The sequence below is a fragment of the Chitinophaga sp. genome (assembly GCF_039596135.1).
In the GTDB taxonomy this organism is placed as follows: Bacteria; Bacteroidota; Bacteroidia; order Chitinophagales; family Chitinophagaceae; genus Chitinophaga.
In genome coordinates this window covers 1-57,119 of record NZ_JBCNKH010000007.1, presented here as the reverse complement: position 1 = coordinate 57,119, position 57,119 = coordinate 1, and the positions used below count along the sequence as shown (strand labels likewise).

At 43.9% G+C, this 57,119-nt stretch carries 60 protein-coding genes and 1 tRNA gene; 12 read left to right on the top strand and 49 right to left on the bottom strand.

Features of this window, described 5'->3' with window-relative positions; all coding sequences use genetic code 11:
- Positions 1–17: 17 nt before the first annotated feature.
- Complete coding sequence (locus ABDW16_RS07335) at positions 18–815, top strand: SDR family NAD(P)-dependent oxidoreductase (protein ID WP_343668750.1); 798 nt, start codon at positions 18–20, stop codon at positions 813–815.
- A gap of 35 nt (positions 816–850) precedes the next feature.
- On the opposite strand, the gene ABDW16_RS07330 is transcribed toward ABDW16_RS07335, so the two are convergent.
- Positions 851–1,258, bottom strand: a complete 408-nt coding sequence (locus ABDW16_RS07330) for a response regulator (RefSeq protein ID WP_343668865.1) — start codon at positions 1,256–1,258, stop codon at positions 851–853.
- On the bottom strand, positions 1,251–3,119 hold the full coding sequence (locus ABDW16_RS07325) for a PAS domain S-box protein (RefSeq protein ID WP_343668749.1): 1,869 nt from the start codon (positions 3,117–3,119) through the stop codon (positions 1,251–1,253). The genes ABDW16_RS07330 and ABDW16_RS07325 overlap by 8 nt, the downstream gene beginning before the upstream one ends.
- Positions 3,120–3,395: 276 nt before the next feature.
- On the opposite strand from ABDW16_RS07325, the gene ABDW16_RS07320 reads away from it, so the two are divergent.
- The 3 genes from ABDW16_RS07320 (at position 3,396) to ABDW16_RS07310 (ending at position 7,861) form a co-directional block, all read left to right on the top strand.
- Positions 3,396–4,382 (top strand): histidine kinase, encoded by a 987-nt coding sequence (locus ABDW16_RS07320; protein WP_343668748.1) that lies wholly within the window; start codon positions 3,396–3,398, stop codon positions 4,380–4,382.
- A gap of 12 nt (positions 4,383–4,394) precedes the next feature.
- Positions 4,395–5,114: a LytTR family DNA-binding domain-containing protein gene (locus ABDW16_RS07315; RefSeq protein WP_343668747.1), complete on the top strand. Its 720-nt coding sequence runs from the start codon at positions 4,395–4,397 to the stop codon at positions 5,112–5,114.
- A gap of 155 nt (positions 5,115–5,269) precedes the next feature.
- Positions 5,270–7,861, top strand: coding sequence for an outer membrane beta-barrel family protein (locus tag ABDW16_RS07310; RefSeq protein ID WP_343668746.1), 2,592 nt, complete (start codon positions 5,270–5,272; stop codon positions 7,859–7,861).
- A gap of 61 nt (positions 7,862–7,922) precedes the next feature.
- On the opposite strand, the gene ABDW16_RS07305 is transcribed toward ABDW16_RS07310, so the two are convergent.
- The 5 genes from ABDW16_RS07305 to ABDW16_RS07285 form a co-directional block, all read right to left on the bottom strand.
- A complete protein-coding gene (locus tag ABDW16_RS07305; RefSeq protein WP_343668745.1) occupies positions 7,923–8,315 on the bottom strand; it encodes a hypothetical protein in 393 nt (130 codons plus the stop codon).
- Positions 8,316–8,403: 88 nt separating this feature from the next.
- A complete protein-coding gene (locus ABDW16_RS07300; RefSeq protein ID WP_343668744.1) occupies positions 8,404–8,820 on the bottom strand; it encodes a Dabb family protein in 417 nt (138 codons plus the stop codon).
- Positions 8,821–8,897: 77 nt separating this feature from the next.
- Positions 8,898–11,069 carry a gliding motility-associated C-terminal domain-containing protein gene (locus ABDW16_RS07295; RefSeq protein WP_343668743.1) on the bottom strand — a complete coding sequence of 724 codons (2,172 nt, stop codon included), beginning with the start codon at positions 11,067–11,069 and terminating at the stop codon, positions 8,898–8,900.
- Positions 11,070–11,696: 627 nt separating this feature from the next.
- Entirely contained in the window at positions 11,697–12,371 is a 675-nt protein-coding gene (locus ABDW16_RS07290) for a YceI family protein (RefSeq protein ID WP_343668741.1), read from the bottom strand.
- A gap of 356 nt (positions 12,372–12,727) precedes the next feature.
- Entirely contained in the window at positions 12,728–13,465 is a 738-nt protein-coding gene (locus tag ABDW16_RS07285; RefSeq protein WP_343668739.1) for a hypothetical protein, read from the bottom strand.
- A 92-nt stretch (positions 13,466–13,557) separates the two neighbouring features.
- Here ABDW16_RS07285 and ABDW16_RS07280 point away from each other — a divergent pair.
- Positions 13,558–13,631, top strand: a tRNA-Pro gene (locus tag ABDW16_RS07280).
- A 100-nt stretch (positions 13,632–13,731) separates the two neighbouring features.
- Positions 13,732–14,940 (top strand): tyrosine-type recombinase/integrase, encoded by a 1,209-nt coding sequence (locus tag ABDW16_RS07275; RefSeq protein WP_343668737.1) that lies wholly within the window; start codon positions 13,732–13,734, stop codon positions 14,938–14,940.
- A gap of 15 nt (positions 14,941–14,955) precedes the next feature.
- Here ABDW16_RS07275 and ABDW16_RS07270 read toward each other — a convergent pair whose 3' ends face one another.
- From ABDW16_RS07270 to ABDW16_RS07080, 39 genes are all read right to left on the bottom strand, one after another.
- Positions 14,956–15,477: a hypothetical protein gene (locus ABDW16_RS07270; RefSeq protein WP_343668735.1), complete on the bottom strand. Its 522-nt coding sequence runs from the start codon at positions 15,475–15,477 to the stop codon at positions 14,956–14,958.
- Complete coding sequence (locus tag ABDW16_RS07265) at positions 15,474–15,983, bottom strand: hypothetical protein (RefSeq protein WP_343668734.1); 510 nt, start codon at positions 15,981–15,983, stop codon at positions 15,474–15,476. Before ABDW16_RS07265 ends, ABDW16_RS07270 begins: the two co-directional genes overlap by 4 nt.
- A 213-nt stretch (positions 15,984–16,196) precedes the next feature.
- Positions 16,197–16,376 carry a hypothetical protein gene (locus tag ABDW16_RS07260; protein ID WP_343668733.1) on the bottom strand — a complete coding sequence of 60 codons (180 nt, stop codon included), beginning with the start codon at positions 16,374–16,376 and terminating at the stop codon, positions 16,197–16,199.
- Positions 16,377–16,381: 5 nt separating this feature from the next.
- The gene (locus ABDW16_RS07255; protein ID WP_343668732.1) at positions 16,382–19,387 is read right to left on the bottom strand and encodes a right-handed parallel beta-helix repeat-containing protein; all 3,006 of its coding nucleotides are present in this window, start codon (positions 19,385–19,387) and stop codon (positions 16,382–16,384) included.
- A complete protein-coding gene (locus ABDW16_RS07250; protein ID WP_343668731.1) occupies positions 19,366–19,797 on the bottom strand; it encodes a hypothetical protein in 432 nt (143 codons plus the stop codon). The genes ABDW16_RS07255 and ABDW16_RS07250 overlap by 22 nt, the downstream gene beginning before the upstream one ends.
- Positions 19,798–19,859: 62 nt before the next feature.
- Positions 19,860–20,441, bottom strand: a complete 582-nt coding sequence (locus ABDW16_RS07245) for a hypothetical protein (protein WP_343668730.1) — start codon at positions 20,439–20,441, stop codon at positions 19,860–19,862.
- A gap of 2 nt (positions 20,442–20,443) precedes the next feature.
- Positions 20,444–22,480, bottom strand: a complete 2,037-nt coding sequence (locus ABDW16_RS07240; RefSeq protein ID WP_343668729.1) for a winged helix-turn-helix domain-containing protein — start codon at positions 22,478–22,480, stop codon at positions 20,444–20,446.
- Entirely contained in the window at positions 22,470–22,805 is a 336-nt protein-coding gene (locus ABDW16_RS07235) for a hypothetical protein (protein ID WP_343668728.1), read from the bottom strand. Before ABDW16_RS07235 ends, ABDW16_RS07240 begins: the two co-directional genes overlap by 11 nt.
- Before the next feature lie 94 nt (positions 22,806–22,899).
- The gene (locus ABDW16_RS07230; RefSeq protein ID WP_343668727.1) at positions 22,900–23,421 is read right to left on the bottom strand and encodes a hypothetical protein; all 522 of its coding nucleotides are present in this window, start codon (positions 23,419–23,421) and stop codon (positions 22,900–22,902) included.
- Between the two features lie 52 nt (positions 23,422–23,473).
- Complete coding sequence (locus tag ABDW16_RS07225) at positions 23,474–24,442, bottom strand: hypothetical protein (protein ID WP_343668726.1); 969 nt, start codon at positions 24,440–24,442, stop codon at positions 23,474–23,476.
- A 41-nt stretch (positions 24,443–24,483) separates the two neighbouring features.
- The gene (locus ABDW16_RS07220; RefSeq protein ID WP_343668725.1) at positions 24,484–25,134 is read right to left on the bottom strand and encodes a hypothetical protein; all 651 of its coding nucleotides are present in this window, start codon (positions 25,132–25,134) and stop codon (positions 24,484–24,486) included.
- A 111-nt stretch (positions 25,135–25,245) separates the two neighbouring features.
- Positions 25,246–26,040 carry an XkdF-like putative serine protease domain-containing protein gene (locus ABDW16_RS07215; RefSeq protein WP_343668724.1) on the bottom strand — a complete coding sequence of 265 codons (795 nt, stop codon included), beginning with the start codon at positions 26,038–26,040 and terminating at the stop codon, positions 25,246–25,248.
- A gap of 3 nt (positions 26,041–26,043) precedes the next feature.
- Entirely contained in the window at positions 26,044–28,308 is a 2,265-nt protein-coding gene (locus tag ABDW16_RS07210; protein WP_343668723.1) for a hypothetical protein, read from the bottom strand.
- A 3-nt stretch (positions 28,309–28,311) separates the two neighbouring features.
- Complete coding sequence (locus ABDW16_RS07205) at positions 28,312–28,863, bottom strand: hypothetical protein (protein WP_343668722.1); 552 nt, start codon at positions 28,861–28,863, stop codon at positions 28,312–28,314.
- On the bottom strand, positions 28,863–31,061 hold the full coding sequence (locus ABDW16_RS07200) for a hypothetical protein (protein ID WP_343668721.1): 2,199 nt from the start codon (positions 31,059–31,061) through the stop codon (positions 28,863–28,865). Before ABDW16_RS07200 ends, ABDW16_RS07205 begins: the two co-directional genes overlap by 1 nt.
- A 33-nt stretch (positions 31,062–31,094) precedes the next feature.
- Positions 31,095–32,294 carry a hypothetical protein gene (locus ABDW16_RS07195; protein ID WP_343668720.1) on the bottom strand — a complete coding sequence of 400 codons (1,200 nt, stop codon included), beginning with the start codon at positions 32,292–32,294 and terminating at the stop codon, positions 31,095–31,097.
- Entirely contained in the window at positions 32,291–32,851 is a 561-nt protein-coding gene (locus tag ABDW16_RS07190; protein WP_343668719.1) for a hypothetical protein, read from the bottom strand. The genes ABDW16_RS07195 and ABDW16_RS07190 overlap by 4 nt, the downstream gene beginning before the upstream one ends.
- Before the next feature lie 86 nt (positions 32,852–32,937).
- Positions 32,938–33,084: a hypothetical protein gene (locus tag ABDW16_RS07185; protein WP_343668718.1), complete on the bottom strand. Its 147-nt coding sequence runs from the start codon at positions 33,082–33,084 to the stop codon at positions 32,938–32,940.
- A gap of 20 nt (positions 33,085–33,104) precedes the next feature.
- Complete coding sequence (locus ABDW16_RS07180) at positions 33,105–33,716, bottom strand: hypothetical protein (protein ID WP_343668717.1); 612 nt, start codon at positions 33,714–33,716, stop codon at positions 33,105–33,107.
- 6 nt (positions 33,717–33,722) lie between these two features.
- Complete coding sequence (locus ABDW16_RS07175; protein WP_343668715.1) at positions 33,723–34,883, bottom strand: terminase large subunit; 1,161 nt, start codon at positions 34,881–34,883, stop codon at positions 33,723–33,725.
- A complete protein-coding gene (locus tag ABDW16_RS07170) occupies positions 34,883–35,335 on the bottom strand; it encodes a terminase small subunit (protein WP_343668713.1) in 453 nt (150 codons plus the stop codon). Before ABDW16_RS07170 ends, ABDW16_RS07175 begins: the two co-directional genes overlap by 1 nt.
- 149 nt (positions 35,336–35,484) lie before the next feature.
- On the bottom strand, positions 35,485–36,222 hold the full coding sequence (locus ABDW16_RS07165; RefSeq protein ID WP_343668712.1) for a glycosyltransferase: 738 nt from the start codon (positions 36,220–36,222) through the stop codon (positions 35,485–35,487).
- Positions 36,219–36,707, bottom strand: a complete 489-nt coding sequence (locus ABDW16_RS07160; RefSeq protein WP_343668711.1) for a hypothetical protein — start codon at positions 36,705–36,707, stop codon at positions 36,219–36,221. Before ABDW16_RS07160 ends, ABDW16_RS07165 begins: the two co-directional genes overlap by 4 nt.
- Entirely contained in the window at positions 36,697–36,954 is a 258-nt protein-coding gene (locus ABDW16_RS07155) for a hypothetical protein (protein WP_343668710.1), read from the bottom strand. Before ABDW16_RS07155 ends, ABDW16_RS07160 begins: the two co-directional genes overlap by 11 nt.
- Positions 36,951–37,202, bottom strand: a complete 252-nt coding sequence (locus tag ABDW16_RS07150) for a hypothetical protein (protein WP_343668709.1) — start codon at positions 37,200–37,202, stop codon at positions 36,951–36,953. Before ABDW16_RS07150 ends, ABDW16_RS07155 begins: the two co-directional genes overlap by 4 nt.
- The gene (locus ABDW16_RS07145) at positions 37,195–37,695 is read right to left on the bottom strand and encodes a hypothetical protein (RefSeq protein ID WP_343668708.1); all 501 of its coding nucleotides are present in this window, start codon (positions 37,693–37,695) and stop codon (positions 37,195–37,197) included. The genes ABDW16_RS07150 and ABDW16_RS07145 overlap by 8 nt, the downstream gene beginning before the upstream one ends.
- Positions 37,692–38,705, bottom strand: coding sequence for a hypothetical protein (locus ABDW16_RS07140; RefSeq protein ID WP_343668707.1), 1,014 nt, complete (start codon positions 38,703–38,705; stop codon positions 37,692–37,694). Before ABDW16_RS07140 ends, ABDW16_RS07145 begins: the two co-directional genes overlap by 4 nt.
- 202 nt (positions 38,706–38,907) lie before the next feature.
- Positions 38,908–39,291 carry a DUF3127 domain-containing protein gene (locus ABDW16_RS07135; protein WP_343668706.1) on the bottom strand — a complete coding sequence of 128 codons (384 nt, stop codon included), beginning with the start codon at positions 39,289–39,291 and terminating at the stop codon, positions 38,908–38,910.
- Positions 39,288–39,620 (bottom strand): VRR-NUC domain-containing protein, encoded by a 333-nt coding sequence (locus tag ABDW16_RS07130; RefSeq protein WP_343668704.1) that lies wholly within the window; start codon positions 39,618–39,620, stop codon positions 39,288–39,290. Before ABDW16_RS07130 ends, ABDW16_RS07135 begins: the two co-directional genes overlap by 4 nt.
- Before the next feature lie 243 nt (positions 39,621–39,863).
- Positions 39,864–42,026, bottom strand: coding sequence for a VapE domain-containing protein (locus tag ABDW16_RS07125; protein WP_343668703.1), 2,163 nt, complete (start codon positions 42,024–42,026; stop codon positions 39,864–39,866).
- Positions 41,990–43,543 (bottom strand): DEAD/DEAH box helicase family protein, encoded by a 1,554-nt coding sequence (locus ABDW16_RS07120; RefSeq protein WP_343668702.1) that lies wholly within the window; start codon positions 43,541–43,543, stop codon positions 41,990–41,992. The genes ABDW16_RS07125 and ABDW16_RS07120 overlap by 37 nt, the downstream gene beginning before the upstream one ends.
- 1 nt (position 43,544) lies before the next feature.
- Positions 43,545–44,147 carry a siphovirus Gp157 family protein gene (locus ABDW16_RS07115; RefSeq protein WP_343668700.1) on the bottom strand — a complete coding sequence of 201 codons (603 nt, stop codon included), beginning with the start codon at positions 44,145–44,147 and terminating at the stop codon, positions 43,545–43,547.
- 10 nt (positions 44,148–44,157) lie between these two features.
- Entirely contained in the window at positions 44,158–45,036 is an 879-nt protein-coding gene (locus tag ABDW16_RS07110; protein ID WP_343668699.1) for an AAA family ATPase, read from the bottom strand.
- Positions 45,037–45,387: 351 nt separating this feature from the next.
- Positions 45,388–45,756 carry a hypothetical protein gene (locus ABDW16_RS07105; RefSeq protein ID WP_343668698.1) on the bottom strand — a complete coding sequence of 123 codons (369 nt, stop codon included), beginning with the start codon at positions 45,754–45,756 and terminating at the stop codon, positions 45,388–45,390.
- Positions 45,757–45,782: 26 nt separating this feature from the next.
- Complete coding sequence (locus tag ABDW16_RS07100; RefSeq protein WP_343668696.1) at positions 45,783–47,201, bottom strand: DUF6745 domain-containing protein; 1,419 nt, start codon at positions 47,199–47,201, stop codon at positions 45,783–45,785.
- A gap of 57 nt (positions 47,202–47,258) precedes the next feature.
- Complete coding sequence (locus ABDW16_RS07095; protein WP_343668695.1) at positions 47,259–48,095, bottom strand: hypothetical protein; 837 nt, start codon at positions 48,093–48,095, stop codon at positions 47,259–47,261.
- A 2-nt stretch (positions 48,096–48,097) separates the two neighbouring features.
- Positions 48,098–48,379, bottom strand: coding sequence for a hypothetical protein (locus ABDW16_RS07090; RefSeq protein ID WP_343668694.1), 282 nt, complete (start codon positions 48,377–48,379; stop codon positions 48,098–48,100).
- A gap of 81 nt (positions 48,380–48,460) precedes the next feature.
- Positions 48,461–48,583 (bottom strand): hypothetical protein, encoded by a 123-nt coding sequence (locus tag ABDW16_RS07085; protein WP_343668693.1) that lies wholly within the window; start codon positions 48,581–48,583, stop codon positions 48,461–48,463.
- A gap of 7 nt (positions 48,584–48,590) precedes the next feature.
- Positions 48,591–48,893 carry a hypothetical protein gene (locus tag ABDW16_RS07080; RefSeq protein WP_343668691.1) on the bottom strand — a complete coding sequence of 101 codons (303 nt, stop codon included), beginning with the start codon at positions 48,891–48,893 and terminating at the stop codon, positions 48,591–48,593.
- Between the two features lie 498 nt (positions 48,894–49,391).
- On the opposite strand from ABDW16_RS07080, the gene ABDW16_RS07075 reads away from it, so the two are divergent.
- From ABDW16_RS07075 to ABDW16_RS07065, 3 genes are all read left to right on the top strand, one after another.
- Entirely contained in the window at positions 49,392–49,748 is a 357-nt protein-coding gene (locus tag ABDW16_RS07075) for a hypothetical protein (RefSeq protein ID WP_343668690.1), read from the top strand.
- A 218-nt stretch (positions 49,749–49,966) separates the two neighbouring features.
- On the top strand, positions 49,967–50,518 hold the full coding sequence (locus ABDW16_RS07070; protein ID WP_343668689.1) for a hypothetical protein: 552 nt from the start codon (positions 49,967–49,969) through the stop codon (positions 50,516–50,518).
- 19 nt (positions 50,519–50,537) lie between these two features.
- Positions 50,538–50,972, top strand: coding sequence for a hypothetical protein (locus tag ABDW16_RS07065; RefSeq protein ID WP_343668688.1), 435 nt, complete (start codon positions 50,538–50,540; stop codon positions 50,970–50,972).
- Between the two features lie 768 nt (positions 50,973–51,740).
- On the opposite strand, the gene ABDW16_RS07060 is transcribed toward ABDW16_RS07065, so the two are convergent.
- The 3 genes from ABDW16_RS07060 to ABDW16_RS07050 form a co-directional block, all read right to left on the bottom strand.
- Complete coding sequence (locus ABDW16_RS07060) at positions 51,741–52,661, bottom strand: helix-turn-helix transcriptional regulator (RefSeq protein ID WP_343668686.1); 921 nt, start codon at positions 52,659–52,661, stop codon at positions 51,741–51,743.
- A 258-nt stretch (positions 52,662–52,919) separates the two neighbouring features.
- A complete protein-coding gene (locus tag ABDW16_RS07055; protein ID WP_343668684.1) occupies positions 52,920–53,348 on the bottom strand; it encodes an SDR family NAD(P)-dependent oxidoreductase in 429 nt (142 codons plus the stop codon).
- Between the two features lie 135 nt (positions 53,349–53,483).
- Positions 53,484–54,479: an NAD(P)H-binding protein gene (locus tag ABDW16_RS07050; protein ID WP_343668683.1), complete on the bottom strand. Its 996-nt coding sequence runs from the start codon at positions 54,477–54,479 to the stop codon at positions 53,484–53,486.
- 798 nt (positions 54,480–55,277) lie between these two features.
- Between ABDW16_RS07050 and ABDW16_RS07045 the strand changes: the two genes are divergently transcribed.
- The 3 genes from ABDW16_RS07045 to ABDW16_RS07035 all read left to right on the top strand — a co-directional run bounded on the left by ABDW16_RS07045 (position 55,278) and on the right by ABDW16_RS07035 (position 57,095).
- The gene (locus tag ABDW16_RS07045) at positions 55,278–55,859 is read left to right on the top strand and encodes a Crp/Fnr family transcriptional regulator (RefSeq protein WP_343668682.1); all 582 of its coding nucleotides are present in this window, start codon (positions 55,278–55,280) and stop codon (positions 55,857–55,859) included.
- A gap of 99 nt (positions 55,860–55,958) precedes the next feature.
- The gene (locus ABDW16_RS07040) at positions 55,959–56,594 is read left to right on the top strand and encodes a nitroreductase family protein (RefSeq protein WP_343668681.1); all 636 of its coding nucleotides are present in this window, start codon (positions 55,959–55,961) and stop codon (positions 56,592–56,594) included.
- 6 nt (positions 56,595–56,600) lie between these two features.
- Entirely contained in the window at positions 56,601–57,095 is a 495-nt protein-coding gene (locus ABDW16_RS07035; RefSeq protein ID WP_343668680.1) for an ester cyclase, read from the top strand.
- Positions 57,096–57,119: the final 24 nt, after the last annotated feature.

Below are 57,119 nucleotides of genomic sequence, written 5' to 3'. Positions count from 1 at the left end.
CGGCAATTTTTAAACAGATGACCAGGGTCATGCATGAGAATGATACAAATTTTACGGGAAAAGTAGTTTGGATTACGGGAGCTTCCTCAGGGATTGGCGAAGCACTGGCCGTGTTGCTGGCAGGGAAAAAAGCGAAACTGATACTGACCGCAAGACGGGAGGCAGCATTAATGGCATTGTCAGACCGGTTGGATACGGCTGTGAAGGTACTGGCAGCAGATTTGTATGCAGCCGATTTTCAGGCATTGACCACAGCAGCGCTGGCTGCATTTGGCGGGATTGATATGGTGATACATGCGGCTGGTATAGGGCAAAGATCGCTGGCAGCGGAAACGCCCCTGAAGGTGTACCGGCAATTGATGGAGATTAATTTCTTTGCCCCGGTGGCGATTACGGGGTGTTTATTACCTGTATGTAAGGCGCATATGGTGGTGATTGGGAGCATGTCGGGATTGATGGGATTTCCGGGCAGAACGGGGTATGCGGCGAGCAAGCATGCGCTGAAGGGGTATTTTGAAACGTTGCAGGTGGAACAGGATGTGCCGGTGACCATTGTGAGTCCGGGCAGGGTGCAAACGAATTTATCCTTGTCGGCGATTACTGCCAGTGGCGAGGCACATGGGGTGATGGATGAGGCACAGGCAAAAGGGATACCGGCAATGGAATGCGCTTTGCGCATCTTAAAAGGGGTGGCGCAAAAGAAAAAACATGTGATTATTGCCCGTAAAGAGAAGTATTTATACTGGTTACACTGGTGGTGGCCTTCCATGTATTATAAGATTGCAAAAAAATACTCATTTGCCAGTGGCAAATGAGTATTCGTTGGAAAAAGCTCCTTTCAGCTTTGGCTTCAGGCCGGCAATAGTTCTGTCAATATTTCCTTAATGATATTCTTTCCAATTGGCTTGACCAGGTACCCTGCCAGCGAAGGAAACTCCTTTGCCTTTTGCAAATCGCTCTCATGGGTGGAACTGGTCAATACATACACTTTTATATGTTTATTTTCCGGCAGCTGTAATTTTACATACTCCCGCAGGAACTGCCATCCATCCATATAGGGCATATTTACATCCAGCAGAACGAGGTCAGGAAGCTTATCCGGCTCATTCAGATTTTGTTTGATATAGTTCAAGGCCTGCTCCCCATCTGTAAACTTATGGACCTTCTCCACCAGTTCAAGTCTTTCAAAATGCTGCCGCATGACAAATTGAAATAATTCATCATCATCAACAACGCAAACATTTTTAATCTTATTCATCATCCTTCGATATGTGTACCCGGTTATTAAAATAAACAAAGAAACTGCTTCCTTTTCCGACCTCACTTTTTACATTTATACGGCCACCGAAAGTCCGGATCTGATTCCGGATCATAAAAAGGCCCACTCCGTTACTTTCATAACCGCGATGAAACTTCTTCTTATACCTGAACAATTGTTCTCCGTGCTTTTGGAGGTCAATCCCTATGCCATTATCCCTGACCATCAATACGATCTGATCATCGTCCTGCCAGGTCTCTACGACAATCTCAGGCGGAGCTTCGGGGCGGGTATAAGTTAATGCATTGTTTATCAAATGAAATAAAATATTTTCCAGATACGGGCGGGAATAGGCGATAACCGGCACCCGGAAATGCATCTTTAACTGTGCATTTTTTTCCACAACCTGTTGATTTAGCGAACTCCACAACTGCCGGGTTATATCTTCCAGGTCACAGTGCGTAAAGGGGAGCTGCTCTGTATTGATTTGCCGTGCCAGCACGTCTTTCAGGTCATTGAGAGTATTCAATATAGCATTAGCTGAATTTTTCATGTGATAGAGCAGGGCCTCTTGTTCCTGCATATTTTCCAGTTCTGGCAGGAGCTCTACTGAACTGATAAGGGCGGTAGCGGGGCCTCGTAGGTTATGGGCAATGATCTGGTTGAGTTCGAAGAGTTGTTTAATCTTTTGCTGGAGGTCGATGGAGGTGGCATGCAGGATGATGTTTTTCTTCCTGGCTTCTGAGTCCAGGTGTTTTAGTTCAGTCACGTCGATCATCTGCAGGATCAGGTAGCGAATACTTTCATCCGGATTTTGCATGGCGGAGCAGGCCAGGAACATATAGATATAATGCCCGTCGCGATGCCGGTATCGTCGTTCTGCCCGGTAACTATTGATCTTTCGGTTGCGGACCTGCTCCATCTGGGCAATGGCCTTATTGATATCGTCAGGATGAATGATGGAACTTACGGTCAGGTTCAACATTTCCTCGCGGGTATACCCCAGGGTTTCCAGCAGCGAGGCATTGACATCCAGCCACTGCCCTGTGAGCGACAACAGGGCGATGCCGGTAGGTGAATAGTCAAAGATGCTCTTGAATATCTGCTGACTGTCTTCCAGCTGGGTACGTGTCTCTTTGAGTTCTTCATTCGCCTTGTTTTCGGCAGTCACGTCGTGTATGCTGACAATAAAAGTATTATTTGCCGTACCTGGTCTAAGCAGGCGGATACGGTACCACACCTGTTGATCCCTGGCCAGGGGGTCCTGCACCACCCGCACCACCTCCTTGCCAGAGAGCATGACTTCACGCATCAGTTGCTGTATTTCCCGTATTAACCGGTCAGGCATGTATTGATAAGCCGAATTACCCTGCATTTCCATCCAGGGAAGTGTGAGGCGGGTACTTCTGTTCATCCACACATGCAGGATCACACCATCGATTGTCATTTCGAGGATGATATCATCCAGGGAAGAGATAATGGTATTGAGTGAACGGTTTACTTCCAGGTAATTGGTGACATCTTTGAAGGTAAGAATATAACCCGTCTCAGTAAGTGTATGCAAAGCCTTGCCGGTGACCTGCAGCCAGCAGTCTTTTTTGTGGGGAACATCCTGCCGGATCTTTTGGCCGGAAAATTCTTTCCGTTCCTGCAACAGGCGTCCAAGCGCACCGGCAGCCGGGCTTTTCCACCAGTTGGGATCTTCCATCTGGGATTCGGAGATCTGCAGGATCTCCAGTGCGGAGGGATTGAAGGCTACAATCTGGCCAGCCTGATTGGTGGCAATATAGCCATCCTCGAATGCGGCGGCTATTGCGCCCCACCAATTGTTCGCCGGGTTAGAGGTTTTAAATTGCACCATAGTTATTTTGGAACACTCTCTTTAAAGATTGAGCGTTTTTATTTCTATTGGTTGGACACGGATATGATTTATAACAAAATATTAACGACAATATTAAGAGAAAACTACAAGTTTGCCGCCAAAAACGAGTAATTCATCTCTATTTTATCTCGTAATCCAGATATTTTCAGTTTTTTTGAAGGTTATAATGGATGAATTAAAGAAATGACTGTTACACGTAATGACATAAAACCCGCATGGTACACGAAGAAATGGGCTCAAAGTTTACTTCACGCAGTGGCCTGGGTTACCTTATTTACCCTCCCCTATTTACTGCGTCCTTCGCCAGACAAACATCAGGGGTATAAGAAGGAAGATCCGTTGTGGCATATCCACTTTATTATTAACTGTGTGTTGCTCACCTCCTGGTTTTATCTGAACTCGAATGTATTGATACCCAAACTGGTATATAAGAAGAAGTGGTGGCAGTACGGCGGCGTGCTGTTCCTGATGCTGATTACACAGGTAGTGGTACGGTGGATCTTTATCAATTTATTTATCGGATCAGAGGATTTTGATCTGAAACCAACAATATTTTTCAGCTTTTTCACCCTGCTTTTTATACTCGCCTGTAGTACAACCTGGAGGATTCTCAAAGACAAGGTAGAAGCAGACCAGATGGCCAGTGACCGGGAAAATGAGAACCTGAAAACGGAGCTGAGCCTGTTGCGCTCCCAGGTGAGTCCACACTTTATGTTCAATGTATTGAACAACATGGTGGCCCTGGCCAGAAAGCACTCTGACCAGCTGGAGCCTTCCCTGATCAAACTCTCCTCCCTGATGCGGTATATGCTGTATGAGGCAGATGAGGACAAGGTGCCACTGGACAAGGAAGTAGATTACCTGCAAAGTTATATAGACCTGCAGCAACAGCGATTCGGGACCAAAGTACAGGTGAATGTAAACCTGCAGTTGCCGGAAAACGGGTATGAGATAGAACCGATGCTGCTGATTCCATTTGTAGAGAATGCCTTTAAGCATGGCACGGGTATGATACCGGATGCCAGGATTGATATAGAACTGAGAGCAAAGCAGGGATTACTGCAGTTCTCTGTGATGAACAAGTACAATGAAGAATTTGAAGAGGTAAAGGATAAGACTTCGGGGATTGGGCTGACGAATGTGAAACGCAGGCTGAACCTGTTGTACAGGGACAATTATCAGTTACTGATTAATAAAAAAGAGGGATGGTTCGTAGTATCCCTTCAACTACATTTGCATTAATAAATTACGATTATGGTGTTACGTTGTATAGCAGTAGATGATGAGCCACTGGCGCTGGATTTATTGGAGGATAATATAAAACAGGTACCTTACCTGGAGCTGGTAGCAAAGTGTGCGGATGCTTTTGAAGCGATTAAGGTACTGGAAGAGAATACCGTAGACCTGATTTTCCTGGATATCCAGATGCCGGGGTTGACGGGATTACAGTTTATACAGAGTTTACAGCACAAGCCGATGATCATCCTGATTACGGCTTATGAGAAATACGCTTTACAGGGTTTTGACCTGGAGGTGACGGATTACCTGGTAAAGCCGGTAGCCCTGCCCCGTTTTATCAAGGCTTGTAATAAGGCAAAAGAACTGTACCAGCTAAAGCAGCAGCCTGCCACCACAGCGGCAACAGCAGCCCCTGCACCAGAGTTCTTTTTTGTGAATGCGGATTATAGCCTGCTGAAGATCAATATCGCAGATATTATCTGGATTGAGGCCCTGAAGGACTATATCCGGATCCACATGACAGGTACTGCCAAGCCGGTGGTAACCAGGATGCCATTGAAACAGGTGGAAGAACAACTAAACCCGGCGAAGTTCATCCGGATTCACAAGAGTTACATCATTGCAGTGGCGCATATTACTGCTATCAGGAAAAACAGCGTATTTATTGGCACCATGGAGCTGCCTGTGGGAGATAACTACAGGGAGGCCGTGGCAGCGCTGACGGGCACGAAATAGGGGCTTTGCTGACTGGTTAAAAACCCATTTTTTTTACCCGGCAGGCCGAACATGAAAAGAAGCTACCTTTTGTCGCTATATTTTTTCCTATTGTCTCATTTGGCTATGCATAATTAAATTCTGCAATTAGTTTTGCGCTATCAGAATAGAAGCTTATGCAAAGAATTTTTTGGCTAATTGCCGTGTTGACCTTTACCGTAGCAGCTCATGCACAAATGCCACAGGGAGGTATGCCTCCTGCAGGAGGTTTCCCAGGCGGGGGCAGACCCGCCGCAAATGGTCACCTCTACGGAAAGGTACTGGATAATGAAGGTAAACCCCTACCCTACACATCCGTAATCGTATTTCAGAACAGATATGACTCCGCATCCGGCACTAAAAAAGATGTGCTGGTAAAAGGGGCTATGACACAAAATAACGGGGATTTCAGCCTGGAAGGCGTGCCTACTTTTGGCCCGCTGATCCTGAAAATTTCGGCTACCGGTTTTAAACAGTATGTGCAGACTGTATCTTTCAAAAAAGCAGCTGGTGGTCCGCCCTCTACTGACAAAGACCTGGGTAATATCAAACTCACTTCCGACATCAGCCAGCTGAACGAGGTAACAGTGACCGCTACCAAACCGCTCATGAAAGTGGATATGGACAAAAAGGTGTTCGACGTAACGCAGAACATTTCCAGCGTAGGTGGTACCGCACAGGATGTGATGAAAAACGTACCTTCTGTAAATGTGGATATAGACGGTAACATGACCATGCGCAATGCGACGCCGCAGTTGTACCTGGATGGCCGCCCTACTACGCTGACCCTGGATCAGATTCCGGCAGATGCAATCGAAAGCGTGGAAGTAATGACTGCTCCCAGTGCTAAATACGATGCATCCGGTGGCGGTGCAGGTATCGTGAACATCGTGCTGAAAAAGAACCGTAAAACCGGGTACAATGGTAATATCAGGGCAGGCGTCGATAGCCGTGGCGGTCTGAATGGTGGTCTGGATTTCAATGCCCGCCAGGGTAAATTTAACCTGAGTGCAAATGCTATGTACCACCAGAACAAAGATCGCGTAACCGGGTTCACCGACCGTACTGACTACTCTACCACGCCGAACCTGCACACCCTGCAGAACAATATACAAACTACCAATGGTGGATTTATGTTTGGCCGGGTTGGACTGGATTATTTCATGACTAACAGAACGACTTTCTCCCTGACCGGTACGAAAGTACATGGTGAAATGAAACCAAATAGTACACTGGATATCTTCACAGATAGCCTGTACAACAGTGGTACCACCAGCTCTTATGGCCATCGTATTACAGATGGTAAGCGGGTGTTCAACGGGAATGGCCTGGAACTGGCTATGAAACACCTGTTCCCCCACGAAGGAGATGAACTGAGTATCACGGGTAACTACTTCGGTGGTACCAACACAAATAATTCGCTGTACACCACCAATTACTACACTGCCAAGGGTGGTACTTATACAGATGATGTGATTCAGAAGATCAATGGTGATGGCAAGATGCACCGCATCACTGCACAGGCGGATTATGTAAAGCAACTGAATTCAAAATCCAAACTGGAAGCAGGGGTACGTGCACAGATGAACTATACGCTGAACAAGAACGCTACTTACTACTACAATGACGAAACCGGTGAGTACGATCTGTCTTCCAGCTCCAGCAGCAACTACGAGAACCATGAGAACATCTATGCTGCATATGGTACATTCAGCAGCAGTATCAAAAACTTCAGTTACAAACTGGGTCTGCGTGCAGAGCGTTCCAACTACGATGGTAAACTGCTCAACTCAGGAGATAAGTTTAGCAACAGTTACCCGGTGAGCCTGTTCCCAACCATCTTCCTGAGCCAGAAACTGGCAAACAACCAGGAGTTGCAGCTGAGCGTAACAAGAAGGATCAACCGTCCGAACTTCTTCCAGTTGATACCATTTGCGGATAGTACGGACAAACTGAATATCACAAAGGGTAACCCGGCACTGGTACCGGAGTTCACACAGTCGTTTGAGTTATCTTACATGAAGACGTTCAAAAATAACAGTACCTTTATGGCATCTGGTTATTACAAACGTACGACCAATACCATCACCAGCTATATTGACTCTGAGACCGACGAGACCACCGGCACCACAGCACTGATTAATACATACATCAATGCGAAGAACAGTTATACCACAGGTGCGGAGTTGACATTGGTGAATTACTTAACAAAGTGGTGGGATATGAATACGAACATCAACGCTTACAACTCCAAGGTAAATGCGGGTACTTCAGAAGTACAGAACAATGCCTTGTGGAGTGTGTTTGCAAAGGTGAACAGTAATTTCAAATTACCTGCCAGCTTTGAATTGCAACTGACAGGTACTTATCAGTCAAAGACCAACCTGCCGGTGAATACACAGAAAGGTTTTGGTGATGGTCCGCCAAATATGCAGGCACAGAGTTCTTCACAGGGTTATATCAAAGGATTCTATGGTATAGACGTGGCACTGAAGAAGAGCTTTATGAAGAGCAAGGCGCTGACGGCGACACTGAGTGTGAACGACATTTTCCGCAGCAGAAAAACGGACCAGATTTCTTACAGCACTTATTTTACACAGGAATATACACGTTTGCGTAATCCACAGTTAGTAAGATTGAACCTGGCGTATCGATTTGGCAAGATAGATGCGAGCCTGTTCAAGCGTAAGGCTAACAGCAGTATGGATACGAATTCAATGCAGATGTAATTGTATATAAGAAGGACAGGGGAAAAACAAAAAAGCAGCGGCGGGTCCGCTGCTTTTTTTATTATCTGTCCAGCAGCGACATAAAGCCGAGCAGCAGCAGGAAAAGTACGGGTGCCAGTATGAGGAGGCCGGTGGCGAAAATGAGTCCATCATGTATGGCTTGTTCACTTTGATGGGCAAACTCCTTATACGTTCTGCGAATGACTGTTTTCCGGCTAAAATAGCAGCGGTTTATCGTATAGATAAAAACGGTAAACCCGCCTGCAATTATGCTCAGAGAACCGTAAGACACCTCATCGAAGATCATAATAAAGCTGGCTATTACGAATGGTAATAGCACCATAAAACCTACCGCAGTCAGATACAAAACGGCATTTCCCCTTGCATATCGTTTTGTAAATTTTTGTGCTAATAAGTAATAATGGTAATAAAGATAGCGGTATACTAATGTCATATACAGATCATCATATATGTTTTTAACATAACGTCGGTGTATTAGGTTGATAGGTAGAAAAAAGAATTGTCTTGTAAGGTGGTTTATGCTAGATGTCTTCTGCATCGTAGACAACCACCTTTTTCCACAGGGAGGAGCAATCTTTGATGAATGCAAGGTGTGCAGGATCGGTCTGATAAATGTCCTGATCTGCTTTGTTTTTGAAGAACAGCAGCCAGGATACCTGGTAAGAACGGTCAATCACTTCGCGGTTGGTAGTAGAAGGAAGTCCGATATGGTGTTGTCGAATGGTTTTGGCTGATTTAGCCAGTTGTTGTAGTCCTTCAATCAGCTTTGTTTTATCATCCTGGCTGTCCGGGTTATTGAGCCAGAAGTAGACATGGTGTACGAAAACTTTTTCAGTTGGCTTAGCCATGAGCGCGGTGCCTGACAGGGAAGCGATGCCGGTGAGAGCGGCGGTTTTTCCTGCGGCGGCTAAGAATTGGCGCCTTGTTTTTTTGAACATAGGGTCATGATTTTTAGTCCTTTAAAATAGGAAATATCTATGAGCCTAAAATTTATTTTTTGCAAAATGGATTTAGCTTAACGGATAAGCAGGATGGTGCCCTTTCTTACCACATCGCCACAGATAGTTCTGGCCCGGATCATGTAAATATAGGTGCCCATGGGCAGGGGTTGACCTTTGGAAGTTCCATCCCAGCAAGCATTTGGTGAATTTGAAGTAAATACGATACGCCCCCCGCGGTTGAAAATATTAAATTCAAACCAGGAGGTTTCTCCCCAGCGTTTGAGTCCGAAGCAATCATTTTTACCATCTCCATTAGGTGTGAATGCCGAAGGAATGGGATAGCGGGTAAAGGCGAGCGCGACATCTACATTCACGGTTATACTTTCTACGTTGGTACAGCCGTGGCCATCCATGATGGTGACTTCGTAGGTAGTGGTTTCGAGCGGCGAAACGGCCGGACTTGCAGTGTGGGTATTAGTAATACCGGGGGCTGCCTCCCAGGTGTAATAGATGCCGCCGGTGGCCTTTAAACTGATGCTGGCATTGGCACAGTCAATGTCGCCTGATTTTGCGATGGTAGTGGTAGGGGTATCGTATACAATCACGGGTACGACGAGGGTATCGGCAATTTTGCAGGTGTAGTCTTTGATGAATACCTTGAAGGTAGTGTCGTGCAGGGGAGATATATTTATAGCGGTACCTGTGGTAAGCAGGGAGTCTTTTGATGTGAACCATGCGTATTCATCGCCACCGGCGGCTGTCATGATTACAGACTGGCCAATGCACACGGCGGGTGAATCAGGCGTAACTTTGAACACAGGCGTCGGCGTCACATTGATATGGATGGTTTTGGAAGTACGGCAACCGTAGATAGTGGAAGCGGTAATGACGTAATTGGTAGTCGTGTCCGGAGACGCGGATGGATTGCTGATGGTTGAGTTACTCAGCCCTTTGGCGGGCGACCAGGTATAACTGGCAGGGATGTCTGAAACAGCTGATAGCTGGATGGTGGTACCGGTGCACATAGACGTATCCTTGCTGGTGGTGATGACGGGGGAAGGATTGACGTAGATAGTCAGCGATGCTTCGCCGGTGCATCCATACAGGTCGGTGCCGGTTACCGTGTATTTTGTGGTGATGGTGGGGCTTGCAACAGGTTGAGCAATGGTATCGGTGTTCAGATCTGTGGCGGGTGTCCATTTATAGCTGGTTGCACCTGTGGCACTGAGCTGGGTGGACTTGCCTGCACAGAGAATGACGTCGGGGAGGGTGGTGACTTTTACATCGCAGGGTGCAGTGAGGGCAATGAAATAGTCTTCGACTTCGCCGTTGGGGGCATAGCCAGTGGGGCTGGTGAGGAGTGTATCAGAGATGCGGAAACGAAAAGCGCATTGGGAGACTTTGCCGGCAGGGAGTCGTGCGGGTATATTTACCCATTTTAAGGTAGCGGTATTTGCGCTTACTGTATCAATAGCAATTTCGTCTGAATCGAAAGTACCGTTGCGGTTAAAGTCGAACCAGGCCGAAACGTATGCTTTGTTACTGGCCTGAACGGGAATCGTTAGCGTGTACTCTCCGCCCCCTGTATATGTGGGAAAGGTAGTAATCGCATCTTCATCGGCACCGTCGTCAGGAGCTTTGAGTGTGTCAGCATCGGGGGCGGTGGTACCTAAGTAATAATTCGGTTGTGGGGTGAGGGTACAGGGTTCGTAAGAGCGTTCATGGGCGGCGTAGCCGTACGAAGCAGGGAGGTCTCCCCTATCGAACCCGGCTAAGATACCGAAGATGATGGTGGAGGTGGTGCCCATAGTAACATCGGTCGTATCAGTGATTAGCGCCATACCCGTGCTGCAGGCACCTGTATAGGTAGTGCTGCCTGTACCGATGGCGACCATAGTAACGGGTGTGGGTGTATTATTTCTTGTGGCGGTAAAGGCAACTTTGAAATGAGCGCTGCCTGTAGTATTTAAAGAGCCTTTGATGGCTGGGTTATTAAAGTCATAGCCGGCGTAAGACATATAGTTAGGCACGGGTGTGGTACCTGTTACGTTGGAAAAGGTGGCGGTAACCGTGAGGCTATCACTGGTGACAAAGGTTTTGGTGGCGCCTTCGGTGATGGTAAAACCGGCCCAGTTGCACCAGTAGATTTGCTCTTTGAGGGATCCGGTTCCAGTGTCGGCGTATTGTGCTTTTAGCTGCAATTGAGATAAAAGCAGTGCCAGGAACAGCGAATAGAGTTTTGGCATTAGGTATAGGATAAAGGTTTCAATGCATACAGGCGCTGATTCTGGTTAAAAAGGTTTCAATATCACGGTAGCTGTATGTGTCGATGATGGTTTTAGAGATAGGTAAATTATGATATTTTTTTATATAATAAAATATATTTTTCTTTATGTGAGTATAACGGATAGAGATGATTGAAAGTGAGTGAATTGGCTATTGTGCAGTATTTGGAAGGGAAAAAAGATTTGGAAGGAGAGGGAAAAGGTTGTTACATTTGCATACCAAATATTTGAAGGGGAATAATACAAATTAGGTTTTCAAAGGACTAGATAGAATTTATTGAGGTAGCGGAGATGCTACCTCTTTTTTTTTGTGGGTATCGCAATTAGTTTTCTGGGGGATTGTGAAAAGATTACCGGCGTCTATAATGAGCTTTCCGGGAGTCGCATAAAAGGCTACCTGCCGCCATCGGTATTCCAATAATGAACTTTCTGGAAATCGCGTAAAAGGGTACCTACCGCCATCGGTATTCCTATAATGAACTTTCTAGGTATCGCATAAAGACTACCTGCCACCATCGGGTATCCCGAATAGAAATAGGCTGTATCGTACTTACGACACAGCCTATTTCTATTTTTTGCAGATAGCAATTATTTCTTAGCAGCTTTCAGTTTGAAGCCGATTTCGATATCCTTGCTGATCACCCAGTTTTCAGGGCTGCCTTCAGTTTTGTAGTGGATACCCCAGGCAGTTCTGTCGATTACAAATTTAGCGCTGGCAGTCACATCGCTGGCAGTTACAGTAACAGTAGCCGGGAAGGTGATGTTCAGTGTGCTATCTTTCAGGGTCAGGTTACCGCTGATCAGGTTAGTTGCACCTGCTTCCAGGCTTTTACCTTTAGTGCTGTCGTAAGGAGCTACGGCAGTGATAACGAATTTAGCAGTAGGATACTTAGCAACATCGAAGAAGTCAGGGCTTTTCAGATGGCCATCCAGGTCAGTGGATTTTTTATCCTTTTCAGTAACAGATGCAGGATCAGTGGTCAGAGAATTCATGTTTACTTCGAATTCACCACTTGTAATAGTACCATTTTCAGCATTCAGGGTACCGGAAGTCACCTTGATGACACCCCAGCGAGGCGCCATACCACCTTTGTGAGTAGCTTTCCAGTCAACAGTAGTTGCGGCAGTATCGATGCCGTAAGCAGCACCCGTGGTAGCAGCAGCTTCCTGTGCTTCAGAAGTTTTTGCCTGTTCAGGTTTAGTACCACCGCCGCAAGCGGCCAGGGCAAGCATTAAAGCAATAGCAGATACAGTTTGCTTCATGGTTTTCGGTTTTTTTGATTAAGAGACAATGTATTATATCACCGAAATTAAATATTTGTGTTAGAACAACAATAGCGAATCAGGAAAAAAGATGAAATGTACAACGACTTTTTACTGGCAAATGGACAATTTTCTGAATATGGTGTGTTTTTTAAATTTTAATGATTGTACATGGAGGTGATGAATGATTGATAGCGGATTTAATAAGCGTGGATAAAGGGTGTAAATTTGTGACTCAGATAAACAGCAGTGGATATGCGTTTAGTATAGCCATATTAGTTTGTTTATTTTACAATTTTAATGGGAAGCCCCAGCTGGATTACCGGCTGGGGCTAATTGTTTCAATAAGTGCTTTATTATTTCTTTGCTTTCTGTACCAGGATCGTTTCATCCCCTTTTGAAATCGTCAATGTAGGCGGTACCTTCCCCATTCCAATAATCGTAATTTCTACGTTGTAAGTGTACGCACCATTCTCAAAAGAAAAAGAATGATTCCCGCCTGAACCTTCACGTATAAATTTCCCATCCTGGATCACCATCTCCGGCTGATCGATGGTTTTGACATTCACCGGCCAACTGGCATACCGGAAACTGTTATTCCCCATATCATCGATACGTATATTGAATTTATCCGTCTGAAATGCTAAAACGGGTTGTTTGTAATCTCTCAAAGAGGGATGAATCTGGCTTTTATCGGCTGCTATCAGTGCAGCTCTTTTAGCGGCTTCTATTTTTGTCTGATAATTGATTCCTACCAGTTTCCCATTGTCATCCAGCCATACCTGCCCATGATTCAGGGAAATCCCTCTCCATCCGCCTGAGGTCCAGTCCTTTGCGGGATCGGAATTAGCAATGATATGAATCAGTGAGTCATCAAATAATTCATTGTAACGGGCAAGGAATTCCTGCTTATTATTGATGGCTGGAAGCGGGTATTGTCTTTTTAAAGGATAAATGACTTTATCGGCGAGTACCTGTTTATCCTGTTGTTTTACAATAGTGATAAAGGCTGAAACGGCTTTGGGATTTGGATTGTCCTGACCAAAGGCATTTACACCGGCATAGAGAAAAACGGCTAATAATAATCTTTTCATAGTAATTGTGGGCGCAAAGATATTGCGACCTGGGGGATAGAAGGCGAATTATATGCCAATTTTTTTCTTAAATTTAGTAATTGGGTAGGTAGCGGGATGTAGCGCAGCCCGGTAGCGCGCTTCGTTCGGGACGAAGAGGCCGCAAGTTCGAATCTTGTCATCCCGACAATGTACTAACTAACCCGCTCCCGACGCGGGTTTCACTAAAAAAAGAAGTAAACAGGGGTCGTTCGGGGGTCAATGCTAAAAAGAAAAAATTTATGCATATGACCAGTTTAAATTTTACACCAGCAGTAATCTACCCTGCCACATTAAACTTAAATGTGAGCAAATGGTATGTGATTTACAGGTATGTTAATCCTTTGACTTTTCGGAAAGAAAAGTTCCGGGTTTACGAAGACCTTAACCGAAAGCATGGCGCCGACAAGATTGCGTATGCACAATTGTTGCGAGATGCCGTCAACCAGGCATTGCGTGAGGGATACTCACCATTCGGCGAAGAGCAGAAGGTGCAGGCTGTTATTGCTGAACAGGAGCATAAGGCATCCTTGCAGTCAATACAACGAAGCAGTTACACAGTTATTCAAGCGATCACTTATTACCTAGAACAGAAGACCCACCAACGGAAAAGTGTTGGTACCATGCGGCGTTATTCGGGTCATCTGAACCTGTTTAAGGAGTGGCTGAACCGCCAGTCAATGTTGCTCTATAAAGCCAGCGATATTACTGCCGGGGTTGCGTTGACCTTTCTTGAGGAAGAAGACAAGAAAAATGGATGGGGTAATACCACCTACAACAATTACTTGATGACATTGCAAGGCTTCTTCAATATGATCTCCAAGCCTATTCACGGTATCATTGATAAGAATCCAATTGAAGGAGCGGAATACAGGGAGACTATCGCCAGAAAGCATGCCGCTTACAGTGATGAACAGCTGACGCTGATTTTGAAAACAGTTCGCGATGCAGGTGATACATACATGGAGGGTCTGATACTTACCAGCTACTACGCATGCGTACGCTCAAAGGAGGAAATGATGGCATTACGCGCAGGCAATATCCTGTACGACCGTGACCTTATTAGGCTTAATGGCGAAGACACCAAGGCCCGGCGTGATGATTATATCCCGCTGGATCCCGAATTAAAGGCATTTTATCTGGCACAGGGATTTGATAAACTACCAAAAGACTATCTCTTATTTGGGGCCAAGGGCCAGCCCGGGGCAATGCCAGCGTCCCATGGCTATTATGCTCTCCACTTCAGGGCCTATCGCGATCGGTTGGGCATGGAGGATCGGTTTACACTTTATGGATTCAAACATACTAGAGGCATTCACCTTGCAAATGCGGGAGTAGACCCTTATGCTATTATGCAATTATATCGGCATAGATCACTTGATCAAACTATGATATATCTTAGGGATCTGGGATGCACCATTAATAGAAAGGCCACCGAGAATAGTAGGAAAATATAGTCGATCGACTATATTTTATGTAAACAGTTTAGCCGCCTGGCTGTACATAGATAGGAAGTTATTCTGCTCAGTCTCTGTCGGAATAGCATCCTCATTCCCTGTTACCCATTCACGTTTATAAATCAATGCCAGTTCTTCTGGCGTATCTACATGTGCTTTAACTACCCTGTAGGTATTGCCACCGACAAATATGCCCCGATCTTTTAAACGATCTGCAAGCATTTCAAGGAATGATTCAGGGCTGGCAAAAGCTGCAAATAATCTTCCCTTCCCGGTCCCGTTCTCCGCTTTGGAAACCACACCAGTGATCAGGTGGTCATATTTGGCCGGCCATCTGGTACTGTCTACCTGAATGCCGCCGAAATTATTGTTTACTCCTGATTTGCCATTTGCACTTTCATTTCGGAAGACTATATACGTAGAACGTTTTACTTCAACTGGTATATCCGCATTCTTTAAGTAAGCTACTACTTTGCCCATCTCTACCTTTGTCCTTTGGTATGGAACCATCAGCTTTTCTGGATATGCGTTTTTCATATTAATCCTTTAATCTTTGAGAAAATCCCGCCGCCTACAACCAGGCTAATGCCGATCCATGTTAACCATGCTCGTTTTTTCCAGGCATCCTTATCTGATTTCTCTCCTTTGAGCTCTGCCTGCAGTTTATCATTCTTGGCCGCTTCGTCAGTGTATCTATCAAGTAACTTATCGCACTTTAAGTTTGCCTCGGCAAGGCTGTCGCGTACCGCTTTCAGCGCCGCCATGTCCAAAACTGGCATTGTATCAACCCGAAACTTCTGATCAGGGCAGGTAGCGCTATCCTTACCATTACAGGGGATCTTTTCACCAGGCAGGTATTGCGTAATACCAAGCCGCAACGGCTGCACAGGAACACAAGGAAGGGCTTCCCGTACCTTCTGCAGCTGTACCATTTCTTTTTGTCGAGCCGCCGATTCTTTTGCCGCTTTGCGGGCCGCGATCTTTTCGGGAGATCGGCACCCAAAGAGGAGAAAGATGCCGATCATTAATAATTTACTTTTCATCTTGCGTATAGTTTTGCCCGTTGCCCAACAAAGCAGATATTCCTTTTAGGATAGCGGGAATGAAAGAAAGGATTAGCAGCCACCGGTTAGTTATTTTATCGGTTAGGCCCCAGCCCTGTACAAGAGACACTGCACCAGGTATAACAAAGATGATTAAAGCATTGCTTAGTCTCCTATACCACAGAGGAGCAGGTCTATTTATTTGCGAAACGCCTACTTTAATGTCCGCCATCGTTTTATTTTAAATTTTATATGGTTAAAAATCTCTTTCCCGATCATACCACCGATACCTCCTAACATCGCCAACAACAATGTTTTTACCCCGTCGTTCCACGGCCAAGATGGGATACTTGCTATAATTCCACTGCTAAATGCCAATGCCTTTTCTTTCATGCCTGTTATAGATTTATAAATGCTGGTGAATTGGTTGCGGTCCAGACCACATAAACAAACTTATTAGAAACGGTTACTCCATGTATCTGGAATGTATAGTTAGTAGTATTGTAAATTCTAACTATTCTCCCTGTGGCCCCTGGATAACTTGCACTCGTAGATAGATCTATCGTATTGTTTGCGGTTGGGGTGAGAATTATATCTGAAACGTTAGAAGGGAACGTTGTCATTGTTCCATCTCCGTAAATAGTACCGAATGTTTCAGTAGCGGCTGAAAAATATTCTAAAGCTGTGCCGCCGGAATTTACCCTAACCTGTTGTAAAGCAGACCCCAGCGCCGATAATCCAGTACCTCCATATGTAACAGGCAAAACTCCCGAAGTAATTTTGGATGCATCATGCGTTGGTATATCAGTCGCAACCAGTGCACGAAAAGCAGGTGTAGTAGCACCGCCAGACGTCGGACCGGCAAAGACAGTATTTGCTCCCTGATCTGCCAGCGTGGCGGATAAAGTACCTGTAGTTGTAACAGGAGATCCTGTTACAGACATAATAGAGGGCAAGGACAACCCAACAGAAGTAACAGCAGAACGCCATGCTATGTCTCCACGACCAGTAGTATCGGTTAACACCTTACCACTTCCGGGCAATCCGGCAACAAGCTTCGTAGCACCAAGTATGGTGGTAGAAGAGTCTATATATTTGTTACCCCAATAGTAGGCCCTACCGCCGGTAGAATCGATAATGGCGCCCACTGATTGCGGACCTAGTCCCGACCCCAATGTATATTGATTGCCAACAACCTGAACACCACTGCCGCCATAGCCGATTTTAATGGCATATCCAGTGGTCATTTTTATTATGTTATTTTTAATAACAATATTAAAGACGCTATCCAGGTAATTGCCAGTAATATATTGCGCTCCAATCGCACAATATGAAGACGCATATGCCCCCATGCAGAGCATAGTATTGTCACTAAACTCCATACCACTTGCAAGATGTACTACAGCGTTATTTGTAACAGAGTTTCTAAAATTATTATTGGAAATTTTTATATTCTCAAATGTTCCGCTATTCTTAGAATTAAAGGCAATTGACCGTACTGACTGGTCAATAAAAAAATTATTTGCTATCAGATATCCCTTGTCTTTGTAGGTGCCTGTTGTAACAGCGGATTGATCACACTGCAACGCATACACATGATTATAAAAATGATTTCCTGTAATTGTTATGTTTTCATTGTCTATTAAGAAAATCCAGGCATTTTGACTTAATGTTGCCGCTGCTTCTTTATAGAATAAATTCCCGTTAACATTGATGTTGTTGGCCCTTGCGATGGTCATTGCACTGTTCAGAAAATAATTCCCGTTTACCTCTATCCTTCCAGGGCCTTTGGATCTATCGATAGTTGTTTGAGCAAGGCCTTGTATGCGCAGCGGACCGCAATCTTTAAACCTATTATTACTTATATTAAAATTGACAATATTAGGATTGCCATAAGAGCCATTACCAATATACATTATTGCATACGTACAACTATCAAACACGTTATCGTGAATACTTGCGTTGCCGTTTCCTGAAAAAGGATTATCCAACGAGCCAATGCCAGACTGAGAGGTCAGCTTAAACCAGTTACCATAAATATTCGCATTAAAAATACTATCCGAAAATGTGATGTGCCCCTCATTGTGTCCCGTATTTAGGTTCTGGTTGTTGTTATAGAAGTAGCTATTACTTACAACTGGTGTATGTGCGCCAGATAGATGGACCCCATTGCTATTCCCATTTATAAATCGGCAATGATTAACATAGGGATTTACACCACCAATGATCAGGCCATCTGCTTTTGAGTTTAAGAAGTCACAATCCTCCACCCTCCCTCCATTCACGTAAAGCCCAACAGATGCCCCCCATTCCCACACTGGATGCGAATTGTTGTTGTCTTTATTGCCATCAAAGACAATACGACTTAATAAGACATTTCTTAAATATGGTCCTCCCCCTAATGGATTTGCGATCATAGGGAATTCTGTTATTACGGTATCTCCTATGGCGAAAGCCTGGTCATATGTATTCGCACCATCGGTTGTGATAGTGTTTCCAGATACAGATAGAATCTTATGTATGGCCGTAGAACCGCGCGGTACAGAAGTAGAATAAAAATTAATATACATACCGACTACCCAGCCGGTCGCATTACTAACATTAAATGTCCTGTTTCCATTCCCCGTTGCAATAGCCGTCTGTAGAACAGCCTTCACTTCGTTACAGCGCTGTATGGTATCAAATTGCCCGATAATCTGCTGGCCATTACGTGGATTTATCGGCCCATCTATTATGTATCTTGTTTTAGGTTGGAGATAAACAACTCCGCCGGTATCGGCTGCATTGATAGCAGACTGAATGCCAGCATCGGTCTTATCACCCCACCATCCTACCTGCACGACGCCTCTATCATAAAACCGTTTCCAGTATCCAGACGTGCCTGCAAATACAGTTCCTCCATCGGAAGTGCCGGTATTCTGATGATAAAACAAACCACCTCGGATGGAATCTTTTACATATAGGATTTTCGCCGCTCCTGAATAAGACTGTAGACCAGTAATAGTGGAAACAGTATCCATCATCCCGCTAAAACGGATATTCAGCAGGCTATCTGCCAGTCCATTTGTTGCGCTAATAGGCAATCCAGCTATATTAACGGCTAATTGTCCTCCATTTGTCCTCCGGAAGTACAGCGTATCGTTTGAACGCCTGGCGGAGTCTAAGTGTACGCCTATTGCAATATTAACCCAAACTCCACCTTTCCTGATTTGCACATCAGAGCCATTATAACGAATTGCCCCATCTTCTAATAAAGCAGGATCAGCACTAAAATTTGGTAAAATCAGGGGACCTGTAACCTTCAATCCATAATATTCCCAGTTATACGGGCTTGGCCTCCACTGTGAAAAAGCAGAGAGGGAAAGAAAGAGAAATAAAATAATCAGTCGAATGGAATTACGCATCTGTCTAGCGGTTTTGGATCACGAAGTGTGAAACTCATTGCACACCCGGCAGTGAGTTCGCCAAATCGTTCGGTAAAAAAATCAATTGTTGCGTCAGCGTCAACCTGAAAATCAAAGCCGGGATTATCTCTCAAAAAAGCGAATGTGTCTAAAGCAATAGACAGCATGTCGCTCTGTACCTCCAATTCATTCTTTTTGTCATCAAAAATTTGATCGGCCAAAAAAACCGTGAGGTTGTAGAACATCTGATTTTGTGAATACCTTCCAGTGGGATAAGATACCCACATTACAGGCAATCTCACATCCTTCGATGCTGCTAAATCTGACAGATCTCCTGAGCCGAAGTCGTTAATTTGAAGGTGGCTTTGGGCGTAGCTTCTTAGCAGATTTATCAGATTGTTTAATGTCATGCTGTTTGCCTATTTTCTGAAAGTACTCCTGTAATTTTTTTTCGTTCTTTTTGTAAGCCATATTATAATGGTTTGCGATAGCTATTGCCCTGATATCGTTCCTCAAATGATCTCCTATCCTCATGACAATACCCTCCAAGAAATATCCCACACTCATACTGTGTCTGGTCCGGATGAATCGTATCTGATCCATTACCTGGATTTACATATTCAGGGAATAGAGATTGTTTCTCACACAGGTAATCAATAGTCCGTTGGGCATAGAATTTTGCATTTGTCCGGAAGTTATCCATAAGGCTCTGTACATCACTGAATGAAACTGTTTGAATCGCTTCTCCGGTCCTGATTACTACGCCTTTATTGATTAGCTTATATTGAATACTAATGGGTAGTTCAGCCAAAGTGTACCATACCTGAGTATCAGTGAGATAATCATCAAGCAATATTTTATAATTGCCATCAACCGCATTGGCAGCTACCAGGTCCTGTAATTTATTATATAGGTTGGTGCCCAGCATGGGAAGAATAAACCGATCCTGAACGACCTTTACGATGGGTAAAAGGTGTTTCGGATCAACATTCTCTGAGAGCATGCTGCTGTCCTTCAATTTCTGTTCTGATATGAATAAGATATTCTTGCTCATGTCTAATTAAGATTATTTACGACCTGTTTATCTACCACAACATGTGCCTCCCAGTGATGCCTGCAGTATGGCCTACCGTCGTACCATCCACCGCGACGGGCCCAAACAGAATACCCCAGCTTATCGCTGATACGTTCAATATCATATCTGGAATACAGCCTATCCAGCTCCATCATTTTATGACAAAATGCTCTATTTCTATTATCGTAAGGCCCTTCATATGAGTACATTACCTCAATAGTTTTTGTAAAGGGCTTTTTTTTTGCAGCCTCTTTAGTCGCTTTCTTTATTGGTACACGCTTAATAGTCTCATCCCCATTATTCAATTCATGTGTAACCACAATCTGTCCCTGAGATTCAAGCACACGTAATACATTATTGACTACTATTACGTCGATATTGAGAGTATCAGCAATAATCTGCTGAGTGGTATACGGATCTTTGTTCAGAAGCTCCAAAATATTTGACTCAAGATTTGTCATGCTCTTCGTCTCATCAGCGAAATAAGTTTTTTCTTCTTCATCGGAAGAAAAAATGACCTTCTTAGACTTTAAAATGGTGCGCTCAGTTTTAGCAACACCAAATTGAGCAAACACTTCAATGTCTTTTTCATCTTCCTCCTGGGTAAAGTGATGATGATTCTGCTGTTGTGGCAGTGGTTGCGTATTAGGGATGGAGCCTGTAGGGGCAGGCTTTAATCCAATCAAAGCTCTTAATTCATCGCTCGTAAGATTCTCTAAAACCTTATTGGCAACAAGTGGAGACAGGCTGTTTATTGCATTAATGGTCTCTTGTGCGGCAGAGTTGTCTTTCTTTTCAGCTGGCGGTAATCCAATCCTTTCTCTTATCTCATCCTGTGTCATGTTTTGTGACTGGATTGCCTCGCTGAACTCAAATGATATAGGTTCAGTCCTTTGTATTGTCAGTGGATAAGCGATCCCTCCCTTGAATTTGATAAGCATACTGAAGACCTTCTCCAGCCATTGCTGCCGCCCATTAACATATATATTTTGAAAGGCCTCATATGCTTCCCGGATCTCGGTTCTCCCTCCAAGCTGCCCCTCAGTTTTGATGCCGAATAGTATAGGACTCGTAATCCTATGCCCGGTAAAAATTTCCTGTTGAGTAGTCTTATTTAATTGGTCAAATAGCTTATCTGATTCAGCCACATTAAGGTCCAGTACTGTTGCTGCCTTGGTAGCATCAGCATTGAATGCCAGCATATACTTTCTACCACGCACCCCGCCAAACTTCGAATCAAACATCTTCTCTATCTTCCCCTGCTCTTCCTGTGTTGGCTTCCCGTTATTGAAGTTGATTAGCTTATTTACAAAGAATCCCCCCTTTACATTATTCAAATGATAGTTTCCAATCTCAATATCAACCTCGATCCAAGTGATAGACCCCCTGTAACTTGGCAGTGTGTAAATGTCAATACCAGGATGATACTTTTTTATATAGAGTATCTGTGTGCCTTTCTTTAGATTGGTATTAAATGCACCAAACTCTTTATATACCGGGTTGTTATTGGTCCTGTAAGTACCATCTGGGCTGTATTTTACCCACTCGTCAGACACATAAAACTCCGTATTGTCTTTGTTGCTTCTAACGGTCGTATAGTCTACATGGTAGACGCTGGCTATTTCCCCAAGAAGATTCCATACCACCTGTAGATAAGCCCCGTTGAAGAGTTCCATATCGAGCGCTATCTTCTCAGTCACCTCGTTTAGTGACTCTCCTTTTGCATTGGCAATAGCCAAAAATTGATTAATGGCTGCTTGCTGGTCAGCCGGCGTGGATTCTTTATCATAAACCCAGCCTTTGCCGCACACATAATCTACCTTACCATTGATAATAGCGCTATGCTTGGCGGAATTGTTGTACAGGTAAAGCAGGTAATTGGGGTAATCATTCTTTTCCCCATAAAGAACATATGGTTTGCCTTTCTTCTCCACGAACACTGGTTGAGCGGCATCCTCAAAGTGAAGAAGCACTACTCCATTTCCCATCTCAGTTGTTTTCAAATCGCTATTCGCCATATGTTTTGTATTCTATAGGTGCACCTTCATATTGAACAGGAGATACTTTTTCGCCTTCGAGCCTCATCTTGCCTACTTCAAGCAGATTATCGTCTTGATCAGTAATGCTATACGTCCAGAATCCGTTATTGGCACCGTCGAAAAGAGATATATCTACTGAGAACCTATTGAACCTCTCTGGATAACCGCTAATGTCTGACGCATTCAGAATAACTATCTCCTGTTTAGTGATGTCGTTAACGAAACTGATATTGAACTCAGTAGAGTCAAGTGTTGCATTCTCAGATGCAGTCACTATCATTACTCCCGGCTCATTTCGTTTCAAGATTATCATCACTACTATATATCAGAAACACACATTTTTTTTCAAAAAAAATAGCCTGGTGTTTCCAGGCTATTCCTAACTGTTAAGGATATGGTTAACTTGCCGGGGACAGCAACGCTGTGATAATAGTAGATTGTACCTCCGGAGCCATGAATCGTTCCATGCCAGTAAACGTTCTGGAATATCCATTCCGGTCACCAGTGGCGGTACCAGTCCCACCCTCGCCTCCTGTCATATCGAGTGCACGCTCTTTGCCTAAGAGCCAATACCTACCATTCAGATCAAGCACTATTGCCAATAATCGATTTTGGCCTAGTAGCTGTATTTCGTTCCGAGTGTTTGCCTGCATTTTATTCAGTACGACGGTCAGCTCTTGCTGATAAAAAATTGTTCCATTCTGAACGGAGCTATTAGGTGCTTCTGTGAAGAAGGATGTTTCCTTTGGTACCTGGTACCGGCGGAATTGTTTGCCGGTAGCGACTGTGATCGCAGTGACTACGCCACTCGCTTCAGTGATTGTCGTAACATTGTCGAACTCGATAAAGAGAATCTCCTTAGCACCGCCGACTGAATCCCGGCAATCTATTGTCATGTTCTGCGTAAGGTTGCAGGCCATGGTGTTATGATTTAGATGTTAGAAAAAAGGCCGGTGTGAGCCGGCCAATTACTTATGCGCCCAGGTGAAACTCAACGATTTCATCCGGAATGGCGAAGTTTACGCCCAGCTTCCACTCTGCTACGAAGCGAACCTCATCTGCCTCTTTTGCAAAGAAGATCTCCCATTTCTCTTCCTCATTCTCCATATCTGTACCTAGGTAGATGTTGGACATGCGAAATGCAAAGAGCCTCTTAGTGCCATCCAGCCCATGCACCGCAGTAAGCTTGTAGGATGTACCAGGAATAGATACTTCACCAGACTTATCGTCTTCTGCAGAATAATGATATAGGTTCTTGTATTTCAGCGCCAAGATATACGCCTTAAAGAAGTCCCACCCGCAGAAGATACGCAGGTCATCTTTATCAATGATTTGCATTGGGATGGCACTATACATACCATCTGCGATTGCCAAGGCAACATCTCCCGTGATAACAGTACCAGTGCCATAAGGCGCACCGCTGGTATAAGCAGCTACGTTGGCGTGAATTACAGAACCGGAGGCAGCATCAATCGACTTAACCAGGCCGTCAAACTTGTTCAGATTCACATTGGCACTGGTAGTATCACCTAACCAGATTGCAGTTTCTAATTGTGCGGCAATACGGGCAGATTTTTTGTCTGTATAGTCCTGCTCAAAAGGGATTTTTTCGTATCGGCTGCCGGCAGAAAGAGCGAGCTGGGTATATTTTGCCTCCAACGTCTTCGGACATAAAGACTCGTTTACCTTGATACTGCCTACGGTAATGGTGCGCTGAGTAATGGTGGTAGTGCCGCTTGCATTAAATCCACATGTACCGCCTGCCTGGAAGACAGCATCGGTATCAATATTGCCAATCCTTTCTGCAGTCTTAATACCAGTAAGAACATTGCCCTGCTGAGAAATAAGAGCCTGTGTCTTAGCGCTAAAAACGGAGCTGGTAACAAGGATATCCTTGTTGTCTTTCGTATAATTAGTAAGGGCTGAAACGTCGTAACCCATGTGAATAATTTTTAATGGTTATTTTGAGGAAGTGATTACTTTTAGGCAGTTGCTGTTTTTTCTTTCAGCTTATCCTGGAAAGCGCCATAAGCCTTCATGAAATTTGTTTTGGCGGCATCCTTCTTTGTCTTTGCGTCGCTGAATACGGTCTGCTTGGGATTGGTGATCGCTGTTGCCTGATCAGCTTCTAAAAACTCCATGAATGCTGTGAAGGTCTTGCTGGATGCATCTTTGAAAGTCTGCATAGCATTTTGAAGAGATGCAATTCTTTCAGCCTGCCAGGCAATTGACGCCTTCATGTCTTTGATTGCCTGCGTCCAGTCAACAGCACCGCCTCCTGCTGCAGGAGTGGCTGGATCGCCTTCAGCCATCTGCTGAGTCTGAGCCTGTTGCTGCTGTTGATCGGCTGCTGGTTCTGCCGCCTTAGCCGCGTCTTTAACCTCAGCAATCTTGCCGGCTTCAGATACTACTACAATGCGACCGTCTTCCAGCTCGTAGTTTCCAACAGGTGCTGGGGTCTTCGTGCCGTCAGCACCAACGACAGAGATGTCTCCGCCTGCTTCCAGCTTGGAGTACTCGATCATGGTGCCATCAGACAGCTTACCAGATTCGAATTTTTGGCCGGCGCCTTCGTCGTTGAAAGCAGTGGTAAGAAGTGTTTTTATTTTTGTGAGTGCTTCTTTTGCAGTCATATACCTATGTTTCTACAGGCATATATCAAGTGGGGTCGTTTTTTGCGGATTGAGGGAATAAAAAATCCCCGGCAGGAATGCCAGGGAGATACATTTATTTTCCCGCCGGTATTATTCGTTAATGGAATTAAGAATGTCTATGATCCGATTAAGTGTTTTCTGTTCGGGTGTAAAAGTGCCAGCAGGAGAATAGTCGAATAATCCTTCGACCGAGAACCCTTTGTACTCGCCGGTTTTTATCTTTTGCCACGTATCCTCATTATTTATCTTTGCTGTGAGAAACCAGGTACCATCTGGCAAGTCTTCAAATCCTTTCAGCGGCATTTTCCCTTTCTCTCTATCAACCAACCAGGACTCATAGAATACACTATCGGCTACTACGTCGGCCTGTTTATGCATAATATTTATATTACCCTGGTAGCCGTTTAGAAAAAATCGTTGAGCTATCTTATTAATTGTATTAGTAGAGAATGTTACATAATATTCGCCGTTGGTGTCGTTCCGATATATCAAGCTATCCGGGATCATGGCCGGACCTGTTACGATGTGTTGTTCTTCGTCCTGAACTGCGAAACCGACTCGCATATTCACAGGGGTATCCTTTGGCAAATATTGTTTTAGTATATCAATTTCCAAGGATTGGGCGTCAATTATATTTTGTGCCATTTTTTTCAACTCGGCATTAGCCCCCTGCACAATCTCCTTATTGGCCATGTCTATCGCCATCTGATGATGTGGAATCATCTGCCGAGCAAAGGATATATCTTGTTCATTCATGTCCTGGTTAAACATAAGGAAATCACGCTGGATAGCTGGCCTGTCTACCAAGGCAACAAAATTCACTTCACTATCGTCGGACAGGTTATCGGAGATTGTCAGTTCGAATACTGGTAGGTCTTTTTTCATGTTTTAGAATTGTGCGTTTGCTTTAATATCTGCTACTCTTTTCTGTGCATCGGTAATATCTGTCTCCACTACATAGACTCTCTGTGCCTGTTGGAGATTGCTGTTCTGCTGCATCGCCTGATCTACCAACGTGCTGGTCATATTCGGATTTATAGTAGGGACAGACGGAGTGGATGCTGAGGCGATAGTAGAGGCGCTACTGGAAGATGTGGCACCGGGTATTTTCACCGCTGTTATCTGTTTCACTCGTGCAATACCCGCAACAACAGCGGCGGCAGCGGCGGCAATACCGAGAGCAATACCCCACGGACCGCCTACCATTTGTCCGTTCCTATATGCGAGGGATGCGGATTGATATGTATCGATGGTGGTGGATGCAATAGCCACGGCCTTGCCCTGAGCAGTTTGGGTACCAAATACAGCTGTAGCCGCCTTTAAGGCAGCACTGGTTTTTTCAAGCCACCCTTGTTTGCCTTCCTCGTAAAATGCAATTAAAGCAGCGGATGCCGCCGCTGTGGCAGTTTGTATGTCTGATGAATATTCGCTGGCATCTGCTAATGTCTGCAATGACGCGGCTGTGCTAGAATACAAACCTTGCTTAGCTTTCTCTTGTTCTTCAGTTTTTGCCCTAGTTTCCCCAGCAACCTTTTCATTGTCCTTATTTAATTTTTCAACAGCTTTACCTACTCCTTGGAGAGCTGTTAAATTATCCATGGAGTAAGCATAAACCTTCTTATTCAATAATTCATTTAGCTTTTGCCGGCGGTCCAATTCCTCCGCTGCCTGTTGATCCTGGATCCCTTTTAGACTTATGCCATATTTTCTATACAGTTCCAGCTGCGCATCAAGGTGTACCTTCTTTAGGTTAAACAAAGTTTTATCCTGCAAATCAGCTATCCGCTTCTCAATATCGGCAGTATCCTGCCCTGAAATCTTTGCTGCTTCCAGCTGCTTTCTGAGTGCTGCGATCTGGTTATTTAAAATAGCATCGCCTGATATCTTTCTAAAGTTAACCTCATCTTCCTGCTGCGCTTTGAGATCAGCCAGTTCTTTATCAAACTGCGCCTTCTTATCCGATAGCCTGGCATCAGCTATAGCCTGTATAGTGTCCTTCGTATCCAAACCGTACCTCTTCTCCAATGCGAGCTGCGCCTGTAATTGTTTCTCCTGTAAGCCAATAGTGTTAACGCCGGCATCCTGCAAAGCTTTGGTCTGAAGTGCCTGACGTTGCTTTAATTCATTCAGCCTGTTCTGCCCTTCTTCCTGCGCCTGCTTTATTCTTAAAGCTTCCAGATCCGCCTGTGCAGAAAGTACTGCGTCCTTCTCATCCTTCGTTTCGTTCTTCAGGGATTTGATCTTATTCTTGGCAATATCCATTTCAAGCGCATCGGCTTCCTTCTTCCTGGTTGCGCCATAGGCCCTAAGTATTTTTAGCTGGTTCTCCTGTTGTTTTACCAGATCTTCGGCAGCCTTACGAGATGCTTCTGCTGCTTGGTCTGCGACCTCCTCATTAAACCCTTGGACGTATGCATTGGCAAGGCGCTTCCCGGAGTTCTTCGCCTCCTTAATTGCGCCAGAGAAGTCGCCTTTAAAGATATCACCAAGTATATCCCCGATGATCTTGAACTCCTCCACGATAGCGCTCAATGCGCCCATTGCTACGGCCTTCACCTTATCGAATACCTTACCAAACCCCTCGAATCCAGGTATTACTTTTTTCAACCAATTCTCAATGCTCTCGAAATTGGCAATTATCAGCCCGAGAGCGATAACCAATGCACCAACGCCTGTCGCTACAATAGCGCCTTTTAGGGTGGTAAAGGCTCCCACTACCTGAGTTCTGATCACAGCTCCTAACCGCTGGAAATCCTTCCAGCTGTCGGCGATGGTGGATAGCCCTTGGGATAATGCCAAGGCTCCCTGCAGCTTCACCATTGTTTTTTGTAGGTCCTGGCTCTCAGCGCCGAATAATGCCATAGCTCCCTGTGCAGCGGAGAAGCCGCCGGCCACAGTTTGAATAGCATTGCCCAATACCTGGAACTTAGCACCAGGATCTGCGAGGGCCACACGTTCGTTCATATCCGCGATCTCATCCCGCAGCGCAGCAACACGAGCCACCGCTGCCTGCGCCTGTGGTGATAGCTCACCGAACTGGCGTGCCAAAGCAATAGCCTGGCCTTGCGCCTCCTTTAGTTCCTTCTTCAGGTCTTTTAACGTCTGTGCCCCATTGAGGTTGACGTTAACATCTACAGGTACATTATTAGCCATGCCTTATAGTGAGTATAAAATGGTTATTCTCATATTGGCTGGCAGTGCCGAGCCAAATACAAATACTCCGGTAGTGACATCGAAATCCCATTCATCGAATGCAGGTGTATTGCCGAATTCCTCTACCCGGATAAGCGGGTCTGCCTCCACCCTTACCTCCTGTGGGACCGTATCTATCAGGTCCGGGTTTGTATATGTCAATCCATCCGCAGATAAGCCGCCGCTGCCGTAAACAGAAGTAAACCGAATCTGATCCATACCACCGATGGCGCCATATGTATCTTTCAGTACCCAAGCCCCCGATGCTTTCTGGTATATCCGGTGCAGCTGAATATCAAATGTTACATCACCGTCAACTCCCAATCCTGAGGACGGAGCCCCAACTGTAAAAAAGATCCTCGCCCCTGCCGTAGTTCCGCCAAGTACAAATTCTTTTAATGCCTGCAGCGTAGCCTTTAGTGCTTTCCCTGTAGTATGGTCCTGATTGACGGGCCAGTAATCATTGGCCGAAAGGGCTGCCGCATCGTCAAGCTGGGATATTTTTTTATCTGCCATTATGCATATGGTATTCGTGATGAACCGTCTTCGTGAATTAAATAGCCACCATCCTCGTGAAGAATGAAGCCAGGCTTAACCACATCGACCTGTACCACTGTTTTGAATAATTCCACCCTGGTCACATCATTTGTGAGCGGGCTATATCCGTCAATCTTGTTTAGTTTAAAATAGATGTTTTCCACTTTTACCAGCTTCTTAAAGTCAAGCTGATTGATGTCTGAAGGTGTCAGGAATACATAGCCTCGCCATAGCTTACTATCTTTGTTCGCTACTTCGTTAATGAAACCTTCCCAGTAAAAGCGATACAATCCCACATCGGGATATCCGGTAGGTGGAGAGGTAAAGAAAATGGCTTTAGGAGGCCCAAATTCCAACGATCTGCTGGGGGCTGTAGGGTTATCCCACATCCCGGAATAAGGGTACATGACAGAGCTGAGAAGCACTGCTCCGGTTGAATCGGTAATATGCCAAGTGGCATATGTAACATTATCTGCCGCATAACTATGCTGCAATCCACCATACTGTAGTATCCGAATATTAAAAGTGTCACGCTCTTTGGTCAGGTCGCTACCAACTTTGTATATATGGGGAATAACCCGACGGTCGTTATTGCCAACCCTTACGCCGTCTACCATAGGGGAGGGAGAAAAGATTAGCTCTATCTTCTTAGTATCTTTCTCAAAATCATTATCAACAACATAGTTGCGCTGCCCGTAGATCTCGTTGTATATCTTCTTATACTTATCGGAATTCCAATAATCGCTATCCTCCTTATAGGTAAACAAGAACTCCCTCGCAGTAAGTTCCCCCATTGGTACAATCTCGATCTCTTTGCTGTAGTCAACCTTATATGTCCAGTCAACAGCATCTCCTGCGTATGTATTATAAAACCATCCCTGTGGAGTAATAAATAAATTCTTGTCGTTATTCGGATCGGTGAATACATAGAGGTTATGCATTAATATAATTGACTTGAAGAAGTCCTTCTGAGCGATGCTCTTACTCACAAAGTCGGCTATCACAATATCCGCTCCCTCGTCAACCGGATAGGTGCTATCATCGGTCGGTGAAGGCATGATAACGCTGGACTCTGGATATAATGTAATCTTACATTTAGGGGAGATGTCCATAGAGATGGTGAGGATATCCCCAGCAACAAATTGCCTCTTCTCAATTTCCAAAGTCGCAGTATGTGGGAACACCTCATAGGTGCCAGCGTCCAGGTTAGTAATTACTTCTCCATTCAGCCTCACATTTATATACCCATCCCTACTGCACAGATATTTTAAGTTAAATTGAACGCTGGTCTCTATATCGCGTGTGAATTTAATTTGAGTACGGGAGTCGGAGTCATCGCCGGTAAGAGCAACAATAAGCCCATATTTATCTATACCTCTTGGTGGCCCCCACCAGTTTGTAACCTCGCGCCACTTCCCTACCCTACCATTGGTGACGGTTTGCTGAGAAGATGTCTGTTGCAGGAATCTCGCGCTCGTTGCGGATTGCGTGAATTCTTTTTTCTCAGTATTAGGAACGATGAGGTTCTTGAAATATGGCAGGTTAAAGAATGAACAATCATAGGTAAATCCTGCCTGAGTAAACATACGATCGATATACTCTTTCACCCTGATAGCTGGGGCGAAGTTCTGAATAGGATAGTTGATACCATCCACTGACAGCCCATAATCAATTAACGGATATGTGTATGGATAGTTATTGGGATTGTTCCATACACCTTGAATCCAGCTCGCGGTAAGTGTATGATTCAGATCGCTAAAATCGATATCGCTTAATTTGGAATCACCAAACGCATACAAGATATCAGCGAGCCTACCCAACACATTGGTCTCATATTTCACCTCACCTTTCTCAACTGTCACCTTTAATATCCGGATGACGCCGTTGAACACCTGAATCCCATCTACCAGCACCAGCGCTTTTGCTACCTTATTTGGATTATAGTTATAACCGATATTGGTATCGGCAGGGTTGTAGGTATTCTCTACATTAAGGTTAAAAATGTGAGCGAATAGGGCATTGTTTTTCGGAGTGCCCGGTATATCGATAGTCTTAGAAAAGTCGGTCGTGCGCTTATCCGGCTCACGGATGTCCTGAATGGAATACGTGAAGTCGGTAGTAACATCTTGAATAAGGTCCAACTCTACCCCTTCGACTATAACTGCGCTATGTATCATCACAGGTATATATCAGAAAAGCTGATTTTTTTTCTAAATTACCTGAGCTACATTTTCAAATCCCATCTCCACATCCAGTTCCAGGTTGAACAGCTTATCTGTTTTCCCCTTCTTTATCTCCCATTCCGTAGTCGTGAGGGTCACTGGAATCAAGATATTACCTGCCCCGCCATAAACACTGGCATCAGTCTCCATGTAAACGAGCGGAGACTTTAATAACTCCGCCAGCATCCTTGATTCCGTGTCAGTCAGATAGTCGCTAATCAGTTTTTGCTTCTCAGTGTAGGTGCTGTAATAGTTCCGGGTCAATACCTCAAACCTCTTGTTGGTACTATCATACCCAGTTGCTTTATTGACTGGCTGTCGCTGGTACGTCTTCCGCTCTGTGGTTTGAGTCTGTTTCGTATCCAGCGTGAAATTGAACGAATCAAACCCGCCTAACTCGTTAAGGAAGTGAAGACGGGTACCGGGGAAGCGCTCGCAGAGACTATATAGATCGATCTGGCATACGGAGCCACCAATAGGCTGTAGGGTATAGTACGCAGCAGTATTGTATATAGTGCTACTAAATGCTAACCTGGAATATAGGTAATCAAATCCAATGTGCAAATGCAGTAGTCGATTATTGGAGGCGGATAGGCTATTGTAAGGATTAGATATGGTAGTTGAATAGATGTTGGTACCTGCCAGATCATATATCTTTAGATCGAATCCGGTTATTGCCGTTACGTCGCTTTGCATTAACGACATCATTATGCTGTCCCGCTTCCTCGCCACTTGCCGGGCGAATCTTGTCAGCCAGCGGTTATTGAGGTAACCGGTATGATTAAAGAAAGGCAACCGCAAACCATTTATGGCTCCATTAAAAATATACCCGCTATAGCTGGCAAGGTTGGCGTATATCACGTTATTATACTGCTCTCCAAACTGAACACTATAATCAGACAATGCGCCACCTGATGTTACCACAATGGATGGGCTGACAACCTCATTTAACTTGCAGTAGTCAGCGCTAACTAACTCGTACAATATTCGGGAAACATCAATGGTTACCGGATCCGTCCCCACCGCCTGCGGTTGGTATTTTAAAGTGGCCAGTAGCTGACCGTCGCCACTATATACGTCGGCCACGAACTTGAAATCCGGTTGAGAATAGTTGTCGGACGTTAGCGAAAAGACTACCGGATTAAACGCTGGCGTATATTTCTGCGGAGTTGTGCCTATCGTAATCATATGCCTTTAAGTGAGTCTATATTTACTTTAATATTAATAGCAATGTCCTTTGCCAGAGCTGCACCAAGATCCCGCTTTAAACCTTCTACTATCCTGTCCAGGGCCTTCTGTTTAAATGGCCTGGCGGCCAACCCTTTTTGTTTAACGATTGTACCTATTGCAGCCGCAATCGCATTCACATTTGGTCGTACTCCATTCTCGTCTGCATGCGCGCCCATGATCCCTTTTTTAGTTACTCTATCGGACAGATCATTTTTCTCCTGTAGCCATTTTACCAAGGCGTTGCGCATGCTTTCCGGCACATACTTATTCTTAAAAGAGTATGGGCTGCTGGTGTTTTTATTTCCCGGACCTACCCCCTTCACCCCCTTGTCTACAAAATCCCCGTAATATAACATGCTGACCCGGCCCTTAAAGGCCAGCGAATTCATTTTTACGAATTCCAGTTTAATAGATGCAGATAGGACGCCAGAAGCTGTAATCTCCGCCTTATAACCCCCATATCCTTTCCCCTGATTATTAAGTCCCTTCTGTAGCTCCTTAATAAGCTCTCCCATCCAATATGTAAACACAAGCTCCCCACTCTTGGGATCAAGATCGATGTCATTCTTGGATATCCCTAATGTATCAAGGAACCCACTATCTAATAACTGCCTTTGCCTTTGCCCTTCTGAAGCCATTTGTTGTGCTCTTCTTTTTCATACCTTGCCTTGTCTTTCAGGAAGGCAAGATCGTTAAGGAAATTGATTGTGTTAAGGTCATACGCCTGGGCAAGTGGTATACGTTCCATCTCTGCTACTTGAGTAGCGTTTAGTAGCCACCCCCAGCGCTCACCAAAGCTAATCCGTGAATGATCTGCTCCATCTCTGTCAGCCTCTTCCCCTTCTTCATCTTTCGTTCCAAATAGCCCGGAATAACTTTTAAGAAGCGATTCCAGGCATCGAAGAAAAAATTTGATATAGCCAGTGCCTGTACAATTGGCAACTGCAGCATGGCCTCTGCTACATCGTCGAACGGTATCGACCCGTACGACTGGATCTTCTTGTCCTTAACTGGTCGGCAGATCGCGGCCAGCATCCGGTGCAGGTTCAGGATGTTCTCGTCAGGCGTCTTGGCCACTGACATCACATCGATGAACTGACCTGCAACCACATCACGAAACTCGTATAGCGGTCGATATACTTGCCCATTGACAGTAATCTCCCTTGGAGTAGGGATAACTGGCACATCACCTATGGACAGGAACTTGGTTCGCTCACACTCCTTCATCAGGTCTGTAAGCAACATACTTTCATAGTGCTCAATAGGCTTGCCATCCAAGCATGAAAGGAGATGTACCTGTCTATCCACTTCCAGTTCAAAGTTGCCCTGCTGAATGTCATACAGCTGTTGGAATTGACCCACTGTTACTTTATCCCACATATCATATTATCTTAAATCGTAAATACCACTATTACTATTAGCCAGCTTATTCAGCCCTACATACCTTAACGGATCAATCAGGTGATTCAGAAAATCCACCGGCTCGTTGAGCGTCTTACCGTTCTTGTCCTGTTTCCACTTATAGCTATTCAACTCTTTACGCAGATTCGTGCTGTCCCGGGTAACATTGAGTTTGAATCGCTTAATGATATCAATACTGTTCTTTACGCTATCCCATCCTTTCTGTGCCGACTCTACCTGGTACCCGAAATTGTTTATCTCAGCTATCGACTTCGGTTCCGCGCTATCTGCCACTATGGCATCATACAGGGACACTCCGAGGCCCGGGAACTTACTGGCTATGTCCTGATTCGTTAATGCTGTTTCATATATACGTTCCTTTAACCACAGCTCACCATCACACTTGTATACACTAAGCAGGCCCGTAGGGTCGTTTGTGAAGCCGAAGTCAAGACCGTGTGCGATCAATTCTGCTGCTGCCGGGATCTCGTCTACTATGCTGTAGTTCCTGAATATAAGCCCTTCGATCTTCCCAGTCAGGCCCCGACCATACACCTTGAACAGCTCATAATCTTTAAAGCGTAATGCCTCTATCTTATCCCGGATCTTCTGCGGGCAGAATGGATTATGCCGGTGATCGCTGATGAATAATCTTACCCCTTTCTCGATCAGCACATCTGAATGCACCCAGAACTCAGCATTCGGGTTGTAATCAATAAACACCTGTTTCCTGGTCCTCATTGCCAGCTCGGTATATATTCCGTACGGTATGCCGTTCGCTTCATTGATGAATAGGTAATCACGCTTACCGCTCTTGGCATCCTGCGGACTATCATAAGATTTGAACTCTATTACTGAGCCATTCCAGAACTTGAATATCCTATCCGTCTTATGATAATCAACTACCAGTTTGCTGAGGTCAGGCGAGGACGCTACAATTGCCTCAGCGTCCCTTAACGCACCCGCTTTCAGGTTTGGTATGTCCTGACCCACTACAGTGATTACCAGGTAGGGGGCCTGTATGGCCTTTGTGAAAAGGACTTGTAGGATGCTATACGTCTTACCAGAAGATGTCCCCCCCTGATTGACAATCACATCTTCACCTGCCATCAGGTTAGCCTCGTATAGTGGACCTACGCTAAACATCAGATATCCACCTCCTTCTCGGAAGTTGATATCAGTGCTCCATCAATAGCCGGCATTACTTTGACCTCAACACTAGTTAGCTCCACCTTCTGCTCAATAGCCTGCTTCTCCTGCCAGCCGTAATTAGCCATCAGATCGAATTTAAGGCCCTGAGTGCTACCTTCTGCGTTAACGAGAGCATCAGCCTTACGAGCCAGTACCTCGGCCTCTATGGCGTTAATCGTGTCAGAAAATTCGGGATACGTTTTATAATCACCCCAACTTTCGCGAGATATCCCGATATATACCTGGAAGGAACCAAGTGTATAAATACGCGGTGCCGGCACCTGAAGAACCTTGCCTGCTGACACCTCGTATTTTATATTATTATCACATTTAACCTTAAACTCCTCCCAGGCATTCTGTATCTCTGCCGGTTCTGAAAACTTCATTGGTCTGCCTGCGTTACTCATTATATGTCTGTTTACTGGTTAAATGATATGCGTTACACTCCCGGCAGAAATAATACCTGCACTCCTTCCGTTTACGAAAGGACTTACGCCCCTTATGTGCCCGTATCCAGTACAGGGCGTTTTTAGCCTCTTCCTTCGAGAGTGAACGTTTACTGCACATATTCCTTCATATCAATTGTCATCTGCCCATCAAATGGGATATATATATTCTCGATATCGATATACCGTTGTAAGGTATTGACGAATTCGGGCCATGTCTTACTCACCTGTTCGGACTTACTATACCCGTATTTGATGTCATCCTTGTCATCCAGGTGGATAGCCTTAACTGCCGGTAGGTAGTAGTTGACGTATCCCATCCTTTCACATCTAACGTTATAGTCATTGTCGATAGGACCGTATAAGCCAAAGTCTTCACGCATATATCCGATAGTATCGAATACCTCGCGGCTTATCATAAACTGGCCAATGACATGGCCTGGGTGAATGATCATGCCATTATTCATTCTGCTGGGGTAGTTATGATCCCCTACAGATATAGATACCATCCCGGAATTTAAAACAGTCTGCATGTAGTTGACGCGATCACGGAGCCAATTATCAGGCTCGAGAATGTCATTAGCCATGAAGATAAATGCATCGTATTTGTTGGCAATAACTGACAATATCGAATTAAAAGGTCTGGCAATACCAACATTCTCAGCTTCGAATATGATACCAGATACATTACTTAACGAGTTCAGGTAAGACCTTACCCGAGAATCAGTACTACCATTATCCCATATGTATAAGTCAAATGGATGCCCAGCATTATTCCGGTTATGCTCTATTGTCTGCTGAAGCAATTCATACCGGTTATAACTAAGCATTAACGCTGCAACTCTCATACGTACTTTTTGTTTGGGCCGATATGCCTAGCTGGATTACCGGCGTAGGTTTGATAACTTTCTGTCTTTACTTTTAAGGTCATAACTGATCCCATACCAACCATTACACCTTCTGAGATATCATGATGCTGGTGTATCACCGCATTAAGGCCGACATTCACCTTGTTCTCCAACAGGACATGCCCGCCTATCTTAGCCCCGCATGATATAACCACCTCGTTACAAACAATAGCATCATGACCTACATGCGAGTGTTTCATCAAAAAACAATTGTCACCGATGACCGTCAAATCCGCAATGCCAGAATCAATAGTGACATGTCCGGTGAATACATTATTGTCCCCTATGATCACACCCTTGTCTGCTCCCCACCTCTCCCGGTGCTCCCCTGGCATCCCGATAACACAGTATGGCCCGATATAATTATTATCCCCCAGCTGAACGTTCGGACCTATGACAGCGGTAGGATGGATATTATTTGCCATTCCTTCTTTGTGATTTAGCCTCTAATTTGTATTTATCATACTGGGTGTAGATGATTCTAACCATTTCAGAGACGCACTCTCCGCACCATCTCGAATAGTGCACTTCGCTAATAGCTTCATTGTGGACTCTCTGCAGGGCATCAAATACCGGCTTATCAATATTTCGCATAAACCCAACCTCGGTTAAGCTCTCCCAATGTCCTTTATGCTGCTCAAGTACTTTAATGTGTTCTACTGTGAATTTCATGTGTCGATCCATTTATTAATTATGACGGCTGTTACTGATGCAGCCGCACCTATATATATCACTTCGAGCGTGTTTTTTTCAAAAAAGATGGAAGAAGATATACCAAGCCACCAGGCAAGGCATAAAGGGCAGTCGAAGGGCTTCAGCCTTTTGACCTTAAAGAGCTTCTTCACTCTAAATGGAATGCCAGTCTCAATAAACGCCAGAGATAAACATGCGCTTCCTACAATCAGCAATAGGTTATTCATACTTTTTGATTTTCTTCTTAATTATTTTTCTTGCGTTGTTAACGGTATCATGAATGCTTTTAATCGGAATTCCAGTGCAGTCGGCCACTTCCCGTAATGTTCCTTTTTCAGCATACAAGGACAGGATACCTGAATCATACCAATACACATCTTTAATAGCTCTATTTACTTTGTCTACCAGATCTATATCTGGTAGGGTAGACTGCCCAACAAGGACGATATCATTCGCGTGCTCACGTATAACCTCAGCATCCCTTCGATACTTTTTATGAAATGCGCTGTTACGGCTACAGAACTGATGCTTTGCCAGTTTCCAATAGAAACACTTAATACATGTTTCATTAATCCTTTCCAGCTTATCGCCGGGCAGTTCCAGCATTACCAGGGCGAGTTCCTGATATAGGTCGTCTGCATATAAACCGCCTATCTGGTTGCAAATCTTTCGGTAGTCGGGATCTGTCGTGAATGCCCGAATGATATCGTCTCTCTTCATAGCACAGATTTAAAAGCGTCGAGTCTCAGGTAATTAAGGATACGGATGTCATAGTTCTGGCGAACGTATGCGGCAAGGGCAGCACCATTGTCAGCCACATGATTCGGATTGTCCTCGCACCACTGGATCCACCGATAGAAGTCAGATGCCTTGTCTGCCCGCATCAGGAAGGGACATACATCGTCCAGGTAAGGACCAGTATTGGAAACAATGATCGGCATGCTCTTACACCCAGCTTCCAATACCTTCAGATTTGATTTATGGGCATTGAATTCATTAGCTATTAAAGGAGCCAGGGCAATTGTGCCATGTTCATACAGGTCCATATAGCTGGATACTGGCAGGTGCTGTACAGTTCTGAACCCCGATAGCTGACCTGATGCACCTAGCATGTTTCCCATCTTACGATACACCTCAGCATCTTCTGCTACCCCGGCAAGGACTACCTGGTTGGTGAAGTTATGTCTGGCCAGTTTTCTCATCGTAGATTCAAGGAGTCTGAGATCCCAATAGTGCGAACCACCACCAACATACACGTATGCATTGTCTTCATGCTGTGATTGTCTGGGGATAAACTGGTCATCATCAAAAGGCAGCCCATTAGGTACTACGTGAACGTTACCATTATATGGCAGTATCTTCTGGTAAAGACGATCGCTAGTACATATTACAGCATCTGCAACAGATACATTTCTAAGGATATGCTGTTCCAATTTCTGCGCCTTCCATATCCCTTCCAGTAAATGTCCTGGGTACAGCTTCCAATAATCATCCAAGTCTACTATTATCTTGAAACCGTACTTCTTCCTAAAGTCCAATATCTGATCCAGAGAGGTATTATATGGCAGTCTGTTATAGAATAGGATATCACATTCCTTCATGCTGTCTTCAAAGGATAACCCTGCAGGGACTCCCTGGATATATCCGGCTTGCTGTAGGTAGGTGATCGGCAAGCGGACACGGTGATAATCGCATCCGCTTGCGTTGTTAACGAGTGATAGTATTTTCATGCTTGTTTGGCCTCTGGCATGGTTTAATTGATTAATGTGGCATTCCCATTTTCTCGCCTGTCCAGTCATGAAACCTACCAGGCCATGAGGCACTGCGACTACTTAAACACAGTAGCGGATGAGCGATGAGATTGTGAACGATAAACCAGAATTTATTTTTCATGTTTTTTTATGATTATGCACCTTACGGGGTGCGGGTGAATTAAAATGGTAAGTCATCTGAAGATGCTGCAGGCGCATAACCAAGATCCGCCGCTTGCGCAGGCTCATTCGTTTCGGTCGGCACTGGTTCGGCATTAGCCAGCTTCTTAATCCGCCAGCACTGCAGGGAGTTAAAAACATATTCCTTACCACTCTTCTCCGAATGCCGACCACGCAGATTAATATGGCACTCCACCATTTGACCAGGTTGGAAGCCATCCAGCACATTACAATCACCCTGGGTGAATTGTACCTCGTAGGTCTGTGGATATTGAACGTCCTGTTCTTCTAACCACATTACCCGCTTTTCAAAATTCCCGAATATCTCAGATGGAAAGATATTTTTGATACGTCCCTTAAGGACGATTTTTGCTTGATCACTCATGATATTATTTTTAAGATTAATGATTGAAATTCCTCGAAGGAGCGAACTACGTGCACTGTGATCCCGTGGTACAACCACACTTCATGCACCGCCTTCTGATCTGGTGATAACTTACCGGTCTCCGTCTTCAACTCAATTCCAACCGGCATCCCATGATACAGGCAGAGCATATCTGGTATTCCGGATACAACCCCTGACGCTTTCAGACTCATCGCTTCCCTTGCATGCCTGGTACCGCCATTCGGTACCGCGAACAGTAGCTTCCTGAGCTGTGGGTAGCTGTTGTATGCCCACTGGAAACATTTTGCTTGTAGTTGTAATTCGCTCATGATTTATTGGTTTGTGGTGGTAAGGTGGTAACGGTGGTAACCAATTTTCTGGAAGTTGCCGCGAACCATATATATTTAACTGGTACACTAATACACTAGTACAGTTATTTTATAATTATAGTTTTATTAAATTTTCGGTTACCACCTTACCACCTTTTCTATATGATTGTTTACTGTGGTAGATTTGAGCGGTGGTAACCATATCTGTTTTTAGGTTACCACCCGGTTACCACCTTACCACCCTTATTGAGTTATAAGTGCTCCTGCGATCCCGATCTCCACAACCTCATATGCCTTCTTAGATTTGCCATTCTTCTTAAAAGCCTTATTCACATACCCCAGCCGCTTCATCTCCTTCCCTACCCTGTCGAGGCTCAGACGCTGACCGCTCAACTGTTCCAGTCGTACCTTCACATCCGTGGCAGTACGCACGCAGATATTAAACCTGTCACCATTGGCAGGGAGATCATAGTACCGGTTGATCAGTTCATACTCGATACTGTATGATTCGAATGTGCTGGTATTGTCATTCAGCACTTTGATATCATCTCGGGTCAACTCCCACTGGAATCCTGACAAGTATAGATGATAGGCTTCCATCAGCACATCAATCTTATCGATAGCGTTATATGCTGCCTGGTTGATGGACAAAACGTTAATAGGTATGATGCGGCGATTACCGGTGGGGTCGTTCAGGATCTCGTTATCGTTAGTGGTGCCGCCCAACACTGCCAACCGGTGGAGGTCCACATTATTTCGCCCGTATGGTTCCCTCAGTGAGAATACCTGTTTACTGGTCAGCTCCTTCAGACGACGCGCCTCTGCCTTGCTTTTCCCTCCCATCTCGTCGTCCATAATGATGAGCTTCTGTGTCATCAGGATTTCGTCATCCTTGCCGGCATCCAGTTTGCTTTCACCATAGTAGCCCCGCAACTCTGCTGGCAGTAGTCTTCGCCACCACTCCGTTTTACCAGTACCCTGAATATTACCAGACAGGACCAGCATCAGCGGCGAGTGCTTGCCATGAGCTGCTGATATCAGTCCGACCAGCCACTTTGTTCCAAAGTGCAGTTTATAATCTGGGAAGAACTCATCACCGGCAAGACCCGTGTCAGACTCAATAGTGTCAAACAAGGCGTTAATTGCTCCCTTCGGTTGACGGTGCTGGTGACGCTCAAAGAACTCCAACAGTGGATTATAATCGTGCGTGAAGTCGCTATTGATGATTCTATCAATCAGCTCATAGCTGCACTTTTCGAATACTTTCTTCCCGGCGATGTAAATGGTGTTGAAGTCTTTAGACTGCAAGGGCTTGCCGCGGTTCTCAATATACCTTGTGATCACATTACGGCGCAGTTCGTAGTTCTGCTTGAGCCATAACTCCACCGCATCAACCTCATTGTCCTTTGTGTCAATGGTGATGTTATTATCAAACACCTGGTCAACGATGTCTTGGGTAACTGTTGGGCTGATCCCCTCCGCATCCTGCAGATACTCAATTACGCTTTCCTTGGTGCGTGCACCCTTTTTTGCCAGTGCGGCAGACTGTACGATCAACTTCGTCTGCTCTGACATTACCCGGATACCAGCCTGCTTGGCATAGAAGTAAAACGTGGCAATGGTGATACCTGTCCGGCGGGCCTTCAGGCAGTTATCATATTGCCGGTCACACAAGTCGGCGCGGTAATCCAGATGGAACTGGCTGACCTGGTGAAAGTACGCCCGGCCACTCTCTCCCATCTTATCGCTGATGGCAAACCCTATACGCAGCCATGACTGATAATCCCCTGTGATGTCAATACGCCGTCCAACGATCTCTTTGATGATGGAATCAAAGTCACTCTGCACAAACACCACCTCCGGTACCTTTTTCAATGCAGCCTGCTTCTTTGGATAGATAGTAAACTTGTCAGCCTTTTCATTAACGTATATATGCGGATCATACGAAACTATACGCGCTCTGCTAACGTCACGACAGGACGGATCCACCACAACCTGATAAGTGGTGTACAGGTACTCCTGCAATCCTTCGAATGCCTCGTTGTGCTTCTCAGGGTTAATGCGGACCATGACTGCCAGTCCCTTACCGCTTACACTCGTGAAGGCGGAATAAACATACCGGTCAGGACACAGCAGCGACTTCATTTCCTCAGGATCCACATCGTCAATATCAATGCAGATAAATCCTGAGTGCTGAACCAACCCGGCAGCTTTACGCTCGGTGAACTTACCAGAGATAGTGCAGTAAGGCAGATCTGTCTTTGCCATGCTCCCGGTACGAACCGCCAGCACTTCATCCTGCCATTTCCCCTCAGCGATGTACTGAAGTAAAATGTCAACCGGTATGTCTTTCCCGCCTTGTACTTGCTTTATATTGCCGTAGAGGCTAATGGTTGTGGTTCCCATCCGAATATATCTTTTAACTCTTTAAGCATCCATTTGTCAGTCATGTCCCGGTAGTACCGGGTATATCCTTCACCCTGCTTCTCGCACCATTCCTTTACCTTCCCCTGGAACATCTCACGTAGCCGATCTGCCACACCGTTGTCTATACTGGTAAGATGCCATTTATGCTTCCCGGTCATAATGATGGTCTTTTTCATCTTATGCAGCACGGCATAGTTATGCTTCCCCTGGCCGTCCTGTATCATCCTGTCAACCTCTATAACCAGTGGTTTCTGTTCCGTCAGCAACTCAAACTCAGCCAGTGTAGTATCCACCTTCATAGCCGGCTTGTTATTGGCTCCACAGAAAGGGCAGATATGGGCACTTGCGGAAATGATCGCTTCGCACTGTACACACTCCTTTACCGGTGCTACCCCATCACCCTTACTTGGAGGATCAGGATTATAGAATAGTTCCTTCCAGTCACGCGGCGCACACCAGTCCCCATGCGTCATAGCATTGCCTCCCATGTCTAGAATGGTGAATATATCCTTATCAGGATATGGTCTGGAGCCTCTGCCAGTCATCTGCAACCATAGCGGCAAGGACATAGTGGATTTATTGACGATGACAGATTGAACAGAAGGTTCGTCAAAGCCGGTGGTGAGGATGCCGACGTTGTTCAGGATCGCATTGGGAGTTGCTCGTAACCAGGCAAGGCATTCCTTACGGTATTCCTCACCGGCGTAGCTGTCCAAGTGACGTGATTGATAGCCGGCTTTCAGGAAGGCAGCATTGACCAATTCACTGTGTTCTATGGAGCAGTTGAATACTATGGACTTGGTATTAAGGCAATGCTGTTCATATCCATGCACGACGTTATCAATCTGCTTCTTCTTGCTGAATGCCTGTCCCATCACCTTGTCATCGAATTCACCATTCTTAATTTTCAGATCCGTCCTATTGATATTCTTAATGTGGTATGTGCGATTCTGTACGAGGCTACCAGAGGCGACCAAGTCGGGTATATCAATACCGCAAACGATGTCTTCATACAAATCTTTCAAAGGTTCTTTCTTACTGGCGCTGATAGGCGTAGCTGTGAACCCAACTATCCAGGCATCCGGGAAGTACTCATGAATCTTTTTAAAATTCCCGATGTGACACTCGTCTATAATTACCATACCCACATTGCCGAAGTATTGCGGATTTTTCTTCAACCGGTTATTTACAGTCTCGACCATGCCGACATACACCGGCACATTCGGTATCCATTTTTGTCCAGCAATCACAGGGTATGCAATAATCTCGTGCCAGTCATACATGGTGCGTTTAGCCTGTTCAAGCAACTCAGACCTGTGCACCAGTATGAGCACCTTTTTATTATTACGAGCCAGGTACCGCTGTACCAGTCCGGCGAAGGTGACGGTCTTTCCGCCACCGGTTGCCAACTGGAACACCACCTTTTTAAAACCACCAGCAATCTTGCGGGCTACTTCGGTAATCGCGTTTTCCTGGTACAGTCTAAGCTGTTTCATTCTACCTGATTTGAAGATTCTTCTTTTCAACTATACTCGCACCAGGCACCTTGACCCCTTGCTTCAGCGCATCACCGACACGCGTCTTGCTAGCTGATGGTTTTAGGTCCAGCAGCTGAAGTATATCTTCGTTGATCCCCGCGTCCGCTGCTTTGTCTTCCATCCCTTCAACTATCTTCATTGACACCGTAGTGAATTGAAGGATATCGTCAAGGAAGGTTTCAGATAGCTCCACCGGATTTGACTTGCGATAACTGATCTTCAGCAGCTCGCTATCAATTTTATCATATCCGAATTGCTTCATGCCTTCATCCAGCGTTTTCCGGAATAGCTCTGCGCGGTTATCAGCGCGTTGTTTCAGCCCTTGCAAGCGCTTGATTTCAGCGGCAATAGTATCTGACTCAGCGTCCAGCTTCCGAATAAGGAACCCGTAGCTGATGGCTTTCTCTTTGAAGTCCTCTTCACTGAGTTGAAGAGCAGCCTGCATTTCATCATCCAGCACACCGTCATTTTCCTCAATGAGTGCCAGTAATGAAAGATGATCCTGCCTGATATTGAACAGTGACTTCTTCACCGGTGCAGCTGGCTGCTCTTGCTGATCCATGTATAATTGTTTACTTGCTCCCATTTTGCTTCTCTTTTTGAGTTTTAAGTAAATCATCCAGCTCGTTAAGCTGTGACGATGTCAGTGTGAACGCAGCTATGATCTTCTCGTACACATCTATCTCACCGGTTCCTAGTCGTTGCTTAGCCTTGAAGAACTGCTCATCAGAGATGGCAGGTAGTTGAACTGGTGTAGGTGTCGCACCAGATTCACACCACTCATATATCATTCTGCCGGTAGATGCATCTGGCACGAAGGCGGGTTTCCCCATGAATAAACCGGTTCGGTCCTTTGACGCAGTAGCGTTGTGACGCTGGTCAAGCTCCAAGTTAACGGTCAGCTCGTACTCAAATCCTTCACGAGTAATTTCCTTTGTGCCGGCCTTCTCAACTTTTGTCTTGTTACCATCTTTGATCACCTCATATTCCTGCTTTCTGCGAACCGTGGTAATAACGTGGCATTTTGATTGAAGGATAGCATCAAGGAATGCCTGATGTCGCGGTGTTACCTTTGCCCAGTCGGCAAACTTTCCACCCAGGCTATCGACAATTTCCAGGCATCCACCTTTCCCATCCCATTCATGGGTGATACTGTCAATAATAATTACCTCCATACCCGCCTCTTCGCATGCACGAATCGCTTGTATATATCTTTCCGGTGAATATGGAGAAGAAAGTGACAGTACCTGATAGTCACCTAAATGGCAGTACAGGTCTGCTGATTGGTTTTCAGTGTCGATCACTCCAATCTTACTCCAATCAGCAGTGATGCCGAATGCAATGAGCAAAGCAGACATTGTTTTACCACCACCAGCTACAGCAGATAAACCCAGCCTAATTTTTGCCTTCTTCCTTTCTGCTTTGCGAAGAGTGAATGTATTGTTAGACATATCAAATATGTTGTCTATAGTGCCAAAGAATAATTGGAATCATCACCATCGCCATAAACACTAAAAGCCCTGCGATACTCGAAAATGTGTCCCGCCTTTGCAACTTGCGCAACCATTTCACCTTCTGTGCAGGCGTCAGGTTGGAGAAGTAAACTGTATTCTTTCGGCGCATATAGTAAATTGAAAAATGAGATGATATTATTTCGGTCATTCTTAGTGTAATACCTGCACCTCACCACCTCTTTCGAATCAATAATCATAATCATTGTACCAGGCATAAGTAAATATTTTAAAGTGAGCCGGAACAGAGAGCAGTCCCGGCTTATTACACTAACTAAACCCTATGAAACGTTAATCAATAACCTGTTCCAGCAACTTGCTGTATGGGTTATATGAATTCTGAATGAAGAACTCATAATTTCCCTCCGGCAGCAGGTGACTGTTGTGATCAGCCTTTTGTAGTTCATCAGTCTTTGTCCAGGATGCATCTGTAAAATTGCTTTCATGCACATGCTGAAGACGAGCACCGTCACTTCCTACTGCACAGACAATGCGCCCATCTATTTCAAACATCTGCACATCTCCTGTTAATACATGCATATGCCCTGAATGCTCTCCCAATGCGATAGGCTTGTTTGCTACCTTCTTTGCATTGGCAGGAATGGATCCAATAGATTTAAACTGTACGTCACCCTGGTGACCGCGTAATTCGTTTTTCATGATTTGTGATTGTGATTGGTGAATAATTATGATCTGAAGTCGAAAGAATATTCGCTAACGGAGAACATTGACAGCGATGCCATGGCCTCCATAGCATTTGTGTGATGAGGTTCTACACCCTGAAGATATTGTGATCCGGTACTCGGACATACCATCTTTACCCATGCAAATGGCTGGTTGTCTATTTCCTCAAAGGTCTCCTTTGTTTTTAGCAAGGTGACCGTTTCGAGATCTCCATTCTTGTGGGTAATTGTCCTTACATCCACTTCCTCGGAACCTAGCAAATCCATCATACGCTTTTGCCCTAACACCTCGTAGATGCCACCCTTTATCTCACTATTTTGCTCTTTCAGGAACATTTCACGGGTGATCTCATTAGCGGCTGCTTTCTCCCATATCCATGAGGGCAACGCACGACCGTTGATATAATACTGGCAATATCCATCTGCAAATTCAATGGCTGGTCCGGTTGGGTTGTGGAGTCTTCCGGCTGCATTGCGAATGATCTTTGTAGGCATGTCTGACACGATACATACATTTGATAGTTGCACCATATCATATATTCCACAAAGCATTAGGTCGCGATAACGAATGAAATCATCGTTCGGTTGAATAGCATCAATTTGAAGGAAATAATCAAAGTATGCCAACCAGCTGTAATCACTGACATTTCCATATGAAGCGAATGGTTCATAGTTGGCCCCGACGTTGGCCCTGACGTTGGCCCTGACGTTGGCCCTGACGTTGTCCCCGACGTTGGCCCCGACGTTGTCCCAGACGTTGTCCCCGACGTTGTCCCAGACGTTGGCCCCGACGTTGTCCCAGACGTTGGCCCCGACGTTGTCCCAGACGTTGGCCCTGACGTTGTCCCCGACGTTGTCCCTGACGTTGTCCCCGACGTTGTCCCCGACGTTGGCCCTGACGTTGTCCCCGACGTTGGCCCTGACGTTGTCCCCGACGTTGTCCCCGACGTTGGCCCTGACGTTGGCCCTGACGTTGGCCCTGACGTTGTCCCAGACGTTGGCCCCGACGTTGTCCCAGACGTTGTCCCCGACGTTGTCCCAGACGTTGGCCCCGACGTTGTCCCCGACGTTGTCCCAGACGTTGTCCCAGACGTTGGCCCTGACGTTGGCCCAGACGTTGGCCCTGACGTTGTCCCCGACGTTGTCCCCGACGTTGGCCAAAGGCTCGCTTTGCTCCCCTCCTGGCAGCTTCGCTATTTCTTTGAGATAGGACACTGCATATTGAACAGCCAAAGGGCTATCAACAAATATGATTTGCTTCAGGCCATCTTGCTTACAAAATTTGTAAAGCCAAGAAATTGCCGCAGCCGCCGCTGGTCTGTTAGTCCTATTTTTACAAGAGAAGATATAGTCCTTCCAGAAGTCACGGACTCCTAACATCTTTTGTTCCTGTTCAGGCGTTAGTGTTTCAAGTTTTTTCATACTTTTGAAATGAATAGTTGTTATTTAATTGGTCGGCACTGCGAATGCCGGCCTTTTTTATATGTGACAATTACCAGAACATTCACCGGACCATAAATCATCTTGGTCATCAAATTCAACCATGTCAAGTGGTGTCATACTGCGGTGCAAAAAGCACTGGTTTTTTACACCTTTTTGCGTGCTATTACGGATAGCGTAATCGACTTGAACAGCAGCGTCAAAATCTTCAGGATTATGTTTTTTCATCCGTGACCAATTAAGATCAGACTGATATGGACAGAATACGCATGATGATTTTGGAGGGATCGGGAACCCCATTTTTTGATACCAATTATATAAATCAACCCTGCTCATTTGAATACCCCAGTTTAACTTTTCCCAAATCCCTTTAGCATTGAACTGATATCCTGTAAAAGGATATACATGTCGTTTCCATTTCTGCTCTGGTTCTGACATTCTATCTAATTCGTCAACTGTAATTCCCTTCCAAACAAAGGTTTCTGGACGTCGTTGCCGTGGTCTCATTCCATATAATCTTCTAATCACCTCGTCAACAGGCCCAATTTTGTACTCGCTCGTACATTGTCTACGTAACATCCCCTGACTGCCATCATCATTTTTAGTAAAGCACGGAATAGACGCAAAGCGATTACCAGAACTATTTGTTCCTTTCAATAGATCTTCAAATAGATTCTTTTTATCGGTTACAATTATTGGTATACCCGAATTATCAGATTGCCATTGGAGAAGGAACTGAAGATATTTATAAGTACCAGCCTTTTCCCTTCCTGGATCTGCAGTGATTGCATAGTCAGCTCTCGGTAACTCTCCCATGCTACTCATGAAATAAAGTGCTGTTGATTGGACCCCTAATCCCAATGAAATGATATTCATGATTAAGAATATAAATTATCACAGTAGTATTTTACTGCCTCTATCAGCACATCCTCTCCTAAAGCAATCAACCCCTTACAGAAGTGATACATTGATTGCAATCCTGTAGGCACATCGAATGTGATATCCAACAGATAATACTTTCCATCACTGCTTACCGTGATGATGCCATGAGCCTCCTTCTTCCCCAACTCAATGTTTACACTATACCGCTCAATCGTGCCGAGAAGGCAATGAGATGTTATTGTCAGCCGGTATCCGGCGACGTTGGTTGTAACGCTCATAAAATATTAGTTGAATGATTAGAGAAAGGAGTGCTATGCTTAGGTAAACTATCCAAATAGCGTAGCAGAGTTCGTACATGGTTAGCTCTTGATGAAGTTTCGGATCAATCCAGGCATCAACTTATACAGGCCATATCCAATCAGCGGAGCACATACAGCAAACCAGATAAAGGTTTCGTGTTGGTAGAAGTTTTGGAGGTTCATGGTATAATTAGTTTATAGGTTCGTAAGTAAGGTCAAACATGTCAGGCTTGCATGGATAGAACATGCGATCATCTGTAGGGAATGGTTCCTTTATCAGGTAGTCGTTAAAGCAACAAAGCATTATACCCTCTTTTGTAGGTATGTTCAGACCAGCTGGACGCCAGTTCAAGTCATCTTCCTCCAAGAATGAGATGGTAATCTGTTTATCGGAAGGCATAATAGAATTAGCCCAGTCCTGCACTTCATAAATATTATCGATAGTCAATTGCATTGCTTCGATCTCAACTGGTTTCTTACGGAATTTTTTCATTTGGTGTTAGTGTTATTGGTTTGAGAATGTTTTTTAAGCGCTTCCTGTCTATCCAGGTATCTCCACTTTGCCATAAGGTGTCGGGCCATCTCATGTACCTGTTCCTTACGCGTGGGCTTTTTCGACTTTACTGGTTGCTCACCGCGCTTGAAAGAGACGTACATGGCTGAGGATTTAGGTAATTGCGAATCTTGACGGCAGTAGGCTCTTTTACAGGGAATCCCATAATCGCTCTCTTGAGAGTCCCCTCCGATAATCCAGTGGACTGGATGGCAGCCTTAAGATTACCGTGACCGGTGATTTTCCTCCGCAGTCCGGATTTTTCCCCTGATTCTAGCAGTATCATCCTGACAGCCGGATTATTAACTATATTTGCGTTCATCATTGCGTTAACTGATTTGTTAATGCAAATATACATTGACAGAAGCAATAAAAAGTCAACAATTATTGTTTTAGGCAAAATTTAGTCAATATTCAATAACGACATACCCTAATTAGATGGAACTCAAAAAAGAGATTGAAAAGCTGCTAATTGATCTAAAAAATTATAACTGGGGTAGGAAAGAGATAGAGGAAGAGTTTGGTTATAACCCTAATTATATATCTCAAGCATTATCCCGCGGAGGCAATGACAAGTTATTGGGCAATTTAAAAAAACTTAAAAGCCGAGTCGAGAAAGAAGAGGGAAAGGATATGGTAGAATATGATATGGGGGCGGCAATAAAAAAGATAGAAGCAATGCAGGAGGTTACTCTGTCTGCTGTAGCTGAACTTCTGGCAAAGGCGAATGGGCAATCTTCAACGGTTGCTCTTGGTCAATTGCAAGAGCTGGTAAACAAACGCTTAAATTCTTAGGGACAAACACTATAGCCCTCTTACCAGGGCGTTTTTTTTGTTTTTTCATAACACATTCACGATTGGAGTAATGGACAAATATAGGTAGTAAGTAGTATCAAAGCTCAACCCCGACAACGCAGTATATATGCGTTGCGACATTAATCACACAAAAATGTGAATTTTAATGCATTAACTACCAATTAATACTTGTTTAACCACAAAATCAATATACCACTATGAAAAAAATTGTACTGCTATTTAGCATGATATCTTTATTCGGTTGTCAAAAAGCGGACAGAGAATCATCAATCGAAAAGTATATTACCAAAAGAGCGCTAGGCGTTGATTTGAAGTATCATTCTAATGATTTAGTAGAAGTTAAAACGGTAACTGTAGGGGAGTCATTGAAAGAATGGAATAGAATCAATAAAAGTGAAGGGCAGCCTTTAACAGATCAAATTAAAATAGTTGAAAAACTTGTTGCTCAAATGCGGGAAAATGGAAATGAAAAATTAAGTATTTGGGAATATAAATTAAGCAGGTTAAAATACTTATCTACTATGAGGCCAGAGGATATCGATTATACAGTATATAAAAATGAATATACCATTATAAATCCATTACTCAATAATGCAAAGCAATCTTTATCAGCATATTTCATCGCAAACCATGATGGGGAAATTGTTGCCCGAGAAGATGCTGATAAATTTGGAAGGGAAGACGCTTACCGCTTTGCTGATACAGAACAAGCAAAATATGAAACAATGATGATTAAAAGTAATTTATAAAACAACAAAAAAGGGCGCTATGAAAAAACTTTTACTGTTAGCGTGTACTGTTAGCCTATTCTCTTGTGGTAAAAAGGACTCGGATAATCCAGTACCAACAATATTCTCTACTTGGCGCAAATACAGTTCCAAGACTATAGGTGTATATTTTTCAACTGGGGTTATCGTAAAAAAGGACTCAACCATAATATACGGTAAACCAAAAGACAGCTGGATTTTCACTGAGGACAGCAAATTAACAATATATGATGAGGCCAGTAATCATACTTGCAGCACAACATTTACTCAAAAAAGTGATTCTATTTTGATTCAAGCAGGTGAATGTTCACCAAACAACTTTACTGCTCATGTAAATCTTTCGGTTTCGGGTCAATTAAATTTGAAATATATGTCTACCACTTATTACGGAAGCGATAGTACTCAATATATTACTGAAGTAATACTCCTTCGATAAGTATAATTTAGCAGGTCAATCAGGGGTCAAGTCGTTAGTTATTAAATTAACGGCTTGACTATAACAATTTGAATATCAATACATGAAAATAAAGAAAATGAGGAGCGCAAAATCTTGTCATCCCGACAAACAAGAAGTCCGCAGCGAAAGCTGCGGGTTTTGTTTTTGGGGCAACGTTCCGAGCTTGCTCGGATAAGCTGACAGAAAAACAAAGCAGCCCAATGAAATTGGGCGTGGCTTCTTGGGTAATATGGAGGGAATGCTGGATCGCCGAAGGCAATCCGGTTCACCCGACAAAAAGAAAAACCTCTGGTATGTACCAGAGGCTTTTTTATTTAAGAGCAGTGCAGCCCTGGTAGCGTGTCCCGACGTGTCGGGAAGGTCGTCTCGCTTCGAGCGGGATCTACCTGGCTAAATGATATATCAAATGTTATCAAAACCTGTAAATCAATATGATTACAGGTTTTTTTATTTCTTCTACTATCTATTTATATTATAAAATATCAAATCATCAGTGAGTGATTCGGTGAGTGAAGTTTGGCATTTGCTTTGAACTCACCAGAATACTCGTAAGTAGCTGTATAACAGTATCTATGTAAATAAATTTGCCCTTTTTTGATAGGATTCGAACCTGCGGACTAACGGAAAAGTGAAGAGAGAATCAAATCATTTTTTAACCTATCAAAACGTATTTCATGATTTCAAATCACACCATTTGGAAGTGACCGATGTTATGGGCAAGTGGCTTTGTTGTCTGTCTATTTGTTGTTAGTTAAACGATTGTCTAAATTCTAATGGTGAAAGTTTTGTCTTTGTCTTGAAAAGTTTGCTGAATGATTGTGAATGTTCAAAGCCTAATCCGTAAGCAATCTCACTAATTGAAAGATCTGTTGTAGATAATTTTTCTTTGGCTTTTTCAATTAGTTTGTCGTGAATGTGTTGTTGTGTATTTTGTCCGGTAAGCACTCTAAGCAAACTGCTAAGGTAACTTGGTGAAACGTTTAATTTGCCTGCAACATATTGAACTGTCGGCAATCCATTTGAAATTAAATCATCGTTACCAAAATAGTCAGTCAATAATTCGTCCAAACGACTTAAGATTTGATGATGGGCTTTTTCTCTTGTAATGAACTGGCGATTGTAAAATCGTTCAGAATAACTCAACAAGTTTTCAATATGTGTTACAATGATTTGTTTGCTGAATTTATCAATATTAGAATGAACTTCCTGCCGAATATTTTCTATAATCCCGTTAAGCGTTTTTTCTTCTTTTTCGGAAAGGAACAACGCTTCGTTTACAGAATAATTAAAAAACTCGTATTGCTTTATGGTTTTTGCAAGTGAGGTATTCCAAATAAAATCGGGGTGTACCAGCAACATCCACCCCGAAACTTTTTTGGCAATTTCTTTATCAATAATTTCGATACTAAGAACCTGTTTAGGCGACATAAAAAACAACACGCCATCGTCTTCAAAATCAAGATGCGGCTGTCCTCCGTATTTATATTTCACGCCCTTCATGCGTTTCATCGCTATGAAATAAAAATCATATACTACATTGATAGAGTCACGCTGAGATTTGTGCGAAGAATCATTTAAATTTATTATGCTAACCAAGGGATGTTCAGGCTTGGGCAAGCCCAAATGCCGATGGTATTCGCTAATTGATTTGATGCGTATGGGTTTCATTCGTTAATTTAAGTAAAATTTATGATGTTTCGCTTCGCCTTCTCAATATTTCGTTCGATCATCTTTGCAAAAAAGTTGGGGCAATCCGGTTCATCCATTTCATGCCGTTGGATAAGCCGGGCCTGATTTCAAATTTATCTTGCAAAATGCCTTTGATGGCCACATTTACCATCTTGTCAATCTTCATTTTTCCGACCGCCACGGTTTAGTCCGGGCACGGCCGTTTGCAATGGTTTTTCGGTTTGTGGCGGGGATATTTCAAATACTTTTACTGGCGTATTCTTTAGTTGTAACCTTAGTGCCTGCGAATAAATGTGGTAGGAATTGGTGGGTCATCCGTACCGTTCCTGAAAAATTGGTATCAATTTCATGGGCGATGTTTTCTGTGTTGATGCTGGTGTTTTGCAGGCTGGCCATTTGCATGATGCCGGCATTGTTAATGATGATATAGAGCTCGGGAAATTGCTGGGTTACAGCCGCACAAAGTTGTTCAATATCTTTCGGGTTGCTTACATCGTTTTGAAAAGTGTGTATCTGTGGAAACTGCTGTTTGGTTCGGCTTAGCTTTATCATATCCCGCACGGTAACAATGAGGTTTGCCCCTTGTCGCAGCAATTGTTTCACAAACTCCAAACCTATGCCATTAGTGCCGCCAGTGATTAGGATGGTGCTGTTTTTTATTACCATAAAAAGATTTTACTTTTTAAATTTATTAGCAGTATACTAATTATTCAAGCTCATATTATGTATGACATCGAAATTTGAATGGAAATTCCTTTATTCTATCTACGAAAAATTGTTTCCATTTTATCATGCACTCAATCAATTTTTATTATAGGCTTCCACAAATTCGGGCATATAGCTCTTTAATTTTGTTTTGCTCAATTCCGGACGATGCTTGTAGTAATCTTCGCCCAAAAGACCATTTTTTCCACGTCCGGCTGCCTGAAACTCCACAAATCCTTTTGCAACGCCTTCACTCATTCCCATACCTTTCATAGCATTCAATAATTGTTTATCGGAAATCCGCCCCCATTTTAAATAAGGCTTACCGATTGCTTCACCTAAGATTTTTGCTACCTCATTACACGTTAGTTCTTCGCTTGCAATATAGCGGATGGTTCGGCCAACAAAAGGTGTTTCTATTTCTTCTGCAATAACACTTGCAATATCAAATGTCGAAACTAAAACGTTCACGTCGCTTCCGTCAAGGTTATTAAGTATAACTCCACGTTTGCCACTTAAAAACCCTCCTAACCCATAATAACGAAGCGACATGAGCGCACCCAAAACACCTTTGCTGAGTTGTTTTATCATTGCTGCAAACCCAAGCAAATTATAATAGAACCCTACAGGGCGCATCACTTTGATAGAAACATCGGCTGGCAATTCATTCAAAGTTTTTTCGGCATAATATCCCCATTTAAGTACGCCAACGCCTTTGTCTGTATGTGCGCCAATAGTGCTAAGAAGAATTACTTTTCTTACGTTTGTTTTTTGTATTGCTTGTTTATAATTGTTCCAAATTAAATTCATGTTGTCTTCCATTTCCTGCAATGTCAATGGATTGCTTTTATGAAACATACGGCTTCTGTCGCCTGTTGCCATACAATAAACAATGTCTGCACCTGTGAAAGTATTTGTAAGAAATTCAGCATCTTCCATTTTGCCGATTGCCGCCTTTGCACCCAATGCTTCAATTTCTTTCTGTCTCTCAGCTTTACTGCTGATAACTGTTACAGAATGTCCTTTTGCAATCAATTCCGTTGCAAGTGGTTTGCTGATATGGCCCAACGAGCCTGTTAATACAATATTCATTTTCCTTTTTGATGTAAAGTTGTAACAACTTCAAAAAACAGATGTAGCCAAAATGACTGACGTTGTAGCCAAAAAGAAAGTTAATCTGAATTGTGCTGATCCATTCAAACTTCAGGATAATCCGCTTTTTAAGATGAAGAATCTTGATACACTTTAATTAGCTCAAATAAAAGGAGAGCATTCAGTTCTCTCCTCTATAATTTTTGTGGCGGCTTCCTGTAGTTGCATGACTCTTTTAAAAAACAATGATAGATCAGTTTCTGGTACAATGTAGTGATCTTCGTACCGGGCTTTTAGATAAGCGTTTTTCAGTATATCCAACAATCGCTTTTCTTCTTCTGTGTTATCGGGGAAAAAACTCCTGGTTTGTTACCCTTTGGGGATGGCAGTCAGTGGGGCCAGATAAGCTACCAGATCAATCTGCTTTGCGCTGCACACATTATTTTTTTATACACACGTTTTTCTGATTCACAATCAAGTATGCGCAATAAGAAACGATCTGCAAATAATTGTATATCAATTAGATATATTTACAATCTGTTCTAAATCCATTAAAAATAAGTTCGAAATTTGTACAGGCAGGGGCGACTTTTATCGATTTGTTCGATCTTGATATTTATTGTCGATCTCGTTCGATTTAACACAAACCTTGGAGGGGGGAATATTGCAGGTAAGTATCATGGATTCGCCGTTTGGTACTTAAAAGACTAACAGCAAACATTATCTATTCCCTAATTAAATCAGACCGACAGTGTCATCGGTTTGATTTTTTTGTTATTATTATGATAAAAAGATATCGTGTCGGTAGACAATCTTATAACTTATTTTCACAATTACATTCCGTTAAATAGTAGGGAGAAGGAAGATCTATGGAGTCGCGTGATCGAAAAAAAAATCAAGCGTCGGCAATTTATTCTCCAGGAACATGACGTTTGCAGGCATTATACTTTTGTAGTATCGGGTTGTACTAAAATGTATAGCGTTGATAATAACGGGGCGGAACATAATATTCAGTTTGCTTCTGAAAACGAATGGATAATGGACATTGGCAGTTTTCATTCCGAAAGAAAAAGCCGCCTTAATATAGAAGCTATTGAACCATCCGTAATCTTACAAATTGATAAGCCAGCCCTCATTCATCTGTATCAAAATTACCCAAAGTTCTGTATGATTTTTAGGGTTATCATTGAAAATAAATTTATAGAACTTCAAAACAGGCTGTTGCAAAACATAAGCTCCAATGCCGAAGAACGATACCTCGCATTTTTAGAACAATACCCTCATCTCTCCAAAAGATTGCCCAATACCCAGGTAGCATCTTATCTTGGTATTACACCGGAGTTTTTGAGTGTTGTAAGAAAGAATATCGCCCAAAAGTAGCTTACCCTTAAACTATCTTAAGCCTATTTCTTAAATTACCTTATTGGCTAGAGGCTTTTCTTATGGCCAAATTTGCATTATCATTTAATACAAAAGATAATGTCAATGTTAATAAGTAAGCTCAATTGGCGGTACGCCACCAAACGAATGACCGGGGAGAAAGTTCCCGATCAGAAAATTGAATCAATTTTAGAAGCTATCCGTCTTTCTGCGTCTTCAGCAGGTTTACAGCCATATACCATTTTTATAATTAGTAATGCAGCATTGAAAAAGGAAATTTATGAAAAGGCTTGTCATCAGCTGCAGGTTATTGAATCTTCACATTTATTTGTTTTTGCCAGCAAAACTACTATTACCGACAACTACATCAGAGAAATTGTAGCCAATACCGCGGGTATAAGAAATATACCTGTAGAAGCATTGGATGGATACTTCAATATGGTTAAAGGGCATAATGATACATTGACCCATGAGCAACGTGCCAATGGCGCCGCCCGGCAGGCTTATATTGCTTTGGGAACGGCCTTAATTGCATCGGCTTTCGAAGAAATAGACGCTTCACCCATGGAAGGTTTTAATCCTCTTATGGTAGATGAAATTTTAGGTTTAAAAGAAAAAGAACTGCAAAGCGTAGTATTGCTGGCTTTGGGTTATCGCAACAAAGAAGCAGATCTGCTGGCAATTGCAGAAAAAGCAAGAAAAACAAGAGCTCAGTTATATGTTGAAATAAAGTAGTTTCATATGCAAAAGTTAATGGTATCTCTGTTATTAATCTTCACGCTAGGCTATAAAACAACACAGGCACAAAATTTAAAAACTAAAGAAGGTAATAAGATGGAAGTAGAACAAAATAAAAAAGTGGTTATCAAATTCAATAAAGAATTTTTCGAATTAGGTAATACAGCAATTACAAAGGAGGTATTAGCGGATACATTTGTAAACCATACAGCTCCGCCTAACGCTCCTACAGATGCAAGTGTAATGATCCAATTCATTACTGGTTTTCATAGGGCATTTTCAAATATTTCCGTGCAAATTCACGAAGTGATAGGCGAAGCAAATAAAGTATCACTAAGAAAAACAATTACTGCAACACATACCGGAGAGTTTATGGGAAAGGCTCCCACAGGAAAGAAAGTGGAAATGAATGTAATTGAAATAGATATTTTAAAGGACGGAAGGATAACCGATCACTGGAGCCGGAACGATTTTATGCAGGTAGTTCAAACTCTTTAGAGGCTGATCGATTATAAGGAAAAA

What these genes read in the sequence shown, in the direction of transcription:
- ABDW16_RS07330 (WP_343668865.1), bottom strand. Translation starts at nt 1,258, where the DNA reads ATGAATAAGATTAAAAATGTTTGCGTTGTTGATGATGATGAATTATTT.
- ABDW16_RS07155 (WP_343668710.1), bottom strand. Translation starts at nt 36,954, where the DNA reads ATGAAATTCACAGTAGAACACATTAAAGTACTTGAGCAGCATAAAGGA.
- ABDW16_RS07305 (WP_343668745.1), bottom strand. Translation starts at nt 8,315, where the DNA reads ATGACATTAGTATACCGCTATCTTTATTACCATTATTACTTATTAGCA.
- ABDW16_RS07185 (WP_343668718.1), bottom strand. Translation starts at nt 33,084, where the DNA reads ATGGAACGTATACCACTTGCCCAGGCGTATGACCTTAACACAATCAAT.
- ABDW16_RS07300 (WP_343668744.1), bottom strand. Translation starts at nt 8,820, where the DNA reads ATGTTCAAAAAAACAAGGCGCCAATTCTTAGCCGCCGCAGGAAAAACC.
- ABDW16_RS07140 (WP_343668707.1), bottom strand. Translation starts at nt 38,705, where the DNA reads ATGAAAATACTATCACTCGTTAACAACGCAAGCGGATGCGATTATCAC.
- ABDW16_RS07165 (WP_343668712.1), bottom strand. Translation starts at nt 36,222, where the DNA reads ATGAGAGTTGCAGCGTTAATGCTTAGTTATAACCGGTATGAATTGCTT.
- ABDW16_RS07240 (WP_343668729.1), bottom strand. Translation starts at nt 22,480, where the DNA reads ATGGCGAATAGCGATTTGAAAACAACTGAGATGGGAAATGGAGTAGTG.
- ABDW16_RS07180 (WP_343668717.1), bottom strand. Translation starts at nt 33,716, where the DNA reads ATGTGGGATAAAGTAACAGTGGGTCAATTCCAACAGCTGTATGACATT.
- ABDW16_RS07120 (WP_343668702.1), bottom strand. Translation starts at nt 43,543, where the DNA reads ATGAAACAGCTTAGACTGTACCAGGAAAACGCGATTACCGAAGTAGCC.
- ABDW16_RS07040 (WP_343668681.1), top strand. Translation starts at nt 55,959, where the DNA reads ATGTCAATGTTAATAAGTAAGCTCAATTGGCGGTACGCCACCAAACGA.
- ABDW16_RS07085 (WP_343668693.1), bottom strand. Translation starts at nt 48,583, where the DNA reads ATGAACCTCCAAAACTTCTACCAACACGAAACCTTTATCTGGTTTGCT.
- ABDW16_RS07245 (WP_343668730.1), bottom strand. Translation starts at nt 20,441, where the DNA reads ATGAGCAAGAATATCTTATTCATATCAGAACAGAAATTGAAGGACAGC.
- ABDW16_RS07150 (WP_343668709.1), bottom strand. Translation starts at nt 37,202, where the DNA reads ATGAATAACCTATTGCTGATTGTAGGAAGCGCATGTTTATCTCTGGCG.
- ABDW16_RS07160 (WP_343668711.1), bottom strand. Translation starts at nt 36,707, where the DNA reads ATGGCAAATAATATCCATCCTACCGCTGTCATAGGTCCGAACGTTCAG.
- ABDW16_RS07215 (WP_343668724.1), bottom strand. Translation starts at nt 26,040, where the DNA reads ATGAAAAAAGACCTACCAGTATTCGAACTGACAATCTCCGATAACCTG.
- ABDW16_RS07230 (WP_343668727.1), bottom strand. Translation starts at nt 23,421, where the DNA reads ATGGCCTGCAACCTTACGCAGAACATGACAATAGATTGCCGGGATTCA.
- ABDW16_RS07080 (WP_343668691.1), bottom strand. Translation starts at nt 48,893, where the DNA reads ATGAAAAAATTCCGTAAGAAACCAGTTGAGATCGAAGCAATGCAATTG.
- ABDW16_RS07065 (WP_343668688.1), top strand. Translation starts at nt 50,538, where the DNA reads ATGAAAAAACTTTTACTGTTAGCGTGTACTGTTAGCCTATTCTCTTGT.
- ABDW16_RS07295 (WP_343668743.1), bottom strand. Translation starts at nt 11,069, where the DNA reads ATGCCAAAACTCTATTCGCTGTTCCTGGCACTGCTTTTATCTCAATTG.
- ABDW16_RS07075 (WP_343668690.1), top strand. Translation starts at nt 49,392, where the DNA reads ATGGAACTCAAAAAAGAGATTGAAAAGCTGCTAATTGATCTAAAAAAT.
- ABDW16_RS07105 (WP_343668698.1), bottom strand. Translation starts at nt 45,756, where the DNA reads ATGAAAAACGAATTACGCGGTCACCAGGGTGACGTACAGTTTAAATCT.
- ABDW16_RS07095 (WP_343668695.1), bottom strand. Translation starts at nt 48,095, where the DNA reads ATGAATATCATTTCATTGGGATTAGGGGTCCAATCAACAGCACTTTAT.
- ABDW16_RS07055 (WP_343668684.1), bottom strand. Translation starts at nt 53,348, where the DNA reads ATGGTAATAAAAAACAGCACCATCCTAATCACTGGCGGCACTAATGGC.
- ABDW16_RS07265 (WP_343668734.1), bottom strand. Translation starts at nt 15,983, where the DNA reads ATGAAAAGTAAATTATTAATGATCGGCATCTTTCTCCTCTTTGGGTGC.
- ABDW16_RS07325 (WP_343668749.1), bottom strand. Translation starts at nt 3,119, where the DNA reads ATGGTGCAATTTAAAACCTCTAACCCGGCGAACAATTGGTGGGGCGCA.
- ABDW16_RS07125 (WP_343668703.1), bottom strand. Translation starts at nt 42,026, where the DNA reads ATGGGAACCACAACCATTAGCCTCTACGGCAATATAAAGCAAGTACAA.
- ABDW16_RS07225 (WP_343668726.1), bottom strand. Translation starts at nt 24,442, where the DNA reads ATGGGTTACGACGTTTCAGCCCTTACTAATTATACGAAAGACAACAAG.
- ABDW16_RS07195 (WP_343668720.1), bottom strand. Translation starts at nt 32,294, where the DNA reads ATGATTACGATAGGCACAACTCCGCAGAAATATACGCCAGCGTTTAAT.
- ABDW16_RS07210 (WP_343668723.1), bottom strand. Translation starts at nt 28,308, where the DNA reads ATGGCTAATAATGTACCTGTAGATGTTAACGTCAACCTCAATGGGGCA.
- ABDW16_RS07130 (WP_343668704.1), bottom strand. Translation starts at nt 39,620, where the DNA reads ATGAGCGAATTACAACTACAAGCAAAATGTTTCCAGTGGGCATACAAC.
- ABDW16_RS07220 (WP_343668725.1), bottom strand. Translation starts at nt 25,134, where the DNA reads ATGACTGCAAAAGAAGCACTCACAAAAATAAAAACACTTCTTACCACT.
- ABDW16_RS07255 (WP_343668732.1), bottom strand. Translation starts at nt 19,387, where the DNA reads ATGCGTAATTCCATTCGACTGATTATTTTATTTCTCTTTCTTTCCCTC.
- ABDW16_RS07250 (WP_343668731.1), bottom strand. Translation starts at nt 19,797, where the DNA reads ATGACATTAAACAATCTGATAAATCTGCTAAGAAGCTACGCCCAAAGC.
- ABDW16_RS07290 (WP_343668741.1), bottom strand. Translation starts at nt 12,371, where the DNA reads ATGAAGCAAACTGTATCTGCTATTGCTTTAATGCTTGCCCTGGCCGCT.
- ABDW16_RS07100 (WP_343668696.1), bottom strand. Translation starts at nt 47,201, where the DNA reads ATGAAAAAACTTGAAACACTAACGCCTGAACAGGAACAAAAGATGTTA.
- ABDW16_RS07135 (WP_343668706.1), bottom strand. Translation starts at nt 39,291, where the DNA reads ATGAGTGATCAAGCAAAAATCGTCCTTAAGGGACGTATCAAAAATATC.
- ABDW16_RS07315 (WP_343668747.1), top strand. Translation starts at nt 4,395, where the DNA reads ATGGTGTTACGTTGTATAGCAGTAGATGATGAGCCACTGGCGCTGGAT.
- ABDW16_RS07060 (WP_343668686.1), bottom strand. Translation starts at nt 52,661, where the DNA reads ATGAAACCCATACGCATCAAATCAATTAGCGAATACCATCGGCATTTG.
- ABDW16_RS07190 (WP_343668719.1), bottom strand. Translation starts at nt 32,851, where the DNA reads ATGGGAGAGCTTATTAAGGAGCTACAGAAGGGACTTAATAATCAGGGG.
- ABDW16_RS07070 (WP_343668689.1), top strand. Translation starts at nt 49,967, where the DNA reads ATGAAAAAAATTGTACTGCTATTTAGCATGATATCTTTATTCGGTTGT.
- ABDW16_RS07200 (WP_343668721.1), bottom strand. Translation starts at nt 31,061, where the DNA reads ATGATACATAGCGCAGTTATAGTCGAAGGGGTAGAGTTGGACCTTATT.
- ABDW16_RS07335 (WP_343668750.1), top strand. Translation starts at nt 18, where the DNA reads ATGACCAGGGTCATGCATGAGAATGATACAAATTTTACGGGAAAAGTA.
- ABDW16_RS07270 (WP_343668735.1), bottom strand. Translation starts at nt 15,477, where the DNA reads ATGAAAAACGCATATCCAGAAAAGCTGATGGTTCCATACCAAAGGACA.
- ABDW16_RS07310 (WP_343668746.1), top strand. Translation starts at nt 5,270, where the DNA reads ATGCAAAGAATTTTTTGGCTAATTGCCGTGTTGACCTTTACCGTAGCA.
- ABDW16_RS07175 (WP_343668715.1), bottom strand. Translation starts at nt 34,883, where the DNA reads ATGTTTAGCGTAGGTCCACTATACGAGGCTAACCTGATGGCAGGTGAA.
- ABDW16_RS07275 (WP_343668737.1), top strand. Translation starts at nt 13,732, where the DNA reads ATGACCAGTTTAAATTTTACACCAGCAGTAATCTACCCTGCCACATTA.
- ABDW16_RS07110 (WP_343668699.1), bottom strand. Translation starts at nt 45,036, where the DNA reads ATGTCTAACAATACATTCACTCTTCGCAAAGCAGAAAGGAAGAAGGCA.
- ABDW16_RS07260 (WP_343668733.1), bottom strand. Translation starts at nt 16,376, where the DNA reads ATGAAAGAAAAGGCATTGGCATTTAGCAGTGGAATTATAGCAAGTATC.
- ABDW16_RS07050 (WP_343668683.1), bottom strand. Translation starts at nt 54,479, where the DNA reads ATGAATATTGTATTAACAGGCTCGTTGGGCCATATCAGCAAACCACTT.
- ABDW16_RS07205 (WP_343668722.1), bottom strand. Translation starts at nt 28,863, where the DNA reads ATGGCAGATAAAAAAATATCCCAGCTTGACGATGCGGCAGCCCTTTCG.
- ABDW16_RS07090 (WP_343668694.1), bottom strand. Translation starts at nt 48,379, where the DNA reads ATGAGCGTTACAACCAACGTCGCCGGATACCGGCTGACAATAACATCT.
- ABDW16_RS07170 (WP_343668713.1), bottom strand. Translation starts at nt 35,335, where the DNA reads ATGAGTAACGCAGGCAGACCAATGAAGTTTTCAGAACCGGCAGAGATA.
- ABDW16_RS07115 (WP_343668700.1), bottom strand. Translation starts at nt 44,147, where the DNA reads ATGGATCAGCAAGAGCAGCCAGCTGCACCGGTGAAGAAGTCACTGTTC.
- ABDW16_RS07285 (WP_343668739.1), bottom strand. Translation starts at nt 13,465, where the DNA reads ATGAAAAGATTATTATTAGCCGTTTTTCTCTATGCCGGTGTAAATGCC.
- ABDW16_RS07035 (WP_343668680.1), top strand. Translation starts at nt 56,601, where the DNA reads ATGCAAAAGTTAATGGTATCTCTGTTATTAATCTTCACGCTAGGCTAT.
- ABDW16_RS07145 (WP_343668708.1), bottom strand. Translation starts at nt 37,695, where the DNA reads ATGAAGAGAGACGATATCATTCGGGCATTCACGACAGATCCCGACTAC.